Below are 42,513 nucleotides of genomic sequence, written 5' to 3' on the forward strand. Positions count from 1 at the left end.
AACGCTTGATTTCCTTGATATTGGCCAAACCGGGACCCGCCGCGAAGCGGTGGGACTGAGCACCCGCAGGGTGTGAAGAAAAATCCTCATTTCCGGATTGGAAACTCCTTAGTAAATCTTTGTCCTGCCCATTTCCACCCTTGGCCCGTTCGCGATCCCGGGACTCGCAAACGGGCGAATTTATGAAGAATATTTAAGTCGCAAATCCTTTTTGTCAAGGGGCGATAACTCCGATTTCGCGCTCAGAGGCTGCGAAACGCTTCACGCCACCACCACAAGGCTGTCCGGGGACCGGGAGGAACCAACCGTGCGGTCCGTGGCGCCCACGTCGCCGTTCCCGCCAAACCTGGGGGGCGGTCCATAGGTCGTCTGCCGCAGACTGCTCCCGCGACTTCAGAGAACAGGGGATCGAGCCTTTTCAGCCCCGATGAAAGATCGGCTGCGAAGATGCGAGGTCATCTGCAACGCCATCTACACCCTTGGTTGGATGGACTGCACCGCCGCCTGTGAGAGCGAGGGGCTTCCGGATGGGTAGCAGCCGGCTGCTGCAGGGGCATGATGGAAGCGGATACCGGCTGAACACGAAAAAAGGGGCCGAAGCCCCTTTTTTCGTACGCTTGAAACCCGCTTTTTAGAACAGGCCGGAGACCTTCCCGGTCTTCGTGTCGACGTCGATGCGGCGGAAGGCCGGGTTCGAACCCGTGCCAGGCATCAGGCTGATGGTGCCGGCGCAGGGGCAGAGGAACTTGGCGCCCGAGTAGATGAGGACGTCGCGGATCGGGAGGGACCAGCCCTTCGGCACACCCTTGACCGTCGGATCGTGGCTCAGGCTCAAGTGGGTCTTGACCATCATGGTGGCGAAATCCGCATACTTCGGATCGCTCTCGAGCATCTTGGCCTTGGCCTCGGCCTCGGGGGCCCAGGAAACACCGTCGGCGCCGTAGACTTCCCTGGCGATCAGGTTGACGCGGTCGCGCAGCTTCATCTCGGTCGGATACAGGAACTTGAACTCGTTCTCTTCGTTGCAGGCGTCGATGACGGCATCGGCAAACTCCAGCGCGCCTTCGCCGCCCTTTTCCCAGTGCTTGGACTCGGCGCAGCGGGCGCCGGCCGCCTCTGCGGCCTTCCGGACCAGGGCGCACTCAGCGTCCGTATCCGTATAGAACCGGTTGATGCAGACGACCGGGTTGATGCCGGACTTCCGGATCACGCCGATCATGTGGATCATATTCTCGCAGCCCTTCTCGACCAGTTCGAGGTTCTCCTTGGTGTACTCTTCGGGCAGGGCGATGCCGGGGACGACCCTGGGGCCGCCGCCGTGCATCTTGAGGGCGCGGATGGTGGTGGTCAGAACCGAAACGTGCGGCTTCAGGCCGCTGAAACGGCACTTGACGTTCCAGAATTTCTCGAATCCGATATCGGCCGCGAACCCGCTCTCGGTCACATGGTAATCGAAGAGTTTGAGGCCGACGCGGTCGGCGATGATGGAGGACTGCCCGACGGCGATGTTGGCGAAGGGGCCGGCATGCACCATGCAGGGGTTGTACTCGGCGGTGCACATCAGGGTCGGATTGATGGTGTTGCGCATGAAGGCCGTCATGGCATTGCCGACTTCGAGGTCGCCGGTGGTCACCGGCTTGCCGCTCTTGTCGAAGGCCACGGTGATGTTGTTCAAACGCTCTTTCAGATCGGCCAGATCGCGGATGACGGCCAGGATCGCCATACACTCGGAGCCGACGGCGATGCCGAACTTCGACTGCATGGTATAACCGTCCTGACGCCCGCCAAGGCCGATCACGATGTTCCTGAGCGACTGGGCGCAGAAGTCCATGATCCAGCCCATTTCGACGCGGGTGGGGTCGATGTCCAGGCGGCGCATCCCGGTCAGCCGCTTCAACTGCTCGTCGTTGTAGTTCCGCTCGTGCTGCATACGGGCGGTCATGGCCACCATCGCCAGGTTGTGGGCGTTCATGATGTCGTTGATGTCACCCGTCAAACCCAGCGAAAACTCGGTCATGGGGATCAGGAGGGAATTGCCGCCGCCTGCCGCCGTGCCTTTGACGTTCATGGTGGGGCCGCCGGAGGGCTGTCTGAGGGCGCCACCGACATTCACACCCCTCTTGCCGAGGCCTTCCATCAACCCGCACGAGGTGGTGCTCTTGCCTTCACCCAGCGGCGTCGGGGTGATGGCCGTCACTTCGATGTACTTTCCATCGGGCTTGTCCTTCAGCCTGTCGATGACTTTCAGGAAGTCCAGCTTGGCGAGCCTTCCCATGGGAAGCATCTCATCCTTCTGCAAGCCCAGTTTTTCCTGCCACTCCTCGGGAGTCGGCATGTTCTTTTCCGCGGCTTCGGAAATCTGCCAGTCAGCCATGTTTACCGCATCATAAGCCATCTTTTGCAATCCTCCTTCTCACGTTAATGTTCCTAGTCCTTCAAAAAACCAACCCTTGTCCATTCACACGAATCCGCCGGTCGGACCTTCGCGGCCCCGCCCCGGTAATCCCCCTCGGAGCCGCCAAATCGGCGCCGCTCAAAGACTCCGGACCTCCAGGACATCTTGTCCGCGCCGTCGTCCTGCACACAACCCCTCGGTTTAAAGCGAAAAACCAGTCTTTGAAGCCCGCCTCTGCGTCGATCCGTGAGGCGACTGATACAACCGGCGGGTCGTTTCCGCACCATGTCTCGTTTCCAGGATCTCAGCCGAAGCGGAACCCGGCCCAAAGGGATGAAGGCGAGCGCGCGAAACCGGGAAGCGGCACCCTGCTGCCGGATTGCAAACTTCCCAGAACCTGATAGGCATCTCCGGCAGGATTCTGCTTAAAGGTCTTGGTATTTAAGCAGGACTTTGCCTATCACAAAAAGAAAACAGGGTCAAGCGTAATCATGTTCATTATTTCACGAGCAGCGCAACGATTTTCGGTTTGCCCATCCGCTCCGCAAAGTGGTATGTCTGAAACGGTCTGTCGACCGGGGAAACCCGGCCGCCGACGGCCTCGGGCCCGCTGCCGGGCTTGGCCGGCGGAGCCGGCAGAATCCTTACAGGGATCCTTGATCCCTGTCCGTCCAGCCTAGGCAGGTTTCGCCATGAGCCGTGGAACCGGCTCATTCCAGGGAGGAACAACGAATGCTTCAAGATCTGACGCTCGGTTTCATCGGCACCGGAAACATGGCCCGTGCACTGATCAAGGGCCTGACCGGGGCCCGCATCCTTCCGCCGGAAAGGATCTGCGTCTTCGACAAGGCGGCCGGCTGCCTCGACGCGGCGGCTGAAGCCTTTGCGGTCCAGCGGTGCGCCGGCAACCGGGAGGTCGTCCAGAGAAGCGACCTTTTCGTGCTCGCCGTCAAGCCTCAGAACATCCGTGACGTGCTCACCGAGATCCAGCCGGTGGTCAGGGAGGGGCAACTGGTCGTCTCCATCGCAGCCGGCATTCCGCTGCGCCTCATCCAGACCCTGCTCGCCAGAGACCTTCCAATCGTCCGCGTCATGCCCAACACGCCCGCCCTGGTCCAGGCCGGCATCAGCGCCATCGCAGGCAATCCCCGGGCCGGGCAAAACCATCTGGACCTGGTGGAGCGGATCTTCCAGGCCGTTGGACAAACCGTCATCGTGACCGAGGACCTGATGGACGCCGTCACGGCCCTTTCAGGCAGCGGGCCCGGCTACGTGTTCCGTTTGATGGAGGCCATGGTGGCGGGCGGACGCGCCGCCGGCCTGAGCGAGGAGACCGCCCTTGCCCTCGTGGTGCAGACCTTCGCCGGTGCGGCCCAGTTGGCGGCTTCGTCCCGGGAACCCCTCGCCCGGCTGCGCGAGATGGTCACCTCGCCGGGCGGAACCACAGCGGCCGGGTTGAACGTCCTGAACGAACACGGGGTGGAAGCCATCATCGTCGAGGCCATCCAGGCCGCGTGCAGCCGTTCGCGCGAACTGGGAAAGGCCTGACCGTCAGCCCAATCTCCACCGCAGCTCGCACATCGGCCGGCATTGCATGAGGCAACGACTTCCCCATAGAAAAGCTCTCTTCCGAAGCATCCTAAGGCGGGTTTCCGGAGGCGGATACGCAGCCCCCTCCGCCGGATGGAGGCGCATTGGCGCTCCGGCGGGACCCGGACCGCGCCTCTTTACCATCCTCGGGCTCCTCGCGGGGATCTGCATGGCGGGTTTCTTCGCCGCCTGCGCGAAGCCGGAAGGGCTGCACCCGGCGGCAGACTACCCCCTGCCCGGCGTCGAGCGCACCATGAAGACAGCGGGGTTCTGGATTGCACGGCATCCCTCTCCGGATGCCGTTATCCTGACGCCCCCCGAGATCGAGGCCTTCAACCGGCGCATACGCAGCGAGTTGAAGGGGGCGGAAGACCTGACATCGTTTCCCGATCCCTACCCCGGATCGCGTCTTCGAAAGACTCTCCAAACCGCGCTTCGCAAACACCAGATCAGGATCTTTTACCTCCCGGACGGGTCCGCAGCGCCGCCCGGGTTTTTCGAGTCGATCGAGAAGGCCATGAACCTGGAGGAACTCCCCGAGCGGGTGACGCCCCGCTATGGTGTAACGGCAAAATTGGTTGATCAGAGGGTTCTGCCCACGCACACGGGCCTTTTTCGCTCGCCGGGGGGGCGGATGTTCGACCGGCTGCAAAACAGCGCCCTCGACCTCGGAACCCCGCTGATCGTGCTGCACGAAAGCCGTTGCGGCGGCTGGCTCTATGCGGTCTCCGAGCTTTGCGCGGGCTGGGTGGAAGCCTCTGGAATCGCCTTGTGCACCCCCCTGGAATGGGAGTCCTTCCTACGCCCGGAAGCCGTGGTGATCGCATGCCGCGCGAAGGTCGATGTTTTTCTCGACCGGTCAGGAACGGCCTTCTACGAACACCTGCGGATGGGAGCAAGGCTGCCGGCGACCGGGGCGGACCCGGACATGGCCTCGGTCCTTCTGCCGATCCGGCGCCCGTCAGGCCGCCTGCAGGCCCTGGCGGGGTTCGTGCCCTCGAGTGCGGTGCATCCGGGCCCCCTTCCTTTCACCGCTCGCCGTGTCATCCAGCAGGCCTTCGAGATGCTGTACGAACCTTACGGCTGGGGCGGGCTCGACGGAGAGCAGGATTGTTCACGGTTCATCCAACAGATTTTCGCCACGGTAGGGGTCCATCTGCCGCGCAACTCAGCCGATCAAGCCCGGGTGGGCGAACCTCTGGAGGGGTTCGACGCGCCGCTCCCGGCCTCCGAAAAGGAGCAGTTGATCGCCGCAGGCGCCGTCGGCGGCGCCGCCCTCCTCTACATGCGCGGCCACATCATGCTCTACCTCGGGAGCGTCGACGGGCGCGCGTATGCAATCCACAACGTTTGGGCCTACCGCGAGCCCGACGCGACCCGCGACCCGATCCGCATCATTGGACGGGTGGCGGTCACAGACCTTCGCCTCGGCGAAGGGCCGGGCGCCGGATCCTGGCTCGATCGCCTGCGGGCGGTCCGGATTGTAGCCCCGGTTGCCGGGGCAGCGATAGAAGATCGGCCGTTCAACCGTCCTCGAGTTTTTTGAGGAGCTGATTGGCCGACACGAGCGTCGGGTCCCAGGTCGGACCGAACGGGGGCGCATAGGCCAGGTCGCACTGGCTGTAGGCCGCCACGGTCATTTGCTGATGCAGCGCGACCGCCGGCCCGTTGATGCGATGCGCGGCCCCTTCACGCCCTACGATCTGAGCGCCGAGCAGCCGCCCGGACGCGCGGTCCCCCACCATTTGAACCAACAGCGCGGACGCACCGGGATGGCTGTGCGCCCGCGAAGAGGCCTCGATCGCCACCTCGACCGGATCGAAACCCGCCTTGGAAGCCTCCCTGGCCGTAAGACCCGTCCGCGCCACCTGCATATCGAACACCTTGAAGACGGAGGTGCCGGCAACCCCGTCGAGGGAGACCCTCTGCCCGCTGATATGGTCGGCGACAGCCCATCCCGCCCGGTTGGCCCGGAGCGCCAGGGGGATCCAGGTCTTTTCCCCGGTGACCACATGGTAGGCGTCCGCGCAGTCTCCGGCGGCATAGATGTCCGGGGCGGACGTCCGCATGCTGCGGTCGACGGCGATGGCCTCCCCCGGGCCGAGTTCCAGCCCGGCCTCGGCTGCAAGCTCGCTGCAGGGCTTCACGCCGATGGCCACCAGCACGAGATCGACGTCGACGACCTCCTCTGTGCAGTGGGCCCGCAGCGCCCCGCCTTCTGCCTCGATGCGGAGGACCTCCTGCCCCAGAATGAGGCGCACTCCGTTTTCTTCCACCTCCCTCTGAACCCGCTCCGCCAGTTTGCGATGCGCCCAGGGCAGGAAGGCCGGCCGCGGCTTCACCATGGCGGTGTCGATCCCCAGGGTCCGCAGGGTCTCGCATATCTCGAGGGCGATGTATCCCATGCCGACGATCAACGCCCTTTCAACATGCTGTCCCCCCAAGAAGCGCTTGAGCTTGCGCCCGTCATCCAGAGTCTTGAGCACCATGACGCCGGGCAGATCGAACCCCGGCAGGTCGGGGACGATCGGTGATGCGCCGGTCGCCAGCAGGAGCTTGTCGTAGTCGACTTCAAACCGGCCGCCGTCCGATCGTACGCCTGCCACCCGCCTCTTTGCCGGGTCGATACGTTCCACCCGATGCCCGGTCCGCAGATCGATCCCTTGCTTCTCCCGGAAGACGTGGGCCTCCCGCACCACCAACTCTTCTATCCCGCGCTCTGGCTCCGCCAGATTGTAGGGGATGCCTCAGGCCGAAAAGGACACGTCCGACGTCTGCTCGAGCACGATCACCTCTAGATCGGGGACCTGCCGCTTGGCCCGGCTTGCGGCGCTCATGCCGGCCGCATCCCCGCCAATGACCACGAATCTCATCAAAAATCCCTCCCTCTGCTTCTCTGGGCCATGCACCGCACAAGCGGGGAGGCCGAAACCCCCTCTTGCACCCCCGCAACAGCGGTCTGCCCTGTTTCACCCTCCTGCGGTTCCGCTGAACACCGCGCAGGCTGTCATGGGCGCCGTCGCCGTTCGAACAGCGGCCTCAAAACTCCATCATGTCGCATGAACAGATGCACCGGCGGATATATGGGACAGACGTCCCCCCGGCAGACGGCCGCACCGGCTCATCAGGCCCCTTGAGCGATCGGCCTCCCGATTCTCCGCTGCATTTGCCGGCATTGCAAGATTTTTGAGCAGAATTGAACGGAGAGCCCCCTCGATGCTGCAAACGCACACCTTCGATCACAGGCCTAAGACGGCCTTTCCAAAAACCACCATTTGCTGCCTCCAGTTCATCCCCTGCCAGCCCCGCCCATCCGAGCAGCCTTCACATCGCAGGGCCCATTCTAGCCAAGGCCCCGTAAAGCGGCGTCGATTTAATAAGAGCCCTTTTCAGAACTTTTCATTTGACAGGAGCCCGTTTCATAACAGTTCCCATCCGGAAATAATTTCCCGGTAGAACCCGGTTTCCAATCCGGAAATGAGGATTTTTCTTCACACGCTGCGCGTGCTCAGTCCCACCGCTAACCGGCGGGACACTTTTCGGCCATGGCCTCCCGAATCCGCTCTTCGAGCAAGACCGCGCCCATTTTCGACGCCAGTTCCAGGGCCTCTCGAAGCGATTTCGCAGCGGCCTTACGGCGCGATCCGCAAAGCAGCGTCCCCCTCACCAGAAGCGCCCGGGCCTGGTGGCGCCGCGCCCCGGTTTTTTTGGCCATCCGGAGCGCCTGAGCGACATGCCCGGCAGCCTCCTTCTGTTCACCAAGCCTTCCGTAAAGCTCGCCGAGCCCGATCAGGAGCCGCGTCTTGTAGCGCCAGCGCGTATAAGAGATACCCGGCTTGCGCAGTTCGCTCCAGACCTCGTCGAGGATCTCCCGGGCAGCGCCGAGATCGCCCATCTGCAGCAGGTTCTCCCCCATGTTGATCCGGGCGTTGTAAATCGTCTCGGGATCGCCTGTCACCAGAGCATCCTTCCAGGCCTCGGTGTTCAGATCCAAGGCCTCTTTCAGCTCACCCCCCTCTGCATGGACCCAGCCGAGGGTGTTCATGAATCGCGGCCTCCAGAAGCGGCCGTCGCCCTCCTCCAGGCTTTTCAACCCCGAAAGCAGAGAACTCCTGCTCTTGTCCAGATTCCCCAGGGCCCCGTGGATCAATCCGCTCCGGAAAAGAGACAGGATTCTGAAATAGGGGCTCTTGATCTTTTCGTTGAAGGCTGCCAGGGATTCGTTCAGTTCAAGCGCCGCCTGATAGTCGCCGGTCCAGTTGTAATACTGCACGAGGTGGGCCGCCGCCCACGCCCGCGCCTCTAAATCCTGTTCCCGATCACTGTCTTCGCGCGCCTTCAGCAACAGCGGACGCGCCTTTTCGAGTCTGCCCAGCACCGCATAGACAAACCCCAGGAAACTTCGAGCCTTCAGAACCAGGAGGGGCCATCCGCCCTTCCGGCCCGCCTCGATGGTCGCGAGCAGAAACTTCTCGGCCGAACGTGGACGGTGGAGATAAAAGGAAATCCAGCCCAGCCGGAAAAGGGCTGTCGTCTCCAGGAAGCGGTCGCCGGTCCGCTGAGCTTCATTACGCATCCTCTCGAAGGCGCCGTGAGCCTCTTCCATCTGCCCTACGCAATAATGCATCCGGCCTTTCCAATGGAAGATCTCGGCGGTCTTGACCGGCGGGGTTTCGAAGCGGGCCCGCCTCAGGATGTCGAGGGAGCGTTCGAGCGAGGCGAGCGCTTCATGGCAGGCGTAAGCATAGCGCGCCTGCCTTCCGGCCTTGAGCGTGTAAGTGAGCGCTTTGTCCCAGACACCGGCGTAATAGAAGTGGTAGGCCATCTTCCCTATCCGGCCGGCAGGGTCCTGTGCAGGCACGTTCTCCAGGGCTTCCCCCGCCAGCCGGTGCAGATGGACGCGCTCCCGACGCAGAAGGGTGTGGTAGGCCACCTCCCACATCATCGGATGAATGAAGCGGAAGGCGGCATCTTCGGAATCTCCCAGCCTGTTCAACCTTTCGACGATGCCCTCTTTTTCGAGCGCCGCGAGGCGATCGTCGAGGTCGGCTCCTTCCTGCCCAACCGCCTTGAGCATGCCGCGCGAAAAATCATGCCCGATCACGGAGGCCGCCTGGACCGTCCACTTCAGCCCACCCGAGAGGGCATCCAGTCGAGCTGCCAGGACGCCGTGGATGTTGTCCGGAATATCGATCGCATCGACCGGCAGCTTCAGGACACAGCGGTCGGGCCCGCAGACCATCAGGTGCCGCCGCAGCAGAGTACGGCCCATTTCGACCACGAACAAAGGGTTTCCACCTGCCTTGGAAACCAGGTCCCTGGTAAGCCGCTCCTCCAGAAGACGGGTCTTGAGGACCGAAACCAGCAGATCCTTCGCATCGCGGTCGGAAAGCGGCGCGAGATGGATCGAGTGTCTGACCAGCATCGTCATCCAGGGAACGGGGGCGGAACGCCCGGCACAGATCACCAGGATCGGCGAGTGTTCCCTGGACTGTGCAAGAAAGGTCAGAAACTCGCGCGTGGTGCCGTCGACCCACTGCATGTTGTCGATGAAAAGGATCAGCGGTCTGCGGGCTGCAGCGGCCACGAGCACAGCCTGTATCTCCCTGAAAAGGATCCGTTTCCTTCCAGCCAGAGCGGTCTCCGACTCCCCCTCCACCCGTTGAATCGTCCAGAAGCGCGCCACAACATCGCGCAGCCGCCGCCTCACGGCTTCATCGCTCACCCGTTCATCCAGCAGTCTCTCCAGTTCCCCCTCGGACTCCTGCCCGGAAAGCCTGAAATAGCCTCTGAAAGCCGCCATCAAAGAGTGAAAGGCAGCCGTCTCCCCATACGGCCGGCACCCGCCCCTTAAAACCAATACGCCTTCCGTCTCCTTAGCACGGCAATAAACATTCAGAAGACGCGACTTGCCGACGCCGGCTTCGCCGGTCACGAGCATCAAACGCGGCCCGCCCTTGCACGCCTCGACAAAAGACGCATCCAGAAGTTCCATCTCTTTCTTGCGATCGAGAAAAGGGGTCTCCTCCATATCCGATGAAACGCCCTCCGGCTCCTCCGATTCGCCCAGGAGTTGGAAGGCACGCACGCTTTCGGACTTGCCTTTGACGTCCAGGAACCCCCTGTCCAGGAATCGGAAATAAGGCTGAACACTCTCCCAAACCCGCTCCGAAACGAGGATCCCCCCGGGCGGCGCGAGCGACTGCAGCCTTGCGGCCAGGTTCGTCGTGTCTCCCAGAGCGGTGTAGTCCAGCCTGAGATAGTCCCCGATGGCCGCCACCACCACCAGTCCGGTGTGAATGCCGATGCGCATTCTGAAGACGATCCCGTGGCGATCTTCGAGCCGCCGCCCGTAGGGCTCCAGGGCGCGCTGGACCGCCAGCGCCGCGCGGCAAGCCTGCCGGCTGTGATCCTCATAGGCGACCGGCGCGCCGAACAGGGCCATGACGCCGTCGCCCGTATACTGATTGATGGTGCCCCCCGCCCCATGGATGGCCTTTCCCAGGATCTCGAAGCACCCATCCATAATCTGGTGGACATCCTCAGGATCGAGCTGTTCCGAAATCCCGGTAAAATTCGCTATGTCAGCGAAAAGGACGGAGACGCGCTTTCTCTCCCCCTCCTTCAGATAGTGTCCCCTGAGGATCTTTTCCATAAGAAAGGGAGGGGTATAGCCGGACGTCTGCCGGTCTGCATTGCGGCTGTTCGATGCAGGCGAGCCCAGCGGCGCCCCGCACCTTCCGCAGTAGGCGAATTCCCCCGGCACTTCGGCCCCGCATCGCTCGCAGCGGCGCGGAAGCGCCTTTCCACAGCGGGTGCAGAGCCGCGCGTCGTCGGCATTTTCAAATTGACACTCCGGGCACTTCATGAACGCTTCGTTCCTCAACCGTCGGCCGCGCCGCCGGCATTCTTCTCTGGATCCCAAAAAGCCCGCACAAAAAAACTGAATCCAGGCTGGGTGAGGGCCCGGATCCAGTCCTCAGGAGGTCAGAGCGATGCCAAGGCATCCCCTGGTAGAAGCTCGAAAATCCTCAGTTCACCGCCTCCAGCGCGCACCCGTCCGCATCCTGGTAGAGGATCAGGATTCGGCCAGGATCCTTCAGAAAGGTAAAATCGATCAGGTCTTTTTCGTACTGATCGGATTCCCACGTCTGCCGGATCCGGTCGCCAAGCCACTTGACCGCCACCAACTGATCGTAATCGCGCCGTCCGGCTACGAGCTTTTCGGCAAAACCGGCAAGCATCCCTCTCCGCCCTTTGCTGATCGTGAACACCTGCCCGTCGAAGTCCTTCCGCATCTCGAACCTTCGGGCCGTATAGACGTCGTCGTGGGCCCTGCGGTCGAATCCTCCTATAAAGATGTCCTCCTCCAACTTGAGCGGATAGGTGGTGACCTCGTAATTCCCCAACCCGACCTCTCCGAATGCAGCCAGGCGTTCTTCAGGTGTTACATATCCGTGCAGGCTGCCGTCCTTTTCGAGGATGATCACCCGGTTTTCCGCCCCCGGAGCCGGATTGAATTGATAGAGGGAATAAACCCCTGCGGCCGGCGCATAGGGCTCGGTGATGTCTGGCGCGCCGGATGCTTCGTTCCACTTCAGACGGTAGATCGGCCCATCGTATTGACGGTAGTCTCCTTCCTTCTGTGCCAGCGCCGCTTGCCCCCCCGCCGCATCCTGAATCACCCGCAGGTAATAAGGGAGCTCCTCCGCGACGGATGTCAACACCCCGTCGCGAAAGGTCACGATCGACGACATCAGCCGGTTGTCCTGCTTGTCGAGGGTCATGACCGGCAGAGTCATGGTGAGTAGCAGTTCGTCTCCACCGTCGGCATCAAGATCGCAGGCGTGGAGATGCAGCGGAATGATCCCCGGATGTGGATACCGTAATCGGCCGACCGCTTTCAAAACGCCGTCCTCCGCCTGATAAACGATCAGGTCACGCTCCCCCAGACAGGCGAACAGGATCGCTCCCTCCGCCTCGAGCCGGCAGGCGGCGACCCGGCTTGCAGGCTCCTGCAGCCGGAAGTGCTCCAGGCTTCGGGCAGGTTTGGAATGCTGAAACGATGGCGCCGACGACTCGGCAGGGGCATCACCGGAGGAGGAGCGACTCATTGCTTCAGGCTGCGCGGCCCCCTGGGCCCCGCCAGGGTAGATCGACCCGCCGCTCGAGAACTCCTGCGCCGTCCTGTAGAAGATGACCCGGCCTTCCTCGACCGTGCTGAGCCTACAGATGAGGACCCCCTCCCCGCGCATCAGTTCCAGTTTCAGATCGTGGCGTTGCGCGGGGGGACCCTCGCGGCCGTCCGCATGCATATCCAGATAGTAACCCTTGGAAAGGAGTTCCTGCACCAGCCCATCGAAAAAGGGAGCACCGCCGGGCCGCAGGACATCGCCGCGGACTTGGATTCGGGGTGGAGGCGGTGTAACCACACGGTCTCCGGGCGAAAGCGGCGCACCCGGGGCATCCACGACGCGTACCAGAGCTGTTTCAGGCGACACCGTCTCGAGGACGACCCACGCCGCCGGGGCCTTCAGAGCCGGGGAGCGATCCGGATCCTCTTTCGAGATGCACAGCCATTCTCCCACCTTCAAGGGCACAGCCCCTTTCTCGATGAGAAGACGATCGTCTCCCGCCTCTTTCACACGGCCGACAGTACGGAAGGGGATTCCGACATATTCATCCAGGAAGCTGACCAAAGAAGGAAAAGGGTTCTGCTTCGTCTCCCCGCGGGCAGGCATCACCGCCAGAGAAACCAAACCTAAGACCGTCAGCGGTATCCAACACCCCTTGCAAGATCTCATCGATGGAAAGCCTCCTGCGTTGCGGGTGAAGTTCAGGATGCAGACCGATCAGCAGCGGAAAAACCGCCCCTCGCGCCGTTTATCGAATGCCGGGGGGCGGTGAAGCTTCACGGGTTCAGCCGGCCGATCCTTACCACACCCAGATGAACTCGATCGTGTTTATGATGGCCGTTTCGTCGTTGCCGTTCCCCGTGATCGGGTCCCAGATATCCTGAACGGCCTGCCCTGGCCTGAAGACTGTGAAACAGTTGCCGATGCTGAAATGCTTGTTGAAATTATAGGTGAGAAGGAAGTCGAACTCAAGCCCAACCTCGTCGTCTATGGGACGACCGAGCAGTGTTTGCAGCCCGTCGGAGGTATCGAACATGAGATACATGGCCTGGGCCTTATAGGAAAGCGCCCCGAAGGCCCCCTTGGCACCGGCACCCAGCATCAGGAGACCCGGCGCATCACCTGAGGAACTGTTGCTGATGCCGCCGTATCCTGGCGTTTGGGCCACTCCCAGCACTTTGGGCAGCCAGTTGAAGTTGCCGCTGTAGAGGTGCGTACCCAGGGTCGGCACAAGCCGGTAGAGAAACGCGTTCTCCATCCCGAAGGTAGGTGTATACCGCGCGATGTCACCGATCGAGTTGAAGGCGTCGATGTCCTGGTCCGTCGGATCGTCGTCCCCCTGCTCCCATTTGAAGCCGGCGTAGGGAATAAACCTCGGATCCACCTCGAAATCCACTGACCCGTAAGCGGCGAACGCATTGATGTCATAAGCGCGGCCATGTTCGTCCGCATGGGTGTCTCCTGTCGCCCAAACCACTTCGAATCGCGGGGTGAACCGGCCCACCTTCCCGTACATCTCCGCCCCAAGGTAATGCACCTGCGCATACTGGGTGTCCTTGTTGTTGTCACTGAAGGCGTAGAAGGGGGAAATCGCCAAGGGTCCCATCTGGTAAACGCTCTTGAGTCCGTAGACACGCCAGTCGAGGCTATCCGCATCGAGGGGACCGATTGCCTTCCCCTTATCCATGTTTTCGATCTTGTCGAAGATGCTCAGAAACAGGGCTTGCCATCTGAAGTCCGGGCCGATCTTGCCCGTCAAGCTGATGTAGGGGTGATCATCCCCGTAGACCAAACCGCCGGTGTTGATGTCCAGTTGCTGGGTGTTCCAGCCCGTATGAACGGCCACTGGGCCGAAGTCATAACTCACGTTGAGTTTTTCGACCCCGAAATCCTCGCCGGTCATTCCGCTGTCCACCGGAGTGGAGGAGTCCGCCCCGCGGTCGGCGTTCTCCTTGTTCAGCGTAAAATCGCCTTCCAGAATGATCATGAAATCCCAATTCTTGCCCTTCCCGAGCCATCCGAGCCGTATTTCGTTGCGGATCCCGAAATCGGCCATCGGACCGTTTTCATCCAGGATGTAGTCTCGCGTCGTGTCGATCTTGTTGAAATCGAGGTTGTCCATGAAGGTGGGATACATCTTCAGGCTCCCGAAAAAATCGATTTCGATATCCTTGCTCTTGGGCGACATCTCTCCGATCTCCGCCGAGGCCGTCGCCGCGAAGCAGCAAAGAATCCACCCGAAACAGGCCACCCGCCATAACATTCGATTTCTCCTCTTCATCCCTCTCGTCCTCCCCTTCAACCTTCTGATAGAATGGGTTTTCATTCAATTTCGGATGCCTTTCAACGGAGGCACCCGATCGATCAGAGCGAAATGACCGTCGCTCCCTCGGCCAATTCGAAAAGGCGCGTGGCCGGAGCCATGCTGATCCCTTCGAGCAGATCTTCCTCTTTGATCTGCCTGGATTGGGCGCAGGGCGCGCAGGCATAGATGGGCACATCGAAGTCCTGCAGATACGCCACGATATCGTCGGCTATATCCCCTGTCGGCGCCCGCAGATTGTCCATAATGCCTTTTCGCGCGATATAAACGGCCTCGTCCATGAGAAACACCGCGACCTGCCTTCCCATTTTGTGGGCGACCTGCGCGAGGTGGAGCGCCCGCACCGAGCGATTGGGGTTGTTGGTACCGCACGCCAACGTGATCAGCACCCGATCCTTCCTGCCTTCGCCAACTCCCTTTTCCATCATAGAATCCCTCCATCTGTCCTTCTTTGGTTTAGAGCAGCCTCGGCCGGAATCCGGCGAAATCTTGGAGATCCGCTACCGCCCTGAGCACAAGCCGGACCCGCCGCCGTGGATTTCGTTCACGAAGCTTTCGCCTTAATCAAATAGCAAGAGGGATGCCGCCGGGTTCAGTCCCGAAAGGGAAGGCATTATTACAGGAGGGAATGCGATATAATGTGTTGTTATAAAAAATAATTAACCCAAAAAGCCACGGCCTGGCAGCCGCCGCTCAATCTAGAGATGTCAAAAAAATATATTTACACCTGTTTATTTTTGAACATTCGTTGATCCCTCCAATACACCGCCGTTTGCTGGATACTCCGCTTCCGCGAAAGCCACCGTTGCGGTGACGGTCCCGGCGCGACCGGTCACGGCATCGGCCGCCGCCGCTCACTGCGCGGCGGGGTGCAATGCACTGACTTCAGGAATGGAGGCCGGGCGTTATCGAGTGATGATTTCCGGGGCACTACAGGGTCAGATCGAGGCTGGGCGCTCGGGAGATCTTAAAAATGCGGCCCCGCCCCGGGGCAGATCGATGGGCGGGGAGGATGTCCTTTCCCGATCAGGGGATTGACGAAACCTGGGAAATGGCTCCCGGACAGGAAATCGCCGTTATTCGGCAACCCCTGCGGTTTGACCGCTAAAAAGGAATGATCACACGGAAGACGATTTTTTCGCCTTCCGGCCGGTTTTCGACTTCGCTTTCAAAGTAAGTCTTCAGGCTGAAAATCATGCCTTTGTGAATATAGTGCAGCGCGGGGCCGATGGCAAAGACCTTCTCCTCGGAGTCCTGCAGTTCGATTCCATCGACTTTGTCTTCGTCGAACTGCTGACCGTAATACCCGGCCACCCCGAAACGCAGATTGGGGCTGATGAAATCCACCGTTTTCATCAGCGCATAGTTGAAGTGCCAGAGGTCTCCCGCTTCAAGGTCGTGATCGTTTAAATCACCGGTTATACCTGGATTTACATACTCGTCGTTTTTGGTGTTGAATGTCAGATGCTGCCGGGTGCTGAATGTGAAGCCGTATGGCATCTGAAGCGTCATCGTAACCCACGGTTCAAAAGTCCAGTAGTTTGCACTGGGGTTGACCGCCTTGTTCTTGTCGTATGCACCGATCGGAAAATAAACGTCAAACTCGAAAAACCAATGGAAAACGAAGTCAGTCCCCAGCGGAATCGCACTCCCGATAAACGGGCCGACGCATGGGTCCCCGAGAATGCCGCCGCCCGAATCGATGCCCAGATCCGAATGGACATCGAACCCGAACATAGGCCACAGCGCCTGCGCCCCCCATCTGAGGCCAGGCGGCAGTTCCTTTTTCGAGACCCAGATGAACTGCGGGGCATATACGACCAGATCCAACTCGTTGTTCATCGGAAAACTGTCGCCCTTGCCGTCCTTGAACTCGTCAGCAGTGTACACGATCATGTAGTTGCTCATGTAAACCCCGGGCGGCGGGAGCATTGCGTCGATGATGTTGGTGTTGCCGTAGTTCAAGTTCGGATTCTGGTTATAAGCCATGGCCGCCGAAGAAAGCACGAAAAGGACACAAACCACCAGCAAAACAGCCATTTTTCTCGTCATACCCCTTTTCTCCTGTTGTGAACGATATGGATACGAATGGTCCAACCCGGTCGGCAACCAAATCCCCTCTCCTGATTGGAGGCTTTTGCAGCCATCACGAGCGATGCTGAATCGAAACAGATTCACCCCGCAGCGATCCAGGCGGCCGCCTCACCACCTGAAATCATCGCCTTCCATTTATCCTCTTCATCTCATGCACCGACTCTCACTCCTTGGCAGGTCTCAGCATCAGAAAAGACCAGAGGTTTCCGACACCGCCCGGCTGAGGCACCCATCCCATCAGCCGGTCAATCCTCACTGCATCGATCTTCTTCTTCGAATAAAGCGGGATATACGGCAATTCCTGTGCGATCAGCCGCTGCATCCCAACGACGTGTTCTTTCCTATTCAACGGATCGACTTGCCTCTGCGCCGATTCCGCCAGGCGATCGAATTCGGCGTTCTTGAACCCCGGGTAATTCTTACCCCCCAGCCGGGCCTCGCGGCTGTGGAAGAAGGTATTCAGATAAGCCGGCTCGTCGGAGAGATTGGTCCACCCCATCAGGTAGACATCGAATTCACCGGCGGAAAGGGCCTTCAAGAGATCCTGGAGCGCCAGCATCCGGATTGTGACCGGAATTCCCAGCCGGGCCAGCCATTTTTTCAGCAGCAGCGCCGCCGCGAACCGGTCGGGGCGGCAGCCTGCCGGAGTCGTCAGCAGCTCCATCGGAGGCATCTTGTCTCCCGTCGGCAGCACCAGCGAATTTTTCTCCCAGGTATACCCCGCCTTCCGGAGCGATTCCCTGGCATCATCGAGCCGCGCGTCATCATCGGCAAGGCCGTCACCCGGCAGTTGCAGCTGCGCATCGCACCAGAAGGCATTGTGCGGCGGTATGACGCTCCTTGCAGGCGCGACATCCCCCGCGAACGCCTTGTCGATCATAGCCTCCCGGTCAATCAGCGCAGCCACAGCCTGCCGAAAAGCACGGTCATTGTATGGAGGGCGCCGTAGATTGAAACCCAGATAATCATATCCCCTGCGGTCGGTACGGAAGAACTGAAGCCCCGGTTCGTTCTTCAACTCCTTTACAGATTCTTCGCAGACATCCCCGGCATAAAAGTCGATTTCACCATTCTTCAAGGCCGCGAGCGCCTCCCCTACGTTCCGGTAAACGTGGAAAACCACCCAATCGACATAGGGGCCGACCTGCATCCCGGCAATACATTCCCCTTGTGCAAAGAAGTGTGGATTGCGCTTCATCAACACGAAATCGTGCGAGGGATCGTTCACGATGCTGAAAGGGCCGCTGCTAGGCACCCTGTCCGGCTTCAAACCGGTCAAACGCCGGACGGCATTCTCCGTTCCTTCCAACGGCTGGATCAGCGGCGCCCACGCCTTCTTCTGAAGGAACGGCGTCAAAAGGGTCTCGTTGAAAAAGGCGGCGCTGGGCTCCTTGAGGATAAACCGGATCGTACGCGGATCGAGCGCCTCCACGCGCTCCACCATCTGCCAGTGCTCCACGTGACCGGGGACATTGAATCGTCGGATCACCTCCCAGGTATAGAGCAGGTCATCGCTCGAGACCGGGGTGCCGTCATCCCAGTGCGCCTCCTTGAGCCTGACCGTTACGATGGTGCCTTTTGGATCGGATTCCGGCTTCCGTTCCGCAATCCAGGGAAGAACCGACCCGTCGCGGGGGTCTCTGATGTAAAGCGGCATGTGGATCAGCCGCAGGACTTTCCTGGACCAGACGTCGGTCGCCCCAAGGAAATTCATGGACCTCGGGCCGCTCAGAACGCCGACGTGCAGGGATTCCCCCTTGGGCGATTCCCCGGCTTCCGCCGGTTCGAGCAGGCCGGCCCACAACGCGACGACGGCCGCAAGAATCATGCATTTGAGCATTTTCATTCCGCTCCTCCCTTCTTCCGCCGGACGATGGACCCTGTCCGCGGGTCATGGACGTTTCCGCTCCTTTGGACCCTCAGGGCCGGAGACCAATCGTCCGCCTGCAACAGCGGGATCCCCCGGGTATCCAAGAGCCTCGAAGTCCATCAACGCCTTTGCACCGTGGCAGTCCATGCATCCCAATGCCTGCTCCTTGGGGGCCACCCCGTGGTTCAAGCGCCAATGCATGACGGTCGTCACGAACGTAGACTTCCCGCTGTAAGGCAATTCCGCCTCTTTCATCCCGGACCGGATGGCCCTTTCCCAATCGAAATGCTCCCAGTATCCGCCCCACAGCTCCGGAACGAGCAGGTACTGGAATGTCGCGTCGGCTGGCTGAACGCCCGTGTGGATCTTGAAAGGGGTGATCTTCGCCTCGGGATCCTGGATGCCCCCTGCAGGAGGGTTGAGGTATGTCGTTCCGGTCACATCGACCCGCTCCCCCATGCGGTAGCGCTCGTGTCGGCCGTTGTACCATGCATAGGCCGGCGCAACGTTCGCCTTCTTGATGAAGAGGCCCTTTTTGCGGTGCTGGGTGGTGATGCAATAGGGCGAGTTCTCCAGTTCCTTGGTATCCCTTCCTGCGAGGGCCCAGTTCCAGAAAAGCAGCGTCGGCTTGGCCTTCGCAAACGTCGGGATGTGGCAGGTCTCACAGGCGATGGCATCACAGTGATCGTTCAGCGTTTTCTGGACTGCGTGCCGGTCGGTGGCATGAGGCCTTTCGTCATGGCAATCCGTGCAGGACACCCGCCCCTCGCTCACACAGGTGGTCATACTGGCTCCCGCAATACGATGCCCGTTCGTGGTGTGGCAGTCCTGGCAGGCGAAATCCAACCCGCCCATGTGGACATCCAACTCCCGGGGAGGATCGATGAGGGCCTCGCTCAGATTGCCGTGCTTGATGGCGTCCCCACCGCCGCCGCAAAAATGACAAGACCCGCAGTTGGCCCGTGTCGGACGCCCGACACCACGGGCGATCTTCACCAGGTCGAGCCCTTTCTTTTCATCCCCGCAGCCCGCCGGTGCCTTTTCGTAAGACCCTGTACGGTCGTGGCACACCAGGCAATCGACCCTCGATGGATCCTTGAAATCAAACGTGTTTTCCTTCCAACCGTAACCCGCATGGCAGCTGGTGCAACTGCACCAGTTCGCAATCGGGGAAATTCAGAAGTTGTTGATAAGATTTGCCTTTCCCAAGGGCTCTTTCGCCTCGCCCTCGAGGTATGGGTTGGGGCCCTTCCATTGCCAGTGGGCTGTCTGCATGACCTCCGACGCAGCCTCCTCGTGGCAGCCGAGGCACGTCCGGGTCACAGAGGGACCGTCCGGGAACGGACCTTCTATTTCCTGATGCGACGAGGCCTGTGCGCAGACCGCCAAAAGAACACCCGCAACGCCTCCAAAAACCGCGGCCTTGAAAGATAAGCTGAACATACCGATTTTCCGATCCTTTCTGCATAACCCACCATCGGCGGGCCGTTTTGCAACCCAGCCACAACCCATGATGGACAGCCAAACGGAGCCGCCGGCCTGCGGCCCCTTTATCCTGTCATAGATCCCTGGGGGTTTCAGGCCGTGGGCATCGAACATCGCCAACGCGATCCTGCCGCATCATCCTGCCTGGCAGACGCCTGAGATTCAATGGTCTCTGTGGCAAAATCAATGCCAACCCCCTGCCCGCCACGCTCCCGCCTCATCCCCGAAGGATTCCGAAGGCCAGCGGGCAGCCTGGCAAAAAAGCCCGGATCCCTTTGGTAAGACGTACAAAATCGATTGCTTGCAAACTGATCTGCACCTTTATTCATCAAACGCGAATGCGCGCTCAGGCCTTGACAGACCGGGAATAATACCTTGGGAGGGCAGTGAAGGTTCAACCGGAATGGACAGGCCGATTTTAAATGTCTTTCCATGGCAACGCCTGGGTCTTTTAGCCTAAAACGTATCCAAAGCAAACAGTTTCGGTTGCAGAAAGCGACTTGAAGGAGTAAACTTTTCAAGTTAACAGTTGTTCATTTTTAAACACTCATTACACCATTGGTTGCATCCGGCGCACAAGCCACCGCACCCTTCAGGCGGGTTGGACCGGTTTTCCGAAATGAACCCCTCCACCCCTTGGCGCGGGGACCCTTGACCTTTGCCGCTCACCCGAGTTTGCCGACCCCGGCAAAGCCGACCCCCGTGGACGCTTTATCTTTCATGACCGGCGGAAAACGCCGCCAACTGACAGCGGAAAGGACTCCATGAACGGGTTGGATCTGAACAGCCATTGGAAAACAGTCGTCAGCACCATCCAGGACGGCCTGATGATCGTCGACCAGACAGGAACCATCCGGTTCGTCAACCCTGCCCTGGCCAAGATGACAGACTATGCACCGGACGAACTGACCGGCATGCCCTGCTCCTCGCTGAATTGCGATGTCTGCGAGATTGCGCGGGCCCCGGGGCGCGGTTCCTGGTGCGTCCTGTTCCAGGAGGGTGCGATCCCGCCCCACCGCTGCACCCTGCGGCGAAAAGACGGAACGATGGTGCCGGTCCTGAAAAATGCAGCGCTTCTAAGGGATGCAGAAGGGACCGTCATCGGGGCGGTCGAGACGCTCACGGACCTGACCGAGCTCAATCGGCGCGATCTGCAGATTCAGTCCTTCACGCGGGAATTGGCGGATCAGAAAGGTTTTCAGGGGATCCTGGGGGTCTCGGTGCGAATGCAGAAGGTCTTCGATCTCCTGGCAAACGCCGCGAGCTCCGATGCGCCGGTCCTGATCCTCGGTGAAAGCGGCACGGGGAAGGAACTCGCAGCGAGGGCCATCCACCGCCTGGGGCCCCGACGTGACAAACCATTCATCAAGGTCAATTGCGCCGCGCTGAACGAGGCCCTTCTCGAAAGCGAGCTGTTCGGGCACGTACGAGGCGCCTTCACGGGGGCCTACCGCGACCGGGAAGGCCGCTTCGAAGCCGCCCACGGAGGCGACATCTTCCTGGACGAGGTCGGCGATCTGCCTTTTTCGACCCAGGTTAAACTCCTGCGTGTCCTCGAGGAGAAAACCATCGAAAAGGTGGGGGATCAACGCCTGATCCGAGTCGATGTCCGGATCGTTTCGGCCACGAACCGTGAGGTCGCGCAATTGGCTGCGGAAGGCAAAATCCGCCAGGATTTTTTCTACCGGATCAACGTGATCCCGATCCGCCTGCCTCCCCTTCGCAAACGCATCGAAGACATCCCGATCCTTGCGGAACATTTCCTCGAAAGGCTGCGGAAAAAAAGCCGAAAACCGGTTCAGGGGATCAGCAGCGCCGCCCTGGGATGCCTGATGGACTATTCCTGGCCCGGCAACGTGCGCGAGTTGAAAAGCGCCTTCGAGTACGCCTTCATTTCCTGCCACCAAACGCTCATACAGCCCGAACATCTTCCATCGGAAATCTCCGGCGGGAAAAGGAAGGCCTCTCCATCCACCACTCCGAAGGGAAGCACACTGAACGATCAGAAACGGCAACGGCTTCTTGAAGCCCTTCAAACCGCAGGCGGGAACCAGTCCGAGGCCGCGCGCATCCTGGGCATTTCTCGTGTGACGGTCTGGAACCGGATCAAGAAATATGGGATCGATCTCGAGAAGAAGGTCTCCGGTTAGACGATGCAATGAAAAGGCGCCTGCATGGAACCAGCCCGCCTCTAGCCTTCCTGATCGGCGACGCGGGTGCGCATCCGCTTCTTGACGGCGCGGTGGCGTTTGTCCTCCAGTCTGCGGCGGCGAGCGGCCGCCGAGGGTTTTGTCTTCAGACGATTCTTCGGGCGCCTCGCCGCCTCGCGCACCAGGGCCTTGAGGCGGTCCAAAGCATCCTGGCGGTTCATCTCCTGACTGCGGAAGCGGCGGGCATCGATGAGGATGACGTCCTCGCTGGACAATCGTTGCCCGGCCAGCCGCCTGAGGCGCTCCCGCAGATCCGCCGGGAGGTAATCGGCCGCCCCGAGATCGAAGCGGAGCTGAACCGCCGTCGCGACCTTATTGACGTTCTGCCCGCCCGGGCCCGAAGACCGGACAAACTCCAGCCGGATGTCCTTTTCATCCAGCGCGATATCGGCGGCAACAGAGATCATGCCCACCTGCGTGCCCCCCTTTTCATCTTTTTTCCATCCGGAAATGGTCTTTTTGCCAATCTCGGCGTCAATCGGCACCTTTGCTTGTGCGGCGTCCTGAAGGTCGCATCCGCACAAACGCCTGCTTTTCTTCCTATTGGCCAGACCGGAACCCGCCCCGCAGGGGTGGGACTGAGCACGCGCAGCGTGTGGGGAAAAGTCCTCCTTTCCGGATTGGAAGCTGGGTTCTGCAGAAAAATCATTTCCGGATGAGGCCTATTTTGCATCGCGGATCCGGTCCCATTTGTCCCGCAACGCCATCCGACATCGAAGAGGCGCATCCGCGGCATTCCTGGAAAGGCGCTGTTCTCTCACAAATGAGTTGACATTTTGTGAAGGATGAACGTATATGTACGGTTTAAAACTCAAACGAACGGAGGTTCCGGTATTGGCCAACCATGCATCAGCCCTCAAAAGGGCCAGGCAGAGCGAAGTCCGCAGAATTCGCAACAAAACCTATAAAACAAGGGTCAAAGGCGCTGTCAAAGATGTCCGCGGCGCTTTGGACAGTGGAGCGACATCGAACCTGGAGGAAACCTTCCGCAGCGCCGTCTCCATCATCCAGAAAACGGCCGGCAAGGGGATCATCCACCGGAAAAAAGCCGCACGGAAGGTCTCCCGCCTCGCACGGCGCATCCACAAGGCAACCGTTGGGCAGGATGCCTCAGCCGCATAGATTGATCAACAGGTTTTCGAACACTCTGCGTACGTCCGAGGACCCCGTCTTGGTCAAACCGTCGGTTTGATAGAGGAGTTCCAGCCCCTGCTCGAGGCTCTCCGGGGTCCACAGCCGTGATTGATCGAGCAGCTTTTTGGCCAGAAAGGGAGGGAGGTGAAGAGCGCTTGCCGCTTGACCGGTGGTGCCTCCTTCCCTGGCGATCGCGCTGGCCTGCCAAAGCAGGCGCAGCTGCCTGTGAAGCATCCCCGTTATCCGCAGCCCCGCCTCGCGGTCCTCATCGAAAAACCGGTCCAGAATGACGAGCGCCTCGCTGCATCGGCGCGAGGAAACGCTGTCCATCAACTCGAAGATGGTGTGCGCCCGGCTGTGAACGACCAGGCGTTTTACCTCCTCCACACCGATGGGCTGTTGTTTGCTATGCGAAACGGACAGCTTTTCGAGTTCATTATGCAGTTCCCGCAATCCATTCCCGACAACCTGTTGCAGATAAGCGCAGGCCTCGCCGCTCAGCCTCAACCCGAGATCCCTTGCAAGCGAGCGCATCCAGGGAATCACCTCCCTGTCCTGGAGATTTTTGAACTCGACCGCACAGCCCATGCTGCGAAGCGATTTGTAGAAGACCATGTTGAAGTTGGTCTTGCCGGATACAAACACAAGACAGGTGGATGGGAGTGGCTTTTCGAGGTAGGGCAGGAACCCCTCCAGCTCTTTCACCGACAGGGACTCCGTACGCTTGACGATCACCAGCCGTCTGTCAGCCATGAAGGGATAGGATCGGGCGGTGTCCAGGATCCGTCCGACCGTTTCCTGATCGTCGTCATCCCCGTAAAAGGTATGCAGGTTGAAATCGGCGGTCCCCTCCGCCACCGCCTTTTCCTGAAGCCGCCGAACGGCGTGCTCGATCCTGAAATCATCCTGTCCATAGAAGAGATAGACGGGGCGTACATGCCCCTTTTCCAACTCGCCCAGGACCGTTTCGGGTTTGAGCGCCTCCGCCATCAGAACCTTTCCATGGTTGCCTGAAACATCCGCTCCGCGAGTCTGCGGGCGATCTCCTCGATCGCGGAACGCTCGTAGGCGCGGTTGGCCAGCGGATCCGTGCCGACCGGGTAGGTCGCCTTGTCCTCCATGCCATTCACCTCCCAGAGTGTTTTTCCCGTCGCGGACTCGACGAGCTTCGCATCCATCGTGACGTAGAGCCAGCGGCTTCGCGTGACCGGGTAGTTGCGCGAAGCCCCCTGCACCTCCGTTTTGTTCAAGGCATAGCTGTAAGGCTCGGTTCTGATCTCATGAATCCGGCCGATCAGCACGGCCGCCGCGCGCTCGCGCGGCACCAGCGGCACCTGCGAATACCGGATGAACTCATCCCGGACGATCGTGGTAAACTCCGCTTCGAAACCGATGGTGGACGAACTGCTTTCCATGAGCGGTATCGCCAGACTCGTCAACTCGGCCCCAATCGGCTGACTGCTCTCCCGCAGATGATAACCGCAAGCTGCAAGCGAAAGGCACACGGCCGCGGCAGCCGCCAGCGCCGCGATGCCCCTCGCCACCGTTCGGTTCGAAGGCATATCAAAGCCCTTTCCCTGGGAATCAGACCACGACATTGACGAGCTTCCCCTGGACGACGACCACCTTCTTGACAGGCTTCCCGGCCACGAACTGCTGAACACGCTCGTCGGCAAGCGCCATCTCCTTCAGATCCCCGTCGGTCAAGGAGGCAGGAACCTCCCTCCGATTGCGGACCTTTCCATTGACCTGAAAGACCACCAGCCGGCTTTCCACCGTCAGGGCATCGGGATCATAAGCCGGCCAGGGCGTTTCGAGCAGCGGCGTCTCGTGCCCGAGCCTGTGCCAAAGCTCCTCGGTGATATGGGGCACCACGGGGGAAAGCAGAACGATCACGGCGTCGACGCCCTCCCGCAGCACCGGCCAGGCCGGATCCCCCGGGGGCGGCGGGTCGTTCAGGAACGACCCCAGATCGTTCACCAGTTCCATGACCGCCGCGATGGCGGTGTTGAAATGGAAACGATCCTCCACATCGGAGCTGACCTTGCGGATCGTCCAATGCGTCTTGCGGCGCAGGTCCTTGAGACCCCCCTCGAGCGGCGCCTTGCCGTCATAGGCCGACACCCCGCGAAGGGCGTCCAGATTGTCCACCACCAGACGCCACACACGGTTCAAAAAGCGATAGGACCCCTCGACGCCCTGATCGTTCCACTCGAGATCGCGCTCAGGCGGCGAGGCGAACAGGCAGAACATCCTGACCGTGTCGGCGCCGTATTGATCGATCAAAACCTGCGGATCCACCACGTTCTTCTTCGACTTGCTCATCTTGAGCGTGTTGCCGGTGACGATCTCCGACCCGCAGCGCCTGCATCGGCCATCCTCCACCTCGTAGGGGTAAAGGTACCCGTGCTGCGGACAGGATTGGATCTCCTTGCAGACCATCCCCTGGGTCAGGAGGTTCGTGAAGGGTTCGTCGACTGAGAGATAGCCCAGGTCCCTGAGGACCCGCGTGTAGAAGCGGGAGTAGAGCAGGTGCAGGATGGCGTGCTCGATCCCCCCGATGTACTGATCGACCGGCATCCAATAGGCGACCCTCCCGGTGTCGAGGACCCCCTGGTCGTAGTCGGGGCAGGCGTAGCGGTCGAAATACCAGGACGATTCCACGAAGGTGTCCATGGTGTCGGTCTCGCGCCGGGCCTTCCCCTTGCACTTTGGGCAGGTCGCTTCACAAAAGGACGGTTCGAAAGGCAGCGGCGAGCCGCCGTTCGGACGCATGTTCACATCCAGCGGCAGCACGACCGGCAAATCCTCTTCCGGCACGGGAACCATGCCGCAGGCCTCGCAGTAGATGACGGGGATCGGCGCGCCCCAGTAGCGCTGGCGGGAGATGTTCCAGTCGCGGAGCCTGAAATTGACCGTCTTGTGACCCTTTCCTCGCTCTTCGAGATATTCGGCGATTCGCTCGAGGGCCTCGAGATTCCCCTGGCCGTCGAACGGGCCGGAATGAACGAGGATCCCTTCATCCACATACGCCTCGGTCATGGTCTCCGCGCTGATCTCACGGTCGGGCGGCCGGATGACCACCTTGAGCGGGAGCCCGTACTTCTTGGCGAATTCGAAGTCCCGCTGGTCATGGGTGGGGACGGCCATAATGGCGCCGGTCCCGTAGTCGAACAGCACGAAATTGGCCACGTAGATCGGGATCCGGTCGCCGGTGACCGGGTTCAGGCAGTAGCGCCCCGTAAAGACCCCCTCCTTCGCGGTGAAATCCGCCGTCCGCATGTACTTTTCCATCTTGAGGGTCTTTTCCACGAAGGCCAGCACCTCCGGCTCCTCCGGCAGACCCTTGACCATCTCCCGCACCATGGGGTGCTCGGGAGCGAAGCAGAGGAACGTCGCCCCGAAGACCGTGTCCTGACGCGTGGTGAACACCTCGATGACCTCGTCCGAATCCGCCATGGGGAAGCGGATGATGGCCCCGTAGCTCTTGCCGATCCAGTTACGCTGCATCGTCAGGACCCGCTCCGGCCACCCCGTCAGACGATCGCAGGCATCCAGGATCTCGTCGGCATAGGCGGTGATCCGGAGAAACCAGCTGTCCATCTCCTTCAGGACGACCTCCTGGTCGGTGTGCCGCCAGCAGCAGCCGTTTTCCACCTGTTCGTTCGCCAGCACGCTCTGGCATTTGGGGCACCAGTTGACTAGCGTCCGCTTCTTGTAGGCCAGGCCCTTTTCGAGCATCTTCAGGAAGACCAACTGCTCCCAGCGGTAGTAGGACGGGTCGCAGGTCGCGATCTCCCGGTTCCAGTCGTAGCTGAACCCCATCCGCTTCAGCTGCGTCTTCATGGCCTCGATATTGCTGTAGGTCCAGCGGGCCGGATGCGTGTCGTTTTCGATGGCGGCGTTCTCGGCCGGCAGCCCGAAGGCGTCCCACCCCATCGGATGGAGCACGTTCTTCCCGCTCATCCGCTTGTAGCGCGCCACGACATCGCCGATCGTGTAGTTGCGGACGTGCCCCATGTGGATCTTGCCCGAGGGATACGGAAACATCTCGAGCAGATAATATTTTTCACGAGAGGGGTCTTCTGCGACCTTGAACAGCCCTTCTCGTTCCCAGCGTTCCTGCCATTTGACTTCGAGGTCTTGGGGATTGTACTTCATGGGATGAAATTCCTTCCAAACGACTTCCGTTCCTGTCTCCATCGGGGATCGTGGTCTGTCTGAACCAGCCATCCCGGAGGGATACGATTCTGTGTTCTGTCACATTTATGAAGAAACATCCGAGTCGGCGTTCTTCAACCGGCCGTCCTTCGGCAGGTCGCTGTAAATCTGATCGAGAACGCCGTTGATGAAGGCGCCCGATTCCTTGGCGCCGAATCGTTTGGCCAACTCCAACGCCTCGTCGATGGCCACTTTGGGCGGCACATCCTCCAGATGCAGCATTTCGTAGACCGCCAGCCGCAGGATGGACCGGTCCACCATGGCCATCCGTTCGAGGCGCCAGTGTTTCGATGCCCTCCGGATCAGAAGATCGAGATCGGACTTGGTGCGCTGAACGCCCAGCACCAACTTCCGGGCGAAATCGACCCGAGCGTCGGCCCAGTGCATGCTCTCCCTCAGGCTTTCGAAGGCCTCCATGGGATCCCGGGGGTCGCACTCGAGCTGGAAAAGCGTCTGAAGGGCCATTTCTCTGGATTTTCTTCGTTTACCCATATCAAAGATACCGGCCAGGCGCCCCGCGCCTGCCGACAGCCGCAAAACAGGGGCAGGCCCCCTGGTTCGATGCCGATTCCTCCACTATTTTCAACGGACCCATAGATCGATAGATTCTAATAGATTCCAAAGGATAATAAGCGCTGCCGGCCCTTCCATGACCGGCGCCGCCGAAGCTGGAATCGACCCGAAAAACGCCGCTCCAGCAGTACTGATCTATTACTCAAACCCGCCGTCTGAAGTCAAGGGAAGAAAAACCCCCGCCTGGCGCCTCCGGCGCATTCTTACCCGCTTGACTTGCCGCCCTCATCAGTTGATGATTAGCTTGTGGCTCGAGCAGCCGCAACCAGACGAGACCGGAGGCGATTCCTGACGTCCTTCGAAGGACACCGGGAATTCGGTCCCGGGGGCGCCCTCTCCGATCCGCCCGAGGGACCCCAAGTCGGTCTTTCGGGGCGGAGAATTTTCGTTCAGAAGCGAGGCGGCCAATGAAAAACGTATTACGGATCGTCTGTGTCATTGGATTCCTGTCCGCCGCCGGCTGCGGCCACATTGCGGTGGCAGGCCCGGAAAGTCCTCCTTATTACGAAGACAGGGCGGAGCCCTATGGGCAGCTGGGTATACCGGCGGGTCATTTACCCCCGCCCGGCGAGTGCAGAATCTGGTATCCGGGCGAGCCTGCCGGCCATCAGCCGCCTCCCGGTCCCTGCTCTGACCTTTCCGCATCTGTGCCGCCCGGGGCCTGGCTGATTTATGGTCCGGATGCCAGAAATCAGGAAACGCTGAGGGTTCATGTCTATGACCGCAACACGCCCAGGCTGATCATTTCCGTACGGTATTATGACTACGGAACGGGGCGCCTCCTCCGGGAAGAGAGGCGCCGCTGAGGGGGTATCATCAAAGAATGGCAAGGCCGCCCTTCCAGGTTTTTTCGGGTCGTCCCTTCAGCTTCGAAAAACGGCGCGGCCTGCTCCTGTTGTTCCTCCTTCTGCTTGTTTCCTGCTCGGCTGCGGATGCCCTGAACGGCCCGCATCGCGTTGTCGCCGTACTTGACGGAGACACGATCCGGGTAATGAGGGACGGCATGATCGTCCCCATCCGCCTGATCGGCATCGATGCCCCGGAAAGCTCGAAAGGGGACGGTGAGCCGGGCCAGCCTTACAGCAGAGCGGCGAAAAAGCACCTCGCCCATCTCGTCCTGCAAAAACCGGTCGAGTGGGTTTCGTACGGCACGGATGACTACCGGCGGGTTCTAGGCGTAGTGCATCTGGACGGAGTGAATGTGAACCTCGAGATGGTACGCGCGGGACTCGCAGAGGCCTACCGCGGCCGGCCGCAGCCCGGCTTCGATGATTCCCCTTACAGGCAGGCGGAGAGAGCAGCGCGGCAAGCCCGGCGGGGGATGTGGGCGCAGGGCCCTAGATATGTCAGTCCCTATGAGTGGAGAAAAACCCATCCGTGAATCTTGCGCCTGGGTTTCTGCGGCCGCTCCGGGATCCCCGCACCTCCACGAGCGGGACCAGGGCCTTTGACCACCCAAGCGCCAGCGCCTCTGCGGGGAAAACGGGACCGCAGAAAGCCGGTTCGCCTCCATACGGATTGGATTCCGCCGGGACGAAAGAGCCTTGAATCCGAAAACGATGACGGTTCGCCGATGTCGATGAACCAGGCGTTTGGCCGCAGAACGTTGCGCAGGCGGCGCGGCGCATGGAAACGTGCCAATCGACGCCAAGACCGCCTTAAGAGACCTTGGCCGGATGGCACCTAGCCGGCCGCCCGGATGACATCGACCATTTCGATCGCCGCCATCGCCGCCTCGAACCCCTTGTTGCCCGCTTTGGAGCCCGCCCGCTCGATGGCTTGCTCGATGCTGTCGGTCGTCAACACCCCGAAGGCGATAGGCACCCCGGTCTCGAGGCTCACATGGGCGATCCCTTTGGAGACTTCCGCCGCGACGTAGTCGAAGTGCGGGGTGGCGCCCCGGATGACAGCCCCTACGCAGACCACCGTATCGTATTTGCCGCTCTGCGCCAGCCGCTTCGCCATCAGGGGGATCTCGAAGGCCCCCGGCACCTTTACAACACTCAGGTCCTCCTCCGACGCCCCGTGGCGCCGCAATGCATCGAGCGCACCGTCGACGAGCCTGGCACAGATAAAGTCATTGAACCTGCTGACAACAATCGCGACCCTCAGCCCTTCGGCGGACAGCCGCCCTTCGATGATCTTCGCCATGGTTCCCCCATCAAAAGCGTCGGTTCAGTCCCTAGCATTGCTCGGTTTCATGGATCTTTTCGCCCAAAGCCCGCATCATGTGCCCCAGCTTCTCGCACTTCGTGCTCAGATAGCGGAGGTTCTCGGGCCGCGGTTCGATCTCGATCGGAACCCTGTCAACGATTTGAAGACCGTAGCCCTCCAGCCCGATGATCTTCTTCGGGTTGTTCGTGATGATGCGCATCTTCTTCACCCCGAGGGCCGCAAGGATCTGTGCGCCGACACCGTAATCCCTCAAATCGGGCGAAAAGCCGAGCTGTTCGTTGGCCTCGACCGTGTCGAACCCCTGGTCCTGAAGGGCATAGGCCTTGATCTTGTTCGCCAGCCCGATGCCGCGGCCTTCCTGCTGCAGATAGAGAATCACCCCCAGGCCCTCTTCCTGCACCATCTGCATGGCCTTCTGCAGCTGCTCTCCGCAGTCGCAGCGATAGGATCTGAACACGTCCCCCGTCAGGCACTCGGAATGGACCCGGACCAGAACCGGCTTCTCCGGATCGATCTCGCCCTTCACAAGAGCGATATGCTCGTAATCATCGATATCGTTGATAAAAACAACCGCCTTAAACTCGCCGTGGGGCGTGGGCAGGACGGTGGTTGCCGCCTGGTGCACGAAGGACTCGTTCCGCATCCGGTAGGCGATGATATCCGCGACGGTCGCGATCTTCAGCCCATGCTCCTCGGCGAAGACCTCGAGGTCCGGCAGACGAGCCATGGTCCCGTCATCCTTCATGACTTCGCAGATCACCCCCGCAGGCTTGAGTCCCGCCAGCCGCGCCAGGTCCACCGAGCCCTCCGTCTGCCCGGTCCGGAAAAGCACCCCGCCCCTCCGGGCCCGCAAGGGGAAAACATGCCCGGGCTGGATGAGGTCTTCGGGCCTGGCGTCGTCTGCGACGGCCGTCAGGATGGTATGCGCCCGGTCGGCGGCCGAGATCCCGGTCGTCACCCCGGTCCGCGCCTCGATCGAGACGGTGAAGGCCGTCCTGTAAGGGGACCGGTTGTCATAGACCATCGGGTTCAGTTTCAGCCGGTCGATGATATCCGGGTGAAGCGCCAGGCAAATCAGTCCCCGGCCGTGTTTCGCCATGAAGTTGATCGCCTCTGGCGTGACCTTTTCGGCCGCGATGGTCAAATCCCCTTCATTTTCGCGATCCTCGTCGTCGACGAGAATGATCATCTTTCCTTGTCGGAGGTCCTCCAGAACCTCCTCGATCTTCGAAATAGGCATCTCAATCACCAAATCCGTTCTGATAGAGCATTTCCAATGTAATGCCCGGCCTCTTCTCATCCCTCGGCTCCCGCCCCGGGGCGGTCTTTCCTCTGAGGAAAAATTTCTCGACATATTTGCCGATGAGGTCGGTTTCAATATTCACCAGATCTCCGATGCGACGCTCAAGCAGCACCGTTTCCCTTCCCGTTTGAGGGATGATGTTGCACTCGAAAAAATCAGGGCCGGTGCGGTTGATGGTCAAGCTGACCCCGTCGACCGCCACGGACCCCTTGTCGATCATGTAGGCCGTCAGGAGCGCATCCACCGCCACGCGCAACAGCCAGGACCGCTCCCGCCGGTCCCTGGCGCGGATCGTTCCGATGCCGTCCACATGCCCGGCCACCAGATGGCCCCCCAGCCGGTCTCCCAGCCGCAGGGCCCGCTCGAGATTGACCGTATCCCCCGTCTTGAGGCGGCCCAGGGTCGTGCAGCGGAGCGTTTCGGCGGAAACATCCATCCCGAGGACGCGCGCGGCGATGTCGGTCACGGTCAGGCAGGCGCCGTTCACGCTGACGCTGTCACCGATCCGGCAGTCGTCCATGGGAAAACCGGGGCGCACCGTAAGACGCACATCGCCTCCCATGCGGCTGATCCCGACGATCGTTCCGATCCCTTCCACCAATCCGGTAAACATAAGGCCGTCTTCCTGGAACGGCTGCACAGGCATATTCCTGCACAGTCTGCCATCCACGTGCGGCCGGCGCTACCGGTAGTCCGGATAGCCTGCCACCATGATGTCATCTCCGAAGCGCTGCACATCGATGTCCCGCAGCACGAGGCAAGCCGCCATATCCTGAAACCCCGGCCCGGCTACCATCGGGATGCCGTCGTCCCCGGCCAACAGCTTCGGTGCCTTGAACAGATAAAATTTATTCACCAGCCTCTGCCGGATCAGGCTGCCGGCGACACGGCTGCCGCCCTCCACCAGAATGCTGGTGACCATCTTCGAACCCAGCCAGTCAAGCAGCGCAGGCAAATCGATCAGGCCGTCGGCCGAGGGAAAGTGGTGGATGACCACCCCCCTTTTCTCGAGCGCAGCGGGGACCTGCCCCCTCAACGCCTCCGAAGCCGCGAGCCACGTCTCGGCATCGGAGTCCTGATTCAGGATCCTGGCCTCCGGCGGCGTCTTCAGGTGGGCATCCAGAACGATCCGCAGGGGATCCTTCCCTTTGCTCCGTTCGAGCCGGGTCGTCAACTCGGGGTCGTCGGCAAGGACCGTTCCCACCCCGACCATCACGGCATCTACACGATCGCGCAGACGATGGACAAACGCACGCGACGCCTCTCCGGTCACCCACCTGGAGCTCCCGGTCGCCGTGGCGGTCCAGCCGTCCAGGGTCATGGCGCTCTTGAGGATCACGAAGGGGCGCCCGGTGGTGACAAAGGCGTTGAAATCCTCGTTCAACCGCCGGCAGTCCTCGTCGAGAACGCCGGTGGTGACATCCAGGCCGTTGGCGACCAGATAGTCGCACCCGCCCCCGACTACATTCGGGTTCGGGTCCATCGCACCCACAACCACGCGCCGGATGCCGCTCCGAAGAATGGCGGCGGTGCAGGGCGGCGTCCGCCCCTGGTGGTTGCAGGGCTCCATGGTGACATACAGGGTGTCGCCGGGAGCCCGGCCGCCAACCTTGCTCAAGGCCTCGATCTCGGCATGCGGCAAACCGGCCTTGCGATGGTAGCCCGTTGCGACGATCTTGCCGTCCCTGACGATCACAGCGCCCACCGCCGGGTTGGGCGAGGTGCGCCCCAGCCCCTTCCGGGCCTCGCGCAGCGCGATCCGCATGAACCTCACATCGAGCGGTCCAGTTCCGCTTACGCCGCTGAAACGGTTTTTTCGAGAAGATTGCATGATCGGCTATCGCCTTTTTCCCGGCCCCTGTTTCAGCCGGGGTGTTGATTCAACGGCCTCATCCTCGGCAGACATCCATTCCGCTCACTCCGCCGGCGTCTCCTGCCGGGATTTCAGCATCCGCTCCAGTTCGCTCATGAACTCGTTGATATCGCGGAACTGCCGGTAGACTGAGGCGAACCGGACATAGGCCACTTCATCCCAATCCCTCAGCTCGTTGATCACCCGCTCCCCGATATCCGTGCTGGACAACTCCTTCTTGCCCGACTCCTGGAACTGCAGCTCCAGGGCGTCCACAAATTCTTCGATCCGGGTCATGCTGATGGGCCGCTTCTGGCACGCCTTCCGGATGCCCGAGATGATTTTTTCGCGGCTGAAGTTTTCTCTCCGGCCGTCTTTCTTCACCACCATGGGCAGAAGCTCTTCCAGCTTCTCATAGGTGGTGAACCGCCGGCCACACGCCAGGCACTCCCTGCGGCGGCGGATCATCCTCCCATCCTTGCTCAAACGGGAGTCGATGACTTTGTTGTTGATCTTTCCACAGTAGGGGCATTTCATCGCTCGACCCTGGTCATCCTCACCCCGGCCTCGGCCAGCATCCGGTCCGCCAGTTCGTCGTCATACCCCTCTCGGTAATAGACCTCGCGGATCCCTGCGTTGATGATCATCTTGGAGCAGATGACACAGGGCTTGTTGGTGCAATAGAGGGCGGAGCCGGCAATGGCGATCCCGTGGCAGGCCGCCTGCACGATGGCATTCTGCTCCGCATGCAGCCCGCGGCACAACTCATGCCGCTGACCCGAGGGGATGGAGGTGTCATTCCTCAGGCACCCGACCTCTGCGCAATGCGCGAGCCCCGCAGGAGCTCCGTTGTAGCCCGTCGCCAGAATGCGCTTGTCCTTCACCAGGACGGCCCCGACATGGCGCCGCAGGCAGGTCGACCGCGTCGCCACCGTCTCCGCGATGGTCATGAAATACTCCGGCCAGGAAGGCCGCGTCACACCACACCCCCCTCGAGGTGGGCGTAAACGGGGAACCGGCGGCACAACTCCCGCACCTCCCTGCCGACGGCCGCAAGCGTCTCCTCCGATTCCGGGCGCTCGAGCACGTTGCGGATCCAACCGGCGATCAGGCGCATTTCTTCGGCTCCCATCCCCCGCGTGGTCAGCGCCGGCGTCCCGAGCCGCAGGCCGCTCGTGATCTTCGGACCGCGCCGGTCATAGGGTATGGCGTTCTTGTTGGCGACGATGCCTGCCCTGACAAGGGCGGCCTCCGCATCCTTGCCCGTCAGGCTCCGGTTGCTCAGGTTGAGCAAAAGCAGGTGGTTGTCGGTCCCTCCGGAGACCAGTTCGAAGCCGAAGCCTATCAGTGCCTCACCCAGCACCTTCGCGTTCTGGACCACCTGCTTCTGGTAAGCGGTGAACTCCGTGCCGAGCGCCTCCCCCAGGGCCACCGCCTTGGCGGCGATCACATGCATCAGGGGGCCTCCCTGAATCCCCGGGAAGATCCCCTTGTCGAGTTTTTCCCCGTATCTCGCATCCGACAGGATGAGCCCGCCGCGAGGTCCGCGCAACGTTTTGTGGGTCGTGGTGGTCACGAAATCCGCCCGTCCGATCGGCGTCGGGTGCAACCCGGCCGCCACGAGGCCGGCGATATGCGCCATGTCGGCCATCAGGTAGGCGTCGTTCTCATGGGCGATTTCAGCGAAAAGATCGAAGTCGATGTAACGGGGGTAGGCGCTCGCACCGGCGATGATCAGACGCGGTTTGTGCCGCCGGGTCAGATCGCGCACCTGGTCGTAATCGATCCGGTGCGATTCGGGGTGCACGCCGTAGGACACCGCATTGTAGAGCTTCCCCGAAAAACTGACCGCGCTCCCGTGCGTCAGATGCCCCCCCTGGGCCAGCCCCATCCCCAGGATGGTGTCCCCCGGCTCCAGAAAAGAGATATAGATGCCCATGTTGGCCTGCGAACCGGAATGCGGCTGGACATTGGCGTATTCCGCCCCGAACAGCGTTCGGGCACGCTCGATGGCGAGATGCTCCACCGTGTCGACGTATTCGCATCCGCCGTAATAGCGCGCTCCGGGGTAACCCTCAGCATACTTGTTGGTCATCACGGAGCCCTGCGCCTCCATGACGGCGCGGCTGGCATAGTTCTCGGACGCAATCATGACGAGCCCGTCCTGCTCGCGCGCAACCTCCCGCCCTATGGCCTCGAAAACCTCACTGTCCGCTTCCTTCAAAGATCTGTCCCGCAACGTCCGCCCCTCAATCGAACTGCGACACCCGCAGCGCATGCCGACCCCCTTCGAAGGGGGTCTCGAGAAAAAGGTCCACCATCTCGAGGGCGATCCCCTCGCCGATCACCCGCCCGCCCATGGCGAGGACATTCGCGTCATTGTGCATACGCGCCATCCTGACCGTGTACAGTTCGTGGCACAGCGCCGCCCGCACCTTCCGATAGCGGTTGGCCACCATGCTCATCCCGATGCCGGTGCCGCAGATCAGGATGCCCCGCTCGTATTCGCCGTTCGCCACCGCCTGCGCCACCTGGTGTGCGACCCGCGGGTAATCTATGGAAGCACAGTCGAAGGTTCCCGCATCCACGACACGGTGGTTCGACGTTTCGCTCAAATGGCGCCTGCAGGCCTCTTTGAGCCCGAAGCCGGCATGGTCTGAACCGATGATAATATTCATGATATCCGTCTTTTTTCTGCAGCGGGAAAGCGCGGCGCCGTCCCCTGCCTAAAATGATCGCCCCCTTATCGAGCCTCGGGCTCGTAGCGTTTGAAAAGCAGCGAAGCGTTGGTCCCTCCAAAGCCGAAAGAATTGGACATGACAGTCCGCACCGCGGCCTGACGGGCGACGTTCGGGACATAATCGAGGTCGCATTCCGGGTCAGGGGTCTCATAATTGATCGTCGGGGGAATGATGCCCTCCTTCAGGGTCAAGACCGAAAAGATGGCTTCCACGCCGCCCGCCCCGCCCAGCAAATGACCGGTCATCGATTTGGTCGAACTTACGGCGATCTTCGCGGCATGCTCCCCGAAGACGGCCTTGATCGCGCGGTTTTCCGCGGCATCGTTCAATTTCGTGGAGGTGCCGTGGGCGTTGATGCAATCGATTTCTTCGGGCTTCATGCCGGCGAAGTCAAGTGCCATCCGCATGCAGAGGATCGCTCCCGCCCCGTCCGGATGCGGCGCGGAGACATGGTGGGCATCCCCGCTGAGCCCGTAGCCGACGATCTCGGCATAGATCGGCGCGCCCCTGGATCTGGCGTGTTCGAGTTCTTCGAGGATCAGGATCCCCGCGCCCTCTCCCATGATAAACCCGTCCCGGTCTAGATCGAAAGGACGGGAGGCCTTCTCGGGTTCGTCGTTGCGCGTGGACAGGGCCTTCATCGAACAGAATCCACCGAGCGCGAGCGGAGTGACCACCGCCTCGGCCCCGCCGGTGATCATGGCATCGCACACCCCCTCACGGATCATTCGAAAGGACTCCCCGACGGCGTGCGCGCTCGCCGCACACGCCGTCTCGATCGAAAGGTTCGGCCCCATGGCTCCGAATTCGATGGCGATCTGGCCCGGAGCCATATTGGCGATGATCCCTGGAATGAAGAAGGGGCTGATTCTCCGAGGCCCCTTTTCCAGCAGAACCTCGTGATAATGCTCCAGCATGGCCAAGCCGCCCAGGCCGGAGCCCGTAACGCAGCCCACGCGCCCGGCATTGGATGCATCGATCTTGAGGCCCGAGTCCGCCATCGCCATCTTCGCCGAGGCCACGGCATAATGGATGAACACGTCGAACCGCCTGATTTCCTGCTTATCCATGAAATCGGACGGATCGAAATCCTTGACCTCTCCAGCGATCTGGCTCGCGAAGGGCGACGGATCGAACTTCGTGATCCGGCCGATGCCCGATTTCCCGGCGATGACCGCCTCCCAATTTTTCTGTACGCCGGTTCCGAGAGGGCTCACCATGCCCATGCCCGTTATGACAACCCGCTTGGCCATCCTCTGCCTCCATCTGACTCTTGGTTCGGCCCCACGGAGGCTCCGCGCTCGTGGAGGACCTCACCCGCAGGGCCTGGACGGTAGAATCCGGAGGAATCAACCGATCGTTTTCTTGATGTAGTTGATGGCGTCCTGGACCGTGGCGATTTTTTCCGCGTCTTCATCCGGGATCGAAATATCGAACTCTTCTTCCATCGCCATGATCAGTTCGACCTGATCCAGCGAATCAGCCCCAAGATCGTCCACGAAAGAGGCCTCGGGAACCACGTCTTCCTCGGGCACATCCAGCTGTTCACAGATAATCTTCTTAACCTTTTCTTCCACCTGACCCATTATTGCGTTACCTCCTTGAAATCGTAAAGGAACCCGTAATCTCACCCTGGCGCGGGCCAGCCGGCACGGCCGACCGGGCCCGCACAATGTACCCGAAGCCCCGCCCAAAAGCAATGGCTCTCGGAATTTTACATGTACAGCCCGCCGTTGACGTGGATGACCTGCCCCGTCAGATAGGCGGCCTTGTTCGAACAGAGCCAGTAAACCGCGTTGGCCACATCCTCGGACTGCCCCATCCTGCCCAGAGGAATCTGCTCGATAAAGCTTGCCTTCACCTTCTCGGGCAGGACCGCCGTCATATCCGTCTCGATGAAACCCGGGGCCACCGCATTGACTCGGATCGCACGGGAGGCCACCTCACGCGCCACGCTCCGGGTAAACCCCAGGATCCCCGCCTTCGAAGCTGCGTAGTTGCCCTGTCCGAAATTGCCGCGTTCGGCCACGACCGACGAGATGCTGACGATGCAGCCCGCCCGCTGCTTCATCATCGGCTTCAATACGGCCTGAGTGCAGTTGAAGACGCTTTTCAGGTTCACCCGGATGACGGCGTCCCATTCCTCTTCGCTCATCCGCACGAGGATCTTGTCGCGGGTGATGCCGGCATTGTTCACCAGGACATCGACGCGGCCGAACCGCTCGACGATGTCATCTATCAGCGCCGCCGCCGCAGCGTAGGAAGAGATGTCGACACGGTGGCTCTCCGCCTCGACCCCCCGCGACTTTAACACGGCAAGGGTCTCGTCGGCGGCTGTCTCGTCCGGATCATAGTGGGCCAGGACCAGGCGGGCGCCTTCTTCCGCAAAGGCATAGGCCGTGGCCCGGCCGATTCCCCTGGATCCTCCTGTGATCAATACGATTCGGGAAGCTATTTCTCCCATTCTCTCACCTCGATGACTCCGCTCCGACCGCTGGCCGCCCCGGGCCCCGGCAAAAGAGCGCGTCAGGAAACCAGCTGTTTCTCATCGCCGTTGTTCAGGGAACTGACCGACATCAACTGCTCGGCCATCTTATCCAGCACCCGGTTTTCGACATAACGGGCCGACAGGATGACGGCATTCTTGATGGCCCTGGGCGGCGACCCGCCGTGGCACACCATGCCGACGCCCTGAATCCCCAGAAGCGGCGCCCCGCCGTACTCGGCATAATCGAGCACCCTGCGCGCCCGCGCCAGGGCGCGCCCCCCGGCCAACAGCAACAGGCGGCCCGCCGCCGACCGGCGCAGTTCGGCCCGCATCAACGCCTCCATCTGATCACTCAAGCCTTCGATCAGCTTAAGGACTACGTTGCCCACAAAGCCATCGCAGACGATGACATCGGCCGCGCCCGAAAGGATGTCCCGCCCTTCGACATTCCCGATGAAATGGAGGGGGCTTCGCCGGAAGAGATCCCAGGCCGCGCGCACCTGCTCGTTTCCCTTGCTGACCTCTTCACCGATGTTCAGGAGGGCGGTTCTCGGCCGACGGACTCCGAAACAGGCCGCGGAGAACGCATGCGCCATCAAACCGAACTGCAGGAGATGCGACGGCCGGCAGTCCACGTTCGCACCAGCGTCGATGAGGACTACGGGGCCTGATGGCGAAGGAAGCAGGGTTGCGATGCCCGGCCGATCGACGCCATCGAGCTTGCCGAGCGTCAGAAGCCCCGCAGCCAGCGTAGCGCCCGAGTTGCCGGCGCTGACCACCGCCTGCGCCTTGCCCGCCTTGACAAGTTCGAACGCTACACGGATGGAGGCGCTCTTCTTGCCGCGGACCGCCTTCAGCGGCGATTCGCCCATCTCCACGACATCTTCGCAGTGATGGACGGAAACGCGCGACTCGCCGCGCTGAGAACGGAGGGACCGGCGGATCTCCGGCTCACGGCCCACCAGGAGCACCTCGATGCCGCGTTCTTTGGCTGCCGCAACGGCCCCCTCGACGACGGCGTCCGGTGCAAAATCCCCACCCATGGCATCAACCGCTACGATCATGCCAGCCCGTATCCATGCTTACAAACGCGTTTCCCTGCAGGGGTCCTTCGCCTCAAGGCGCGCCGAGGTTCGCAAAAAAGACCCTTTCCGGATGCAAATCAACTCTCTTCTTTGGCGATCACCACTCTGCCTTTGTAGGTGCCGCACTCAGGGCATACCCGATGGGGAAGCACCGGCTCATGGCACTGCGGGCACGTGGACAGGTTGGGAAGTGTTACATGGTCATGCGCCCTGCGCGTATCACGCTTCGCTCTGGATTTACGTTTCTTGGGAACAGCCATATCGTTTATCAATCTCCTTGGATCTTTAAGGTTTTCAATTTAGCAAAGGCCGGATTCGTCCGGTCTTCCTCGCAGCGGCAGGCCGCTTCGTTCAGGTTCACCCCGCAGCGGGGGCAGATCCCCCGGCAGTCTTCCCGGCAAATCAGTTTCATCGGCAGCGACAGATAGATCTGCTCCCGGACCAGCTCGGCCAGATCGATTTCGTTGGTGGTGATATAATCGGTGGCGAGGTCCTCCTCGGTCAGCTCGATCTCGTCTGCGCCCTCCCCGGCCGGAGGCAGCACCAGGAACAAACGGAACGAGGCATCGACCGGGAGGATATAGGTCTCGAGGCAGCGGTCACAGGGAACCTTCAGCCTCCCGCTCACACGCCCTTCCAGGACGAACTTGGTGCCCAACCGGGACAGCGTCGCCGAGACGGAAACGGGTCCATCCAGCCCCAGAATGGGATCGTCGGGGCCTTCGGACCGCCACCAGCCCGGCGTCAGCTCAAAGCTGAACTCCCGGTGGGGCGCAGTGATGGTTCGCAGATCGATGATCAACGGGCTGGATCCTTTCCGGCCGCCGCCCGGCCGCTGTTTCCGCTGGACGAGCCCCGCCCGTTCGACGGCCATATAAACCGCATCGACACCATTCGGACTCTTCAATCCGGTTTCCATCCGAAACAGCCTGCGACGAGCAGGCTCCCATCAGAAAACCATCCCTTTTCGCGCCGCTTGAAGGACCTGCGGGCAGCGCTCCATGGGGCGCTTTTCCGGACCTGACCATCCGGCTTCCCGGACATCCCCGCGGCCCGGCATCCCATCAAAAAAATAAAAGATTTAGTATATAAATAGACTTACCAATGTCAAGAATTTAATTCCTGCAGCCCTATCAGAGGCCATTTTAACAAAATTAAACGTGTTTTTTTCATTTTTTATTTTTTTATTGACGTTTGCCATACATTTGTGATATTTATCGAATTCAAGATTTTCATAGGTCGAAACGCGCAATCGTGCTCGCTTTAAACCCCGCCTTGACGTCATCTATGTGGAAGCCGCGCCAAAATCTCAATTATTATGAAAAGCTCCGACGCTCTCTCTATGAAATCCTCCGAGACTCCCTCGAGCGGCAGCTCATGAAGACCGCCCTAGTCGATTCCTTCTACAATTATGAGAGAGAAGGCCTCGAATACCCGTTCGTCGACCGGAGCGAACTCAAACCCAAATCCAAGCGGATGGAAAAGGAATCCGCCCTCGACAACACCTTCATCGTCATCTTCTGCGAAGGGAAACTCCAGCCGCAGCACAAGACCTATATCCGGTTCTTCCCTGAAAACGCCGTCATCAAGAAAAACCTGTCCTATCTGGCCAATTTCGCTCTTTACAAACGATTTCACCGGAACCTGCGCTATTTTGAAACGCCCGGCTTCTTCGACCTCGTGGAGGGGCTGCTCAACATCGACTACGCCCTGCTGATCCAGCAGGATCCCACCGTTGTGAAGCGCAACCGGTACGCCCTCACGCATTTCCATGTCAAGATCGACTGGCCGATCGCCGAGGCCGCCCAAGATCTCGCGAAGGGGCTTCGCTACATCCAGAACCACCTGTACGAAAACGGCGACAAGCAGGGGCGCATCCTGCAGAACAAACTCTTCGAATACTACGGGTGCCATCACAGCGTCGGGGGGAGGCGAACAGCCGGACTCATCGCCGCGCAGCTTCTCCGGTCCCTCGATTGCATATCGACCGCGTTCGTCTCGAGTTCGGAATCCCGCAGCATGTACAAATACTCAGAGTCCGGGGTCTCCAAGTTCTTTCTCGTCCAACTGAACGACCGTCAGATCGAAGAGCTCAGCGGAAAGGTGGGAGGGGGCCCGGACGCCTTCAAGACCGGCTACCTCTATCCAGCCGAGGGTTTTTCCATCGGCATCGCCGAGGCCCGTTACAGCCACACGGCTTATGGCCGCCCCCCGGAAGACGGCAAGCTCCGCAAGCTCAAGCCGGCCTACAACTGGCTGCGGCTGGAAGACGAGTTCCTCCATCCGCGGATCACAGCCCTCAACGCCCAGCCGATCAGCTACAACTGGGTGTACAGCAGCAGCCCCGAATCGTCCCCCCGGCCGCCTTCCTGAGCGGTGCGCCGCACAGGAGCCTCATCTTTCGAGCGCCAGAAACCACACCCCTGGTCCCCGCCGGCATCGCAGGATATGCACATCGCGCTCCTCGGTGCAAACCTTGAAATAATCATCCTGCTCCCCATACCAGCGGTCCAGGATCTCCACGATCCGGTGCTCCCTCCCCTTGTACTCGAAGGCGGTGGGCCGCTCGTCGGCCTTGTACCCCGAGTAGGCCTTCACCCGCACCGACAGCCACAACGATGTCATGTCCTTTCCCCCGGCAGGGGTCGCCCAAGCATGCCCCGCGCAAGATCAGCCGCTCATTGCCGTGCTCCGCATCAAGATCCGCTTGTTTCTTCCGAATTATTTATACTATATTGAATGCTTGTTTCGATCCAGAAACAAGTGGGTCAGGACAACCTATGCGGCCGACTCATCTGGTTTCCATCCGGAAATGGTCTTTTTGGCCAATCTCGGCGTC

At 60.8% G+C, this 42,513-nt stretch carries 38 protein-coding genes; 8 read left to right on the plus strand and 30 right to left on the minus strand.

The genetic code is table 11. From position 1 onward, the window contains the following. Positions 1–631: 631 nt before the first annotated feature. Positions 632–2,395, minus strand: a complete 1,764-nt coding sequence (locus H567_RS0116895; protein ID WP_028322296.1) for a formate--tetrahydrofolate ligase — start codon at positions 2,393–2,395, stop codon at positions 632–634. A gap of 732 nt (positions 2,396–3,127) precedes the next feature. On the opposite strand from H567_RS0116895, the gene proC reads away from it, so the two are divergent. Beyond that, complete coding sequence (proC, locus tag H567_RS0116905) at positions 3,128–3,943, plus strand: pyrroline-5-carboxylate reductase (protein WP_028322298.1); 816 nt, start codon at positions 3,128–3,130, stop codon at positions 3,941–3,943. A 211-nt stretch (positions 3,944–4,154) separates the two neighbouring features. After that, positions 4,155–5,531 carry an SH3 domain-containing protein gene (locus tag H567_RS0116910; protein ID WP_028322299.1) on the plus strand — a complete coding sequence of 459 codons (1,377 nt, stop codon included), beginning with the start codon at positions 4,155–4,157 and terminating at the stop codon, positions 5,529–5,531. On the opposite strand, the gene H567_RS25615 is transcribed toward H567_RS0116910, so the two are convergent. The 9 genes from H567_RS25615 to H567_RS25625 all read right to left on the minus strand — a co-directional run bounded on the left by H567_RS25615 (position 5,509) and on the right by H567_RS25625 (position 19,850). Then, complete coding sequence (locus H567_RS25615; RefSeq protein WP_279615003.1) at positions 5,509–6,684, minus strand: FAD-dependent oxidoreductase; 1,176 nt, start codon at positions 6,682–6,684, stop codon at positions 5,509–5,511. The genes H567_RS0116910 and H567_RS25615 overlap by 23 nt on opposite strands. A 48-nt stretch (positions 6,685–6,732) precedes the next feature. Then, positions 6,733–6,858, minus strand: a complete 126-nt coding sequence (locus tag H567_RS29910; protein WP_279615002.1) for an NAD(P)-binding protein — start codon at positions 6,856–6,858, stop codon at positions 6,733–6,735. Positions 6,859–7,505: 647 nt separating this feature from the next. Beyond that, positions 7,506–10,853, minus strand: coding sequence for an ATP-binding protein (locus H567_RS0116920; protein WP_028322300.1), 3,348 nt, complete (start codon positions 10,851–10,853; stop codon positions 7,506–7,508). A 163-nt stretch (positions 10,854–11,016) separates the two neighbouring features. Further along, positions 11,017–12,789, minus strand: coding sequence for a hypothetical protein (locus H567_RS0116925; RefSeq protein WP_028322301.1), 1,773 nt, complete (start codon positions 12,787–12,789; stop codon positions 11,017–11,019). A gap of 130 nt (positions 12,790–12,919) precedes the next feature. After that, positions 12,920–14,383 (minus strand): hypothetical protein, encoded by a 1,464-nt coding sequence (locus tag H567_RS25620; RefSeq protein WP_244155499.1) that lies wholly within the window; start codon positions 14,381–14,383, stop codon positions 12,920–12,922. 101 nt (positions 14,384–14,484) lie between these two features. Then, positions 14,485–14,871 (minus strand): DsrE family protein, encoded by a 387-nt coding sequence (locus H567_RS0116935; RefSeq protein WP_028322302.1) that lies wholly within the window; start codon positions 14,869–14,871, stop codon positions 14,485–14,487. 676 nt (positions 14,872–15,547) lie between these two features. Then, entirely contained in the window at positions 15,548–16,495 is a 948-nt protein-coding gene (locus H567_RS0116945) for a SphA family protein (RefSeq protein WP_028322303.1), read from the minus strand. 205 nt (positions 16,496–16,700) lie between these two features. Further along, entirely contained in the window at positions 16,701–18,383 is a 1,683-nt protein-coding gene (locus H567_RS0116950) for an ABC transporter substrate-binding protein (protein ID WP_028322304.1), read from the minus strand. Positions 18,384–18,428: 45 nt separating this feature from the next. Further along, positions 18,429–19,850, minus strand: a complete 1,422-nt coding sequence (locus H567_RS25625; protein WP_161626648.1) for a tetrathionate reductase family octaheme c-type cytochrome — start codon at positions 19,848–19,850, stop codon at positions 18,429–18,431. Positions 19,851–20,656: 806 nt separating this feature from the next. Between H567_RS25625 and H567_RS0116960 the strand changes: the two genes are divergently transcribed. Beyond that, complete coding sequence (locus H567_RS0116960) at positions 20,657–22,042, plus strand: sigma-54 interaction domain-containing protein (protein WP_028322305.1); 1,386 nt, start codon at positions 20,657–20,659, stop codon at positions 22,040–22,042. Between the two features lie 41 nt (positions 22,043–22,083). Here H567_RS0116960 and arfB read toward each other — a convergent pair whose 3' ends face one another. Beyond that, positions 22,084–22,509, minus strand: a complete 426-nt coding sequence (gene arfB / locus H567_RS0116965) for an alternative ribosome rescue aminoacyl-tRNA hydrolase ArfB (RefSeq protein WP_028322306.1) — start codon at positions 22,507–22,509, stop codon at positions 22,084–22,086. Positions 22,510–22,897: 388 nt separating this feature from the next. On the opposite strand from arfB, the gene rpsT reads away from it, so the two are divergent. Further along, positions 22,898–23,224, plus strand: a complete 327-nt coding sequence (gene rpsT, locus H567_RS0116970; RefSeq protein WP_244155500.1) for a 30S ribosomal protein S20 — start codon at positions 22,898–22,900, stop codon at positions 23,222–23,224. Here rpsT and holA read toward each other — a convergent pair. The 4 genes from holA to nusB all read right to left on the minus strand — a co-directional run bounded on the left by holA (position 23,213) and on the right by nusB (position 27,949). Continuing rightward, positions 23,213–24,226, minus strand: a complete 1,014-nt coding sequence (gene holA / locus H567_RS0116975; protein WP_028322308.1) for a DNA polymerase III subunit delta — start codon at positions 24,224–24,226, stop codon at positions 23,213–23,215. The genes rpsT and holA overlap by 12 nt on opposite strands. Further along, on the minus strand, positions 24,226–24,798 hold the full coding sequence (gene lptE, locus H567_RS0116980; RefSeq protein WP_035254913.1) for an LPS assembly lipoprotein LptE: 573 nt from the start codon (positions 24,796–24,798) through the stop codon (positions 24,226–24,228). The genes holA and lptE overlap by 1 nt, the downstream gene beginning before the upstream one ends. Before the next feature lie 22 nt (positions 24,799–24,820). After that, the gene (leuS, locus tag H567_RS0116985; RefSeq protein WP_028322310.1) at positions 24,821–27,397 is read right to left on the minus strand and encodes a leucine--tRNA ligase; all 2,577 of its coding nucleotides are present in this window, start codon (positions 27,395–27,397) and stop codon (positions 24,821–24,823) included. A gap of 105 nt (positions 27,398–27,502) precedes the next feature. Next, entirely contained in the window at positions 27,503–27,949 is a 447-nt protein-coding gene (nusB, locus tag H567_RS0116990; protein ID WP_028322311.1) for a transcription antitermination factor NusB, read from the minus strand. Positions 27,950–28,437: 488 nt separating this feature from the next. Between nusB and H567_RS0116995 the strand changes: the two genes are divergently transcribed. Further along, positions 28,438–28,836: a hypothetical protein gene (locus H567_RS0116995; protein ID WP_028322312.1), complete on the plus strand. Its 399-nt coding sequence runs from the start codon at positions 28,438–28,440 to the stop codon at positions 28,834–28,836. A 17-nt stretch (positions 28,837–28,853) separates the two neighbouring features. After that, positions 28,854–29,411, plus strand: a complete 558-nt coding sequence (locus tag H567_RS0117000; RefSeq protein WP_051185062.1) for a thermonuclease family protein — start codon at positions 28,854–28,856, stop codon at positions 29,409–29,411. 302 nt (positions 29,412–29,713) lie between these two features. On the opposite strand, the gene ribH is transcribed toward H567_RS0117000, so the two are convergent. The 14 genes from ribH to H567_RS27435 form a co-directional block, all read right to left on the minus strand. Then, positions 29,714–30,181: a 6,7-dimethyl-8-ribityllumazine synthase gene (ribH, locus tag H567_RS0117005; protein WP_028322314.1), complete on the minus strand. Its 468-nt coding sequence runs from the start codon at positions 30,179–30,181 to the stop codon at positions 29,714–29,716. Positions 30,182–30,212: 31 nt separating this feature from the next. Then, positions 30,213–31,445, minus strand: a complete 1,233-nt coding sequence (locus tag H567_RS0117010) for a bifunctional 3,4-dihydroxy-2-butanone-4-phosphate synthase/GTP cyclohydrolase II (RefSeq protein ID WP_028322315.1) — start codon at positions 31,443–31,445, stop codon at positions 30,213–30,215. Position 31,446: 1 nt separating this feature from the next. Beyond that, the gene (locus H567_RS0117015) at positions 31,447–32,121 is read right to left on the minus strand and encodes a riboflavin synthase (protein WP_028322316.1); all 675 of its coding nucleotides are present in this window, start codon (positions 32,119–32,121) and stop codon (positions 31,447–31,449) included. A gap of 69 nt (positions 32,122–32,190) precedes the next feature. Then, positions 32,191–33,339, minus strand: coding sequence for a bifunctional diaminohydroxyphosphoribosylaminopyrimidine deaminase/5-amino-6-(5-phosphoribosylamino)uracil reductase RibD (ribD, locus tag H567_RS0117020; RefSeq protein WP_084517473.1), 1,149 nt, complete (start codon positions 33,337–33,339; stop codon positions 32,191–32,193). A gap of 84 nt (positions 33,340–33,423) precedes the next feature. Then, the gene (gene nrdR / locus H567_RS0117025; RefSeq protein WP_028322318.1) at positions 33,424–33,897 is read right to left on the minus strand and encodes a transcriptional regulator NrdR; all 474 of its coding nucleotides are present in this window, start codon (positions 33,895–33,897) and stop codon (positions 33,424–33,426) included. Next, complete coding sequence (locus H567_RS0117030) at positions 33,894–34,340, minus strand: deoxycytidylate deaminase (RefSeq protein WP_028322319.1); 447 nt, start codon at positions 34,338–34,340, stop codon at positions 33,894–33,896. The genes nrdR and H567_RS0117030 overlap by 4 nt, the downstream gene beginning before the upstream one ends. Then, complete coding sequence (glyA, locus tag H567_RS0117035; protein WP_028322320.1) at positions 34,337–35,599, minus strand: serine hydroxymethyltransferase; 1,263 nt, start codon at positions 35,597–35,599, stop codon at positions 34,337–34,339. Before glyA ends, H567_RS0117030 begins: the two co-directional genes overlap by 4 nt. Before the next feature lie 10 nt (positions 35,600–35,609). Beyond that, on the minus strand, positions 35,610–36,038 hold the full coding sequence (rpiB, locus tag H567_RS0117040; protein ID WP_028322321.1) for a ribose 5-phosphate isomerase B: 429 nt from the start codon (positions 36,036–36,038) through the stop codon (positions 35,610–35,612). Between the two features lie 65 nt (positions 36,039–36,103). Continuing rightward, positions 36,104–37,354, minus strand: a complete 1,251-nt coding sequence (gene fabF / locus H567_RS0117045; protein WP_028322322.1) for a beta-ketoacyl-ACP synthase II — start codon at positions 37,352–37,354, stop codon at positions 36,104–36,106. Positions 37,355–37,450: 96 nt separating this feature from the next. Further along, on the minus strand, positions 37,451–37,687 hold the full coding sequence (acpP, locus tag H567_RS0117050) for an acyl carrier protein (protein ID WP_028322323.1): 237 nt from the start codon (positions 37,685–37,687) through the stop codon (positions 37,451–37,453). A gap of 128 nt (positions 37,688–37,815) precedes the next feature. Then, positions 37,816–38,565, minus strand: coding sequence for a 3-oxoacyl-[acyl-carrier-protein] reductase (gene fabG, locus H567_RS0117055; protein ID WP_028322324.1), 750 nt, complete (start codon positions 38,563–38,565; stop codon positions 37,816–37,818). A gap of 62 nt (positions 38,566–38,627) precedes the next feature. Further along, positions 38,628–39,653, minus strand: coding sequence for a phosphate acyltransferase PlsX (plsX, locus tag H567_RS0117060; RefSeq protein WP_028322325.1), 1,026 nt, complete (start codon positions 39,651–39,653; stop codon positions 38,628–38,630). A gap of 98 nt (positions 39,654–39,751) precedes the next feature. After that, positions 39,752–39,934, minus strand: coding sequence for a 50S ribosomal protein L32 (gene rpmF / locus H567_RS27990; RefSeq protein ID WP_084517475.1), 183 nt, complete (start codon positions 39,932–39,934; stop codon positions 39,752–39,754). An 8-nt stretch (positions 39,935–39,942) separates the two neighbouring features. Beyond that, the gene (locus H567_RS27435; RefSeq protein WP_051185064.1) at positions 39,943–40,593 is read right to left on the minus strand and encodes a YceD family protein; all 651 of its coding nucleotides are present in this window, start codon (positions 40,591–40,593) and stop codon (positions 39,943–39,945) included. Positions 40,594–41,051: 458 nt separating this feature from the next. Between H567_RS27435 and H567_RS25635 the strand changes: the two genes are divergently transcribed. Further along, entirely contained in the window at positions 41,052–42,047 is a 996-nt protein-coding gene (locus H567_RS25635) for a hypothetical protein (protein ID WP_153306233.1), read from the plus strand. A gap of 21 nt (positions 42,048–42,068) precedes the next feature. Here H567_RS25635 and H567_RS25640 read toward each other — a convergent pair whose 3' ends face one another. Continuing rightward, entirely contained in the window at positions 42,069–42,299 is a 231-nt protein-coding gene (locus tag H567_RS25640; RefSeq protein WP_153306234.1) for a hypothetical protein, read from the minus strand. On the opposite strand from H567_RS25640, the gene H567_RS29390 reads away from it, so the two are divergent. After that, on the plus strand, positions 42,298–42,513 hold a 216-nt coding region (locus H567_RS29390), incomplete at its 3' end, for a hypothetical protein (RefSeq protein ID WP_028322326.1). The two genes, H567_RS25640 and H567_RS29390, sit on opposite strands and share 2 nt — an antisense overlap.

Origin of the sequence: Desulfatiglans anilini DSM 4660, from assembly GCF_000422285.1 — a bacterium.
Lineage (GTDB): Bacteria > Desulfobacterota > DSM-4660 > Desulfatiglandales > Desulfatiglandaceae > Desulfatiglans > Desulfatiglans anilini.

Coding starts and splice junctions, on each gene's coding strand:
- H567_RS0116895 (WP_028322296.1), bottom strand. CDS start 2,395: ATGGCTTATGATGCGGTAAACATGGCTGACTGGCAGATTTCCGAAGCC.
- proC (WP_028322298.1), top strand. CDS start 3,128: ATGCTTCAAGATCTGACGCTCGGTTTCATCGGCACCGGAAACATGGCC.
- H567_RS0116910 (WP_028322299.1), top strand. CDS start 4,155: ATGGCGGGTTTCTTCGCCGCCTGCGCGAAGCCGGAAGGGCTGCACCCG.
- H567_RS29910 (WP_279615002.1), bottom strand. CDS start 6,858: ATGAGATTCGTGGTCATTGGCGGGGATGCGGCCGGCATGAGCGCCGCA.
- H567_RS0116920 (WP_028322300.1), bottom strand. CDS start 10,853: ATGAAGTGCCCGGAGTGTCAATTTGAAAATGCCGACGACGCGCGGCTC.
- H567_RS0116925 (WP_028322301.1), bottom strand. CDS start 12,789: ATGAGATCTTGCAAGGGGTGTTGGATACCGCTGACGGTCTTAGGTTTG.
- H567_RS25620 (WP_244155499.1), bottom strand. CDS start 14,383: ATGTTATGGCGGGTGGCCTGTTTCGGGTGGATTCTTTGCTGCTTCGCG.
- H567_RS0116935 (WP_028322302.1), bottom strand. CDS start 14,871: ATGATGGAAAAGGGAGTTGGCGAAGGCAGGAAGGATCGGGTGCTGATC.
- H567_RS0116945 (WP_028322303.1), bottom strand. CDS start 16,495: ATGACGAGAAAAATGGCTGTTTTGCTGGTGGTTTGTGTCCTTTTCGTG.
- H567_RS0116950 (WP_028322304.1), bottom strand. CDS start 18,383: ATGAAAATGCTCAAATGCATGATTCTTGCGGCCGTCGTCGCGTTGTGG.
- H567_RS0116960 (WP_028322305.1), top strand. CDS start 20,657: ATGAACGGGTTGGATCTGAACAGCCATTGGAAAACAGTCGTCAGCACC.
- arfB (WP_028322306.1), bottom strand. CDS start 22,509: ATGATCTCTGTTGCCGCCGATATCGCGCTGGATGAAAAGGACATCCGG.
- rpsT (WP_244155500.1), top strand. CDS start 22,898: ATGTACGGTTTAAAACTCAAACGAACGGAGGTTCCGGTATTGGCCAAC.
- holA (WP_028322308.1), bottom strand. CDS start 24,226: ATGGCGGAGGCGCTCAAACCCGAAACGGTCCTGGGCGAGTTGGAAAAG.
- lptE (WP_035254913.1), bottom strand. CDS start 24,798: ATGCCTTCGAACCGAACGGTGGCGAGGGGCATCGCGGCGCTGGCGGCT.
- leuS (WP_028322310.1), bottom strand. CDS start 27,397: ATGAAGTACAATCCCCAAGACCTCGAAGTCAAATGGCAGGAACGCTGG.
- nusB (WP_028322311.1), bottom strand. CDS start 27,949: ATGGGTAAACGAAGAAAATCCAGAGAAATGGCCCTTCAGACGCTTTTC.
- H567_RS0116995 (WP_028322312.1), top strand. CDS start 28,438: ATGAAAAACGTATTACGGATCGTCTGTGTCATTGGATTCCTGTCCGCC.
- H567_RS0117000 (WP_051185062.1), top strand. CDS start 28,854: ATGGCAAGGCCGCCCTTCCAGGTTTTTTCGGGTCGTCCCTTCAGCTTC.
- ribH (WP_028322314.1), bottom strand. CDS start 30,181: ATGGCGAAGATCATCGAAGGGCGGCTGTCCGCCGAAGGGCTGAGGGTC.
- H567_RS0117010 (WP_028322315.1), bottom strand. CDS start 31,445: ATGCCTATTTCGAAGATCGAGGAGGTTCTGGAGGACCTCCGACAAGGA.
- H567_RS0117015 (WP_028322316.1), bottom strand. CDS start 32,121: ATGTTTACCGGATTGGTGGAAGGGATCGGAACGATCGTCGGGATCAGC.
- ribD (WP_084517473.1), bottom strand. CDS start 33,339: ATGCAATCTTCTCGAAAAAACCGTTTCAGCGGCGTAAGCGGAACTGGA.
- nrdR (WP_028322318.1), bottom strand. CDS start 33,897: ATGAAATGCCCCTACTGTGGAAAGATCAACAACAAAGTCATCGACTCC.
- rpiB (WP_028322321.1), bottom strand. CDS start 36,038: ATGAATATTATCATCGGTTCAGACCATGCCGGCTTCGGGCTCAAAGAG.
- fabF (WP_028322322.1), bottom strand. CDS start 37,354: ATGGCCAAGCGGGTTGTCATAACGGGCATGGGCATGGTGAGCCCTCTC.
- acpP (WP_028322323.1), bottom strand. CDS start 37,687: ATGGGTCAGGTGGAAGAAAAGGTTAAGAAGATTATCTGTGAACAGCTG.
- fabG (WP_028322324.1), bottom strand. CDS start 38,565: ATGGGAGAAATAGCTTCCCGAATCGTATTGATCACAGGAGGATCCAGG.
- plsX (WP_028322325.1), bottom strand. CDS start 39,653: ATGATCGTAGCGGTTGATGCCATGGGTGGGGATTTTGCACCGGACGCC.
- rpmF (WP_084517475.1), bottom strand. CDS start 39,934: ATGGCTGTTCCCAAGAAACGTAAATCCAGAGCGAAGCGTGATACGCGC.
- H567_RS27435 (WP_051185064.1), bottom strand. CDS start 40,593: ATGGAAACCGGATTGAAGAGTCCGAATGGTGTCGATGCGGTTTATATG.
- H567_RS25635 (WP_153306233.1), top strand. CDS start 41,052: ATGAAGACCGCCCTAGTCGATTCCTTCTACAATTATGAGAGAGAAGGC.
- H567_RS25640 (WP_153306234.1), bottom strand. CDS start 42,299: ATGACATCGTTGTGGCTGTCGGTGCGGGTGAAGGCCTACTCGGGGTAC.